Annotated in this window: 53 protein-coding genes and 1 tRNA gene (2 of these 54 cut by a window edge); 32 read left to right on the top strand and 22 right to left on the bottom strand. The window is 52.6% G+C overall.

Translation table 11 applies throughout. The features are described from left to right. Positions 1-568, bottom strand: partial view of a hypothetical protein gene (locus DS739_RS10070; RefSeq protein ID WP_006117497.1) — the 5' portion only. 38 nt of this gene lie to the left of the window's left edge; the window shows 568 of its 606 coding nt (coding positions 1-568); the start codon lies at positions 566-568; the stop codon falls past the left edge of the window. Between the two features lie 221 nt (positions 569-789). On the opposite strand from DS739_RS10070, the gene ispH reads away from it, so the two are divergent. Genes ispH through DS739_RS10050 form a run of 4 tightly spaced genes read left to right on the top strand, consistent with a single transcriptional unit; the run spans position 790 to position 4,800 of the window. Beyond that, the gene (gene ispH / locus DS739_RS10065; protein WP_026019375.1) at positions 790-1,791 is read left to right on the top strand and encodes a 4-hydroxy-3-methylbut-2-enyl diphosphate reductase; all 1,002 of its coding nucleotides are present in this window, start codon (positions 790-792) and stop codon (positions 1,789-1,791) included. Positions 1,792-1,800: 9 nt separating this feature from the next. Further along, positions 1,801-2,775, top strand: coding sequence for a homoserine kinase (locus tag DS739_RS10060; protein WP_006117496.1), 975 nt, complete (start codon positions 1,801-1,803; stop codon positions 2,773-2,775). Then, positions 2,759-3,253 (top strand): ribonuclease HI, encoded by a 495-nt coding sequence (rnhA, locus tag DS739_RS10055; protein ID WP_035351875.1) that lies wholly within the window; start codon positions 2,759-2,761, stop codon positions 3,251-3,253. Before DS739_RS10060 ends, rnhA begins: the two co-directional genes overlap by 17 nt. A 56-nt stretch (positions 3,254-3,309) precedes the next feature. Further along, positions 3,310-4,800, top strand: coding sequence for a hypothetical protein (locus DS739_RS10050; protein WP_231621191.1), 1,491 nt, complete (start codon positions 3,310-3,312; stop codon positions 4,798-4,800). A gap of 14 nt (positions 4,801-4,814) precedes the next feature. On the opposite strand, the gene DS739_RS10045 is transcribed toward DS739_RS10050, so the two are convergent. From DS739_RS10045 to DS739_RS10035, 3 genes are read right to left on the bottom strand one after another with little or no spacing between them, the layout of a single operon-like run. Then, the gene (locus DS739_RS10045; RefSeq protein ID WP_035351877.1) at positions 4,815-5,813 is read right to left on the bottom strand and encodes a hypothetical protein; all 999 of its coding nucleotides are present in this window, start codon (positions 5,811-5,813) and stop codon (positions 4,815-4,817) included. Beyond that, a complete protein-coding gene (locus DS739_RS10040) occupies positions 5,810-6,625 on the bottom strand; it encodes an NAD kinase (RefSeq protein ID WP_006117493.1) in 816 nt (271 codons plus the stop codon). The genes DS739_RS10045 and DS739_RS10040 overlap by 4 nt, the downstream gene beginning before the upstream one ends. Positions 6,626-6,674: 49 nt before the next feature. Next, positions 6,675-7,904 (bottom strand): glycosyltransferase family 4 protein, encoded by a 1,230-nt coding sequence (locus tag DS739_RS10035; RefSeq protein ID WP_035351879.1) that lies wholly within the window; start codon positions 7,902-7,904, stop codon positions 6,675-6,677. An 88-nt stretch (positions 7,905-7,992) separates the two neighbouring features. Between DS739_RS10035 and DS739_RS10030 the strand changes: the two genes are divergently transcribed. From DS739_RS10030 to infC, 4 genes are all read left to right on the top strand, one after another. Then, positions 7,993-8,856, top strand: coding sequence for a hypothetical protein (locus DS739_RS10030; RefSeq protein WP_006117491.1), 864 nt, complete (start codon positions 7,993-7,995; stop codon positions 8,854-8,856). Then, positions 8,853-9,809: a glycosyltransferase family 9 protein gene (locus tag DS739_RS10025; RefSeq protein ID WP_006117490.1), complete on the top strand. Its 957-nt coding sequence runs from the start codon at positions 8,853-8,855 to the stop codon at positions 9,807-9,809. Before DS739_RS10030 ends, DS739_RS10025 begins: the two co-directional genes overlap by 4 nt. Before the next feature lie 45 nt (positions 9,810-9,854). After that, positions 9,855-11,786 (top strand): threonine--tRNA ligase, encoded by a 1,932-nt coding sequence (thrS, locus tag DS739_RS10020; RefSeq protein WP_035351881.1) that lies wholly within the window; start codon positions 9,855-9,857, stop codon positions 11,784-11,786. Positions 11,787-11,941: 155 nt separating this feature from the next. Continuing rightward, the gene (gene infC, locus DS739_RS10015; protein WP_035351884.1) at positions 11,942-12,478 is read left to right on the top strand and encodes a translation initiation factor IF-3; all 537 of its coding nucleotides are present in this window, start codon (positions 11,942-11,944) and stop codon (positions 12,476-12,478) included. 69 nt (positions 12,479-12,547) lie between these two features. On the opposite strand, the gene DS739_RS10010 is transcribed toward infC, so the two are convergent. The 5 genes from DS739_RS10010 to DS739_RS09990 form a co-directional block, all read right to left on the bottom strand. Next, positions 12,548-13,261, bottom strand: a complete 714-nt coding sequence (locus DS739_RS10010) for an SIMPL domain-containing protein (RefSeq protein ID WP_035351887.1) — start codon at positions 13,259-13,261, stop codon at positions 12,548-12,550. 209 nt (positions 13,262-13,470) lie between these two features. Then, positions 13,471-14,352 (bottom strand): HAMP domain-containing sensor histidine kinase, encoded by an 882-nt coding sequence (locus DS739_RS10005; RefSeq protein ID WP_006117487.1) that lies wholly within the window; start codon positions 14,350-14,352, stop codon positions 13,471-13,473. A 94-nt stretch (positions 14,353-14,446) separates the two neighbouring features. Next, positions 14,447-15,124, bottom strand: a complete 678-nt coding sequence (locus DS739_RS10000; RefSeq protein WP_006117486.1) for a response regulator transcription factor — start codon at positions 15,122-15,124, stop codon at positions 14,447-14,449. A 75-nt stretch (positions 15,125-15,199) separates the two neighbouring features. Next, entirely contained in the window at positions 15,200-16,324 is a 1,125-nt protein-coding gene (locus tag DS739_RS09995; protein WP_006117485.1) for an AI-2E family transporter, read from the bottom strand. Positions 16,325-16,508: 184 nt separating this feature from the next. Then, a complete protein-coding gene (locus DS739_RS09990; protein ID WP_006117484.1) occupies positions 16,509-18,398 on the bottom strand; it encodes an ABC-F family ATP-binding cassette domain-containing protein in 1,890 nt (629 codons plus the stop codon). Positions 18,399-18,533: 135 nt separating this feature from the next. On the opposite strand from DS739_RS09990, the gene ndk reads away from it, so the two are divergent. Both ndk and hpnR read left to right on the top strand, forming a co-directional pair. Then, on the top strand, positions 18,534-18,956 hold the full coding sequence (gene ndk, locus DS739_RS09985) for a nucleoside-diphosphate kinase (RefSeq protein WP_035351890.1): 423 nt from the start codon (positions 18,534-18,536) through the stop codon (positions 18,954-18,956). Between the two features lie 263 nt (positions 18,957-19,219). Next, positions 19,220-20,779, top strand: a complete 1,560-nt coding sequence (gene hpnR / locus DS739_RS09980; RefSeq protein ID WP_035351893.1) for a hopanoid C-3 methylase HpnR — start codon at positions 19,220-19,222, stop codon at positions 20,777-20,779. A 23-nt stretch (positions 20,780-20,802) separates the two neighbouring features. On the opposite strand, the gene DS739_RS09975 is transcribed toward hpnR, so the two are convergent. Beyond that, positions 20,803-21,465 (bottom strand): hypothetical protein, encoded by a 663-nt coding sequence (locus DS739_RS09975; protein WP_035351896.1) that lies wholly within the window; start codon positions 21,463-21,465, stop codon positions 20,803-20,805. A 121-nt stretch (positions 21,466-21,586) separates the two neighbouring features. On the opposite strand from DS739_RS09975, the gene DS739_RS09970 reads away from it, so the two are divergent. Continuing rightward, on the top strand, positions 21,587-21,799 hold the full coding sequence (locus DS739_RS09970) for a heavy-metal-associated domain-containing protein (RefSeq protein ID WP_006117480.1): 213 nt from the start codon (positions 21,587-21,589) through the stop codon (positions 21,797-21,799). 173 nt (positions 21,800-21,972) lie between these two features. After that, positions 21,973-22,272 carry a hypothetical protein gene (locus tag DS739_RS09965; RefSeq protein WP_006117479.1) on the top strand — a complete coding sequence of 100 codons (300 nt, stop codon included), beginning with the start codon at positions 21,973-21,975 and terminating at the stop codon, positions 22,270-22,272. Between the two features lie 15 nt (positions 22,273-22,287). On the opposite strand, the gene DS739_RS09960 is transcribed toward DS739_RS09965, so the two are convergent. Then, on the bottom strand, positions 22,288-22,851 hold the full coding sequence (locus tag DS739_RS09960) for an HNH endonuclease (RefSeq protein WP_006117478.1): 564 nt from the start codon (positions 22,849-22,851) through the stop codon (positions 22,288-22,290). A 192-nt stretch (positions 22,852-23,043) separates the two neighbouring features. On the opposite strand from DS739_RS09960, the gene gluQRS reads away from it, so the two are divergent. The 3 genes from gluQRS (at position 23,044) to DS739_RS09945 (ending at position 26,531) form a co-directional block, all read left to right on the top strand. Beyond that, a complete protein-coding gene (gene gluQRS / locus DS739_RS09955; RefSeq protein ID WP_006117477.1) occupies positions 23,044-23,955 on the top strand; it encodes a tRNA glutamyl-Q(34) synthetase GluQRS in 912 nt (303 codons plus the stop codon). A gap of 164 nt (positions 23,956-24,119) precedes the next feature. After that, positions 24,120-25,322 carry a pyridoxal phosphate-dependent aminotransferase gene (locus DS739_RS09950; RefSeq protein WP_035351899.1) on the top strand — a complete coding sequence of 401 codons (1,203 nt, stop codon included), beginning with the start codon at positions 24,120-24,122 and terminating at the stop codon, positions 25,320-25,322. A 3-nt stretch (positions 25,323-25,325) separates the two neighbouring features. Beyond that, positions 25,326-26,531, top strand: a complete 1,206-nt coding sequence (locus tag DS739_RS09945) for a pyridoxal phosphate-dependent aminotransferase (protein ID WP_006117475.1) — start codon at positions 25,326-25,328, stop codon at positions 26,529-26,531. 50 nt (positions 26,532-26,581) lie between these two features. On the opposite strand, the gene DS739_RS09940 is transcribed toward DS739_RS09945, so the two are convergent. Beyond that, on the bottom strand, positions 26,582-27,616 hold the full coding sequence (locus DS739_RS09940) for an ABC transporter substrate-binding protein (protein ID WP_006117474.1): 1,035 nt from the start codon (positions 27,614-27,616) through the stop codon (positions 26,582-26,584). A gap of 121 nt (positions 27,617-27,737) precedes the next feature. On the opposite strand from DS739_RS09940, the gene DS739_RS09935 reads away from it, so the two are divergent. Continuing rightward, positions 27,738-27,813 (top strand) — tRNA-Asn (locus DS739_RS09935). 111 nt (positions 27,814-27,924) lie between these two features. On the opposite strand, the gene DS739_RS09930 is transcribed toward DS739_RS09935, so the two are convergent. Both DS739_RS09930 and panC read right to left on the bottom strand, forming a co-directional pair. Then, positions 27,925-28,281 (bottom strand): RidA family protein, encoded by a 357-nt coding sequence (locus tag DS739_RS09930; protein WP_006117473.1) that lies wholly within the window; start codon positions 28,279-28,281, stop codon positions 27,925-27,927. 49 nt (positions 28,282-28,330) lie between these two features. Next, the gene (panC, locus tag DS739_RS09925) at positions 28,331-29,170 is read right to left on the bottom strand and encodes a pantoate--beta-alanine ligase (protein WP_006117472.1); all 840 of its coding nucleotides are present in this window, start codon (positions 29,168-29,170) and stop codon (positions 28,331-28,333) included. 548 nt (positions 29,171-29,718) lie between these two features. Here panC and dnaE point away from each other — a divergent pair. The 9 genes from dnaE to parC all read left to right on the top strand — a co-directional run bounded on the left by dnaE (position 29,719) and on the right by parC (position 42,322). Beyond that, on the top strand, positions 29,719-33,138 hold the full coding sequence (dnaE, locus tag DS739_RS09915) for a DNA polymerase III subunit alpha (RefSeq protein WP_006117471.1): 3,420 nt from the start codon (positions 29,719-29,721) through the stop codon (positions 33,136-33,138). A 2-nt stretch (positions 33,139-33,140) separates the two neighbouring features. Further along, complete coding sequence (gene pabB, locus DS739_RS09910; protein WP_035351902.1) at positions 33,141-34,526, top strand: aminodeoxychorismate synthase component I; 1,386 nt, start codon at positions 33,141-33,143, stop codon at positions 34,524-34,526. Further along, complete coding sequence (locus DS739_RS09905) at positions 34,523-35,323, top strand: aminotransferase class IV (RefSeq protein WP_006117469.1); 801 nt, start codon at positions 34,523-34,525, stop codon at positions 35,321-35,323. The genes pabB and DS739_RS09905 overlap by 4 nt, the downstream gene beginning before the upstream one ends. A 69-nt stretch (positions 35,324-35,392) precedes the next feature. Next, positions 35,393-35,788, top strand: a complete 396-nt coding sequence (locus DS739_RS09900; RefSeq protein ID WP_006117468.1) for a hypothetical protein — start codon at positions 35,393-35,395, stop codon at positions 35,786-35,788. A gap of 310 nt (positions 35,789-36,098) precedes the next feature. After that, positions 36,099-37,226, top strand: a complete 1,128-nt coding sequence (locus DS739_RS09890) for an aromatic ring-hydroxylating dioxygenase subunit alpha (RefSeq protein WP_006117467.1) — start codon at positions 36,099-36,101, stop codon at positions 37,224-37,226. 165 nt (positions 37,227-37,391) lie between these two features. Next, complete coding sequence (gene rpsB, locus DS739_RS09885) at positions 37,392-38,189, top strand: 30S ribosomal protein S2 (protein WP_006117466.1); 798 nt, start codon at positions 37,392-37,394, stop codon at positions 38,187-38,189. A 134-nt stretch (positions 38,190-38,323) separates the two neighbouring features. After that, complete coding sequence (gene tsf / locus DS739_RS09880; protein ID WP_035351905.1) at positions 38,324-39,229, top strand: translation elongation factor Ts; 906 nt, start codon at positions 38,324-38,326, stop codon at positions 39,227-39,229. An 18-nt stretch (positions 39,230-39,247) separates the two neighbouring features. Then, on the top strand, positions 39,248-40,036 hold the full coding sequence (recO, locus tag DS739_RS09875) for a DNA repair protein RecO (protein ID WP_035351909.1): 789 nt from the start codon (positions 39,248-39,250) through the stop codon (positions 40,034-40,036). A 78-nt stretch (positions 40,037-40,114) separates the two neighbouring features. Beyond that, a complete protein-coding gene (gene parC / locus DS739_RS09870) occupies positions 40,115-42,322 on the top strand; it encodes a DNA topoisomerase IV subunit A (protein WP_006117463.1) in 2,208 nt (735 codons plus the stop codon). A gap of 10 nt (positions 42,323-42,332) precedes the next feature. Here parC and DS739_RS09865 read toward each other — a convergent pair whose 3' ends face one another. The 3 genes from DS739_RS09865 to DS739_RS09855 form a co-directional block, all read right to left on the bottom strand. Further along, complete coding sequence (locus tag DS739_RS09865; RefSeq protein WP_035351966.1) at positions 42,333-43,106, bottom strand: arginyltransferase; 774 nt, start codon at positions 43,104-43,106, stop codon at positions 42,333-42,335. A 74-nt stretch (positions 43,107-43,180) separates the two neighbouring features. Next, on the bottom strand, positions 43,181-44,185 hold the full coding sequence (gene hemB / locus DS739_RS09860; protein WP_006117461.1) for a porphobilinogen synthase: 1,005 nt from the start codon (positions 44,183-44,185) through the stop codon (positions 43,181-43,183). Positions 44,186-44,301: 116 nt separating this feature from the next. Then, positions 44,302-45,783: an amino acid permease gene (locus tag DS739_RS09855; protein ID WP_006117460.1), complete on the bottom strand. Its 1,482-nt coding sequence runs from the start codon at positions 45,781-45,783 to the stop codon at positions 44,302-44,304. A 180-nt stretch (positions 45,784-45,963) separates the two neighbouring features. Between DS739_RS09855 and glyA the strand changes: the two genes are divergently transcribed. After that, positions 45,964-47,256, top strand: a complete 1,293-nt coding sequence (gene glyA, locus DS739_RS09850) for a serine hydroxymethyltransferase (RefSeq protein ID WP_006117459.1) — start codon at positions 45,964-45,966, stop codon at positions 47,254-47,256. A 39-nt stretch (positions 47,257-47,295) separates the two neighbouring features. Here the strand turns inward: glyA and DS739_RS09845 are convergent, their stop codons facing one another. After that, positions 47,296-48,354 carry a succinylglutamate desuccinylase/aspartoacylase family protein gene (locus DS739_RS09845; protein ID WP_006117458.1) on the bottom strand — a complete coding sequence of 353 codons (1,059 nt, stop codon included), beginning with the start codon at positions 48,352-48,354 and terminating at the stop codon, positions 47,296-47,298. Positions 48,355-48,518: 164 nt separating this feature from the next. On the opposite strand from DS739_RS09845, the gene DS739_RS09840 reads away from it, so the two are divergent. Together DS739_RS09840 and DS739_RS09835 are read left to right on the top strand one after the other, a co-directional pair. Then, complete coding sequence (locus DS739_RS09840; RefSeq protein ID WP_006117457.1) at positions 48,519-49,727, top strand: glycosyltransferase family 4 protein; 1,209 nt, start codon at positions 48,519-48,521, stop codon at positions 49,725-49,727. 15 nt (positions 49,728-49,742) lie between these two features. Beyond that, positions 49,743-50,852: a glycosyltransferase gene (locus DS739_RS09835; RefSeq protein ID WP_006117456.1), complete on the top strand. Its 1,110-nt coding sequence runs from the start codon at positions 49,743-49,745 to the stop codon at positions 50,850-50,852. Here the strand turns inward: DS739_RS09835 and DS739_RS14500 are convergent. Beyond that, the gene (locus DS739_RS14500; RefSeq protein ID WP_240190195.1) at positions 50,803-51,255 is read right to left on the bottom strand and encodes a C-terminal helicase domain-containing protein; all 453 of its coding nucleotides are present in this window, start codon (positions 51,253-51,255) and stop codon (positions 50,803-50,805) included. The genes DS739_RS09835 and DS739_RS14500 overlap by 50 nt on opposite strands. Before the next feature lie 53 nt (positions 51,256-51,308). Further along, the gene (locus DS739_RS14495; RefSeq protein WP_240190194.1) at positions 51,309-52,004 is read right to left on the bottom strand and encodes a DEAD/DEAH box helicase; all 696 of its coding nucleotides are present in this window, start codon (positions 52,002-52,004) and stop codon (positions 51,309-51,311) included. A 129-nt stretch (positions 52,005-52,133) separates the two neighbouring features. Here DS739_RS14495 and DS739_RS09825 point away from each other — a divergent pair, with 129 nt between their 5' ends. Continuing rightward, entirely contained in the window at positions 52,134-53,165 is a 1,032-nt protein-coding gene (locus DS739_RS09825) for a mitochondrial fission ELM1 family protein (protein ID WP_006117454.1), read from the top strand. A gap of 25 nt (positions 53,166-53,190) precedes the next feature. Here DS739_RS09825 and DS739_RS09820 read toward each other — a convergent pair whose 3' ends face one another. Beyond that, a complete protein-coding gene (locus DS739_RS09820; RefSeq protein ID WP_006117453.1) occupies positions 53,191-53,385 on the bottom strand; it encodes a hypothetical protein in 195 nt (64 codons plus the stop codon). Between the two features lie 41 nt (positions 53,386-53,426). After that, entirely contained in the window at positions 53,427-54,317 is an 891-nt protein-coding gene (gene serB, locus DS739_RS09815) for a phosphoserine phosphatase SerB (RefSeq protein ID WP_039892069.1), read from the bottom strand. Between the two features lie 51 nt (positions 54,318-54,368). Between serB and miaA the strand changes: the two genes are divergently transcribed. The 3 genes from miaA to ilvN form a co-directional block, all read left to right on the top strand. Next, entirely contained in the window at positions 54,369-55,361 is a 993-nt protein-coding gene (miaA, locus tag DS739_RS09810; RefSeq protein ID WP_304466177.1) for a tRNA (adenosine(37)-N6)-dimethylallyltransferase MiaA, read from the top strand. Between the two features lie 14 nt (positions 55,362-55,375). Next, on the top strand, positions 55,376-57,226 hold the full coding sequence (gene ilvB, locus DS739_RS09805) for a biosynthetic-type acetolactate synthase large subunit (RefSeq protein ID WP_006117449.1): 1,851 nt from the start codon (positions 55,376-55,378) through the stop codon (positions 57,224-57,226). A gap of 66 nt (positions 57,227-57,292) precedes the next feature. After that, positions 57,293-57,412, top strand: partial view of an acetolactate synthase small subunit gene (gene ilvN, locus DS739_RS09800; RefSeq protein WP_006117448.1) — the start only. The gene runs 399 nt beyond the window's last position; the window shows 120 of its 519 coding nt (coding positions 1-120); the start codon lies at positions 57,293-57,295; its stop codon lies beyond the right edge, outside the window.

Genomic DNA, 57,412 nt, shown 5'->3' with positions numbered 1-57,412 from the left:
GATTATATTCAAGCTGATCCTTGGTCAGCTGAAAACCAACTTCAAACCGATAATCTGAATCCACGTTTTTGGGTGGAATGGGCAGATCCACCGTGATCACCTTTGTATCGTCTTCAAAGGTAGAGAGATTGGCCGGGAAGGACACGGTGTGGTGGAAGACATGTTTGTTCACAATTCTGTCTCCATGCAGCACGGCAATAAACCACGGTAGGGTAAGCGTATTGGCTGCCGCGGCTGGGCCGCGTTCGATCACAAAGCGCAACACGATTCGGGTTTTTAGATCCTTGGGGCCAGCGGCAAGGCAATCTCCCTGTAATTGCAGGATGCTGGCGCGGGCGATCATATTTTTAAAGCCCGTCCCCTTGCCTTGATAGAGGTAGTAATCTGCGGCTTCGGATGGAATATGCGTAATGGGGCAGGTGGGCGCAAAATCCATGGATTTGCTTTCACCATCACCGCAGCCACCAAGTGTGGCCAGCAGCCCAAGAGCTGCCAGACCCGGAGCGGCAATACGGGGGAACAGGCTGCGCCGTTGGTTGTGATTAAGGAACATGTATGGATCCGGCATTATCGGTTAAAACGGGTTGAACACAGCAGATAGCAGCCATCACACCCGGATAGGTATGTTTTTCAAGGCTTTGATGCCGTAAAACGGGTTGCATCCCATGCGTCCTTTGCGTAGGCCACAACTTCCGTCACCTTTATGGGTTTCGGGCATAGCCTGTTTTCAATATGCTTCTTCATAGCCAGTTTTCTTCTATACAGTCCGCTGCAACTTTGGGGAACACCATGCCCGATCAAACTGATACCCTTACCCCGCCCCAGAGCGCAGATGCTCAGCACGGCAGATCTCTTAAGGTTCTGCTGGCAGGCCCACGTGGTTTCTGCGCAGGGGTGGACCGCGCCATCCGTGTGGTGGAAGAAGCCATCCGTCGCTACGGTGCGCCTGTTTATGTCCGCCATGAAATTGTCCATAACCGGACAGTGGTGGAAGAGCTGGAAGCACAAGGCGCCATTTTTGTTGAGGAACTGGATGAAGTTCCCGTAGATGGCCACGTTGTTTTCTCTGCTCATGGCGTGCCAAAAACCGTGCCTGTTGAGGCCGAACGCCGTAACCTTTTGTATCTAGATGCCACATGTCCGCTGGTTTCCAAGGTGCATCGTGAAGCTGAGCGTCATTTTGCCGGTGGTGGGCCAGAAAGCCGCCATATCCTGATGATTGGCCATGCAGGCCACCCAGAAGTGGTGGGCACAATGGGCCAACTGCCACCCGGCGCCATGACGCTGATTAACGATGCAGAAGAAGCCCGCACGGTAGAGCCGGAAGATCCAACACGTCTGGCCTTTATCACTCAGACAACGCTTTCCGTGGATGATACGGCAGAAATTGTGGATATTCTGCGTGCGCGGTTCCCGCTGATTGAAGGGCCAAAGCGCGAAGATATCTGCTACGCTACCACCAACCGTCAGGAAGCCGTTAAAACCATCGCGCCGGAATGCGATCTGGTGATTGTTATCGGCTCTCCCAATTCTTCCAATTCCCAGCGTCTGCGTGAAGTGGCGGAACGCTCTGGCACACCGCGTGCGCTTTTGGTGCCCCGTCTGGATTCTCTGGATTGGTCCGTGCTGGAAGGCGTAAACACGCTGGGTATTACGGCTGGTGCTTCTGCGCCGGAAGCACTGGTGCAGGAAATGCTGGCAGAAATGGCCAAGCGTTATACGCTGTGCATTGAAGAGCGGATTGTGAAGGAAGAAAACGTAACGTTCCGCCTTCCCGCACCGTTAGGCTAAAGGTGCTGCATGGCCGTTTATACGGACGTTGGGAACGAGGCCCTGGAAGCGTTTTTACAGGATTACGCCATAGGGTCTCTGGTTGCGTTTCGCGGTATTGCCGAAGGGGTAGAGAACAGTAATTTCCAACTGCGTACAACAGATGGAGATTACATTCTTACTCTATACGAAAAACGGGTGAATGCGCAGGATCTGCCTTGGTTCTTAGGGCTTATGCAGCATCTGGCGCGTGAGGGGGTAACATGCCCCCAGCCTGTGGCAGATTCGCAGGGGCACGTGCTCAAAACACTGGCAGGCAGGCCCGCTGCCATTACCACATTCTTGCCCGGCGTTTGGCCGCGTGTTGTCAGGCTGGAGCATTGTCGCCCATTGGGGCGTGCTTTGGCACAACTGCATGTGGCGGGGCGTTCCTATAAGCCGGAACGTCAGAATGGTTTGGGGCCAGATGCATGGTTTGCGCTGCTAGAAAGCTGCGGCGCAGGTGCAGATAACGTGTGTGCAGGTTTGCGGGATGAACTGCAAAATGCACTGGAGCATATTCTGCCGTTTTGGCCGGGGCGGGAGAATAACCCGCTACTGCCGCGTGGGCAGATTCATGCAGACATGTTTCCAGATAACGTTTTCTTTCTGGATCATGCAGTTTCAGGCGTGATTGATTTCTATTTCGCCTGCACGGATTTTCTGGCTTACGATATCGCCATTTGTTTGAACGCATGGTGCTTTCAGGCCGATGGGGCGTTTAACATCACCTTTGCCCGGCATATGATGCAAGGGTATGAGGAAATACGCCCATTGGAGCCAGCAGAACGCAAACTTATGCCTGTTCTGGCCAGAGGTGCGGCCATGCGCTTTTTGCTGACCCGGTTGTATGATTGGATCAACACGCCAGCAGATGCCTTGGTAACGCCTAAAAATCCTATGGATTATCTGAAGCGCCTGCGCTTCCATCTGGAAACGGAAAGTGCTGATGCCTACGGATTCTGAAAATACCAGCGCAACAGAACAACCTGCTCTGGAGGTTGAAATCTGGACGGATGGTGGATGCCGCCCAAACCCTGGTCCAGGTGGCTGGGGTGTTCTGCTACGCTGCAAAGGCGTGGAACGAGAACTCTCTGGCGGTGAGCGTGAAACCACCAACAACCGTATGGAACTAACAGCCGCAGCAGAAGCGCTGGAAGCTCTTACGCGCCCTTGTGTGGTGAATTTACACACAGATAGTGAATATGTGCGCAATGGCATTACCCGGTGGCATACAGGGTGGGTAAGGCGTAATTGGCGCAATGCATCGGGTGATCCGGTTGCCAATATGGATTTATGGCGCAGGCTGCTGGATGTCTCCAAGCGGCACGAGGTCTCATGGCATTGGGTCAAGGGGCATTCCGGCGTGCCAGAAAATGAACGGGTGGACCAACTCGCAACAGAAGCCCGAGAAAAAATAGAACAGTCTCTTTTAGAGAGCTAAAAACAAACCGGCTGAAAGGCCGGTTTTTTCATGAGACATTGCGAGGGAAAACCACTGTGGTTGAACGCAAAACATACCAAAACGTAGTAGGCTATTTGGTGGCGTTTGTGGTTTTAACGTTGCTTTATACCGCTTTGGGTATGACGCAGCCTTTTAATTCAGACAGTGTTTCGACCTTGCTGGCCGCGCAAGATATTCTGCACGGTAATGTTTTGCTGAAAGGGTGGGATCTTTCTACCCAGTCCTTCTATTTTACTGAAATACTGCCTTATGTTGTGGTGTTCGGCCTATTTGGTTGGCATGTGTCTTTTTATTACATTGTGCCAGCCATGTTGTGGGCCGTTGCTATGTTGCTGGCGTTTCGTATCGTACGTTCGGCAACGGGTATTGCGGGCCGGCCGCTTCTGGTTTTGTTAGGGGCACCCAGTGCTTTTGCCATCCATCTGGTGTTGTCGCCTTGTTATCATGTTGGCGCATATGTTGGCATGTTACTGTTTTGGCTGGTGTGGTTACGCAAACCGCAATGGTTACAATCTAAAAGCTTATTCGCAATCTGTACGCGCTGGAGCGGCACTGTCCTGTTTGTCGCCCTACTACTGAGCAGTGATGATCTGGTTAAGTATACTCTGGCTTTGCCGATTATTCTGGCGGCTATCGGATGCAGTCTTGAACAGCGCGGTCCAAGATATTGCGGAATTGCCAGCAGCATGGTGGGGGCCTTGCTGCTGGAGCACGTTATTAAAACAGTGCTTGCCCATAATGGAGCGTTCCATGTGCCGGGGTTGTGGAGTTCATCTTTTGGTTCACAAAGTCGGGCTTCGTATAATCTAAGCGTTCTGTTTTCCGGCTTCTTACAGTATTTTGGTGCTGATTTTTTTGGAAAGCCGATAACGCTTTCAGGCTCTGGGCGTGAGCTGTTTCATCTGATGTGTGCAGGTGGCACGGTATGGTGCTGCTTTCATGTGCTGCGTAAAAACCGGCAATGGACGCTGTTTGATCTTTCAGCCGCCCTCGCTATTCTTATTATGTTGGCAGCCTTTATTTTTGGCGAACTGACAATGGATGAGCAGTCATTCCGTTATCTGGTTTTTCCATGCCTGTTGTCTGTTTTGCTAGTTATTCGGCATGTGCAGGTGCCGCGTGGTTATGGCTTTCTGTTTGGTGGCTGCTGTATTTTGTATGCGGCAACAATTCTGCCGCGTCCCGTTTTAGGGTATGCAGCAGCAAATCAGAACTTTCCCGTAAACCATGCTCTGGAACAAATGGGCCTAAAGCAGGGTTTTGCGCCATACTGGAGCGCTGCCCGCAATAGTCTGCCATTTCAGGCACGGCTTGCGCCTATTGAGTTCACGCCATCAGGCATCAAAGCGTTTCATACCCTCAGCAAGCGACAATGGTATGAAACGGGTGGCAATTTTATTGTATGTGAAAGTGCGGATCAGGCCGCACAGGCTCAAACACAGTTTGGGCCTGCACAAAAAGAAATACGCATAGGCAGCAATATGCTGCTGGTATGGTCACACCCCTTTAAGGTGCCTGAAAACTGAAAAGATGCTCGTTTTTAGGGCACAACGTCAGATTGGTAAATATCAATATAATCCTGCGGTGTGTTAGGGGCGGATTGTTTGGGCAGGCCAATAACGCGCACGTAAATGCGGGTAGAGGGTGTGCCACCATTCATGAGCACGCTGCGCGCCGCCAGCCCGCGGGCCAATGCCATACGCCGCGGCAATGATGGATCATCCACAGCGCCAGAACTGTAGGCATCTATCAGGGCGCGTTCATGCGGTTTGTCAGACAAACGCTGCCCAAATGCCAGAATGGCCTGATGTGTTTCTGGGTTAAGTGTTGCCGCATCTGGTGCAAAGGTAATGCGCACACCGCCTTCAATAGGTGTCACGGTGCCTGGAGCTTTTAAATCCACAGTTGGCTGCGGAGGCACCGGAAAGGGATGGGTTTCCACGTCTGATGGGGCAGGGGTAAGCTGCGGCAGCGGAGGTGGGGCATTTGGTATTGTTGCCGGCGGTGGCGGTTTATGCGGCTGGGCCGCAGGTGTTACGCTTTTGGTGTCTTGCGTCGGGGCAGGTGCGGCTTTAGCCACGGGTGCGGGTGCTTTGGCTTCAACCGGGGGCTTGGTAACCGGCTTGGGGGCAGGTGCACTTTTAGGCGCTGCTGCGGCTGGCTGCGTGTTTTTTACGCTGGATGTTTCTTTTTTCTGTGCTGTGGAAGCTTGCGGCTTTTCTGCTACGCGGCGGCGCGTTTCAGTATGCGCAGGCGTTGTTGCCCGGCGAGGTGCTGCTTCATGCACAGGTGCCGCAGGTGTTGTGGGCGCGGTTATGGGTGCTGCCCCGCCCAAACTGTCCAGAGCCTGACTGTTGGTAACAATCTGAGCATGTGAGACCGCGCTGGTGGCAAGCAAGCTTGCGGCACACAAAAGGGCAAGGCGGCGAGAGAAAGGAAACATGTTCTGCATTAAATGGAAGACTAATCCAGAAAAAGAGGAAGAAGACCAGAGGGAAGCTGCTTTTGGCGCCTGAAAGCGGCCACACTGCGGCATCATGCAGAAAACTGTTCCGCCGCAATACGTTCAGAAAGGGTTTGCCCAGGGTCAAACAACAAGGTTACGGCCAATTCGCGGTCTTCCCACGCCTGCACAGAAACAACATCCCGAATTTCTATCGAATCGGCAACGGCTGCAACCGGGCGTTTGTCGTGTTCCAGAACACTAAAACCGACATGGGCCGATGAGGGCAGAAGTGCTCCGCGCCAGCGGCGTGGGCGAAAGGGGCAGATAGGGGTAAGCGGAAGCAGGTTGCCAGAAAGTGGCACAATAGGCCCGTGGGCAGAAAGGTTATAAGCGGTGGAACCGGCTGGGGTGGCCAATAAAGCGCCATCACAAATCAACTCGGGAATGCGCACCAGCCTATCCACATCAATGCGTAATTTGGCTGCCTGTCGTGTCTGGCGGAACAGATACACGTCATTCAGCGCCAATGCTTCATGTGCTTCGCCATGTGCCGTTACGGCTTTCATGCGTAAAGGGTGAATGATTGCAGCCTGTGCATGCGCCAATCTGTAAGGAAGGTCTTCTTCATCCGTAGGGTTCATCAAAAAACCCACGGAGCCACAGTTCATGCCATAAACTGGGGTTGTCAGCCCGGCTTCCAGAATAACGCGTAGGGTTTCCAGCATAAAACCATCACCGCCCAAACAGATCACTACGTCTGCCTCACCGGGGTGGCAGTTGCCATAACGGGTCACCAGCCGATCAAGCTCATCACGGGCGGTTTCTGTAGGGGCCGCCATAAAAGCCAGATGTTGCGGAGGTCGCATAAAAATGGAGGGCGGAGTTGTAAGAGAAGTAGCAGTCATGTCTGTGTCCTGCTTCCTTCCAGGTCAGGAAAATTAAAGTCTTTCTTCCTTATCCTGCAAATGTTGGTTCCTGAAAGAGGGCAGGATCATTTTTAATGCCAGCAAAGTGTTCTGCCAGAGTGGTATCAAGCAGTTCATCATATACAGCCAGTGTGGCATGTTGCATGGCAAAGGTGCTGTAATGGCTCAGTACCATCTGGCGTGCGGCATATCCGATAGCTTCCAGGATTTCTGGTGGCGCAACCAGTACGTCATAAATGCTCTGTGCCAGTTCGTTGGCGTTTTCTGGGGTAAAGCTAAAGCCCGTCTGGCCATGGGCAACGGTTTCTACTGCTGCACCATGATGCGCCACAATAACCGGGCAACACATGGCCTGCGCCTCCACCACCACACGGCCAAAAGGTTCTGGGCGGAGGGAGGGCACAACCACCATGTTGGCAAGCATCATGGCGGCGGGCATATCATCGCAATGGCCTGCAAAGCGCACGCGGTCAGTCAGGCCTAATTGCGCCGCTTTTGTGCTGAGTTCCTGCGCATATTTATCTTCGGGCGAGCACCCGCCAGCAAACACGCAATGCCAGTTTATATCTGGCAAAAGGTCTAGAAGCTGGGCCAACGCATCCAGCACAAGGCTTTGGCCTTTCCATGCTGTTAGTCTGCCGGGCATAAGAATAACCGGGGCATCAGCCGGAAGCGCCCATGCTTCTACCAGACGGTGCACACGCTGGCCGGATACCATTTGTGGCGAAAACTGATCGGTATCTGCCCCGCGCGGGATAGTACGTAGCCGATCTGGCCCGACATGATATTCTTCCGCAAGGCGCTGGGCGATGTGGTTGCTAATGGCAATAACGCGGTCCCCAGATGCTAAAACAGCGTTGTAGTGCCGCTTGCCGGGAAAGGTGTTGGCGTGCACGCCATGCCATGTTGTTACAAAGGGTGTTTGTGTGCGCTTGCAGGCCATTTTGGCCACCCATGCAGGCGCGCGGGATCGGGCATGAACAAGTTGCACATTGTGCTGGCGAATAATGTTGCTGAGGAAATGACTGTTTTTGGCAATCTTCAAAGGGTTTCGGCTGCCACAATCGGGAAGGGTAATGTGCTCTGCGCCACTATGCCGCAGCAGAGGTTCCATACGCCCACCAGCGCTGATGACAAGCGCCTTGCCCCCAGCTTGCGTAATGGCCTGCGCCATTTCTATGGTGCCTCTTTCCACTCCGCCCTGCTCCAGAGCGGGCAGGATTTGCAGGATGGAGGCAGAGGCCAGAAAACTGCTCATGAACAGGGTGTTATCATAATTTGCACATTTTGTGCCATAAGATCAGTAGGGCAGAACTGTTCTTCCTTTTCAGGTTCCCGGCCTGTGCGTGAATGAACCTGTTTGTTATGGAGGCAGGATGAAGTTTTCTTTTGTGCCTACACGGCGGCATCTTCCCTGCGTGGTTGCAGGTACAGCGTTGCTTGTTTCCGCCCCAGTCACGGCGGCTACAGCACGCGGCCATGCTGCGGATACATCCGGGCCAGTAAGCGGGCAGAAATGGTCTGTAGAAGCTTGTATGGCCATGGTGGGGGATGATCCATTTGGCGCAAGAGATTACGCACTGGACTGGGAGCGCCACGGTAACGGAGGGCAGGAAGCCAAGCATTGTCATGCTTTGGCATTGCTGGAAGCCGGGGATGAAGAAAGTGCAGCAGCGGAACTGGATGAACTTGCCCACCAGCCTATAGAGCACGCAGAGCGCGCGCCTTCCAGCTTTCGGGCCGGGCTGGAGGAAGATGCAGCCGATGCATGGCTTTCTGCCGGGCAACCAGAAAAAGCTTTGCGCAGCGTAGATTACGGGCTGGCGTTTGAGGATGACACCCGCCTGCACCTGTTGCGTGCTCGCGCTTTGCTGGCGCAGGATCAGGCTGATGTGGTGGTGAAAGAACTCTCTGCGCTGGTGGCTAAAAAGCCAGATATTGGAGCCGAGGGGTATGTTTTGCTAGCATCGGCGGAACGTCGCGTAGGGCAGCTTGATGCTGCGGCCATGTACGTAGCACATGCTTTGGAAATAGAGCCGGAAAACCCGGCAGCTTTGCTGGAGCGCGGCATTGTGCGTGAACGTAAAGGGGATGCCACCGGCGCACAGGCAGACTGGCAGCGCGTGCTTGATCTGGCACCAGATAGTCATGAAGCAGATCTGGCTCGGCAGGATCTTGCTGTTATGGCCGCAGATCCGGATACACCATGAGCCATTTAATACATTCTGAAAAACCCCAAGGGGCTCCACCGCAACGTATTCTTGTTATCCGTTTGGGTGCGTTGGGAGATTTCGTGCAAAGTTTTGGCCCATTTCAGGCTATCCGGCAGGCATATCCTGCTGCACATATCACTTTGCTTACAACAGCGCCGTTTGTTGAACTGGCCCGGCTTTCACCTTGGTTTAATGAAGTCCTTACGGATACACGCCCACATTGGGCAAATGTGCCGCAAATATGCGCACTGCGTAAGATGTTGCGCGGGTATGACAGGGTTTATGATCTACAGACATCCGCCCGGACAGCGCGTTATTTTGCGTTGGCAGGACGGCCCGCTTCATGGTGCGGGCATGTAGGAGAAGGCAGGCTTGCCCATTTAAACCCATGGCGGGATGAGATGCACACGCGCGCCCGCCAGCGTGATCAGTTGCGTATGGCTGGCATAGAAAATGTGTCACAACCAGATGTTTCATGGCTGCGTGATAAAGGGCCAAAGCTTGATATCCCCTATGTGCTGATTGTGCCGGGGGCAGCCGTGCATCGGCCTGCCAAACGCTGGCCTGCCAGACGGTATGGTGAGCTGGCGGCAGAAATTGCCCGGCGTGGTTTGTGCCCAGTATTGGTGGGGCATGAAACTGAACAGCCCTTGGCAAAGGATATTCTATCTTATTGCCCACAAGCCCTAAATTTAATGGGTCAGACCACTCTGCCAGAACTTGCAGGGCTGGCTGCGCGGGCGCAATGCGCTGTGGGGAATGATACAGGCCCAATGCATTTGGCTGCCGTTATGGGCTGCCGCTGCGTTGTGCTGTTTTCTGCTGATAGTAACCCCGCACTTACGGCTCCGTTAGGGTGGCAGGCAGGGCAGGTGCGCGTACTTCGTGTGCGTGATCTTGCATTGCTTTGTGTGCAAAGGGTTGCAGCCGCGCTCTGGTGGCGTCATTAAGCATCTTCTATCAGTTTCTGATTTTCTTTTCTGGAGCCTTTGACCATGCCCGCCATTACCTTGCCTGACGGTTCTGTTCGTAGTTTTGACGGGCCGGTAACAGGCACGACGGTGGCGGAAGCTATCGGCCCCGGTCTTGCTAAAGCCGCACTGGCCATGGAAGTGGATGGAAAGCTGTGCGATATCCGCCAGACCATCCAGAAAGATGCTGTCCTTCGCTTTATTACCCGCAAAGATCCGGAATCTCTGGAGCTTATCCGGCACGATGCCGCGCATGTGCTGGCCGAAGCCGTGCAGGCGCTGTACCCGGGCACTCAGGTTACAATCGGTCCGTCCATTGAAAACGGCTTCTATTACGATTTCTATCGTTCTGAACCGTTCTCCCCGGAAGATTTCGCGGCCATTGAAGCTAAAATGCGGGAAATTGTCGCCAAGGCTGAACCGTTTGTGCGCGAAGTCTGGAAGCGCGATGATGCAATTCAGTTTTTTGAAGATCGCGGTGAAAAGTTCAAAGCCGAACTGATTCGCGATCTGCCGGAAGATGAAGAAATTTCTATCTATCGGCAGGGTGAATGGCTGGATTTGTGCCGTGGCCCGCATCTGCGCACCACCAAGGATGTTGGTAACGCTTTCAAGTTGATGAAGGTGGCTGGCGCCTATTGGCGTGGGGACCATCGTAACCCCATGCTAACCCGTGTGTACGGCACGGCATGGCGTGATCAGAAGGAGCTGGACGCGCACCTGCACCAACTGGAAGAAGCAGAAAAGCGCGATCATCGCCGGATCGGTAAGGAAATGGGCCTGTTCCATTTTCAGGAAGAAGCCGTGGGACAGGTGTTCTGGCACGCCAAAGGCTGGCGGCTTTATACGGCGTTGCAGGATTACATGCGCCGTGCCCAGACACGCCATGGTTATCAGGAAGTGCGCACACCACAGCTTGTTGACCGGGCACTGTGGGAGGCTTCTGGCCACTGGGACAAATACCGCCATCACATGTTCATTGCGACGGTTGAGGACGAAAACAAAACCCTCGCCCTCAAGCCTATGAACTGTCCTTGCCACGTACAGATTTTCCGTCATGGCCTGCGCTCTTATCGTGAACTGCCGCTGCGTATGGCGGAATTTGGCGCATGCCACCGGTATGAGCCTTCTGGCGCATTGCATGGCCTGATGCGTGTGCGCGGCTTTACGCAGGATGATGCGCATATTTTCTGCACCGAAGATCAGATTGCAGATGAAACAGTGCGTTTCGTGAAAATGCTGCACGATGTGTATCAGGATCTGGGCTTTGAGCATGTACGCGTAAAGTTTGCAGATCGCCCAGAACAGCGTGCTGGCAGCGATGAGGTGTGGGACAAGGCTGAAAACGCACTGAAAGAAGCCTGCACCGTGGCGGGTGTGGAATACGAACACAACCCCGGTGAGGGCGCATTCTATGGCCCCAAACTGGAATTTGTGCTGCGTGATGCCATTGGGCGTGATTGGCAGTGCGGCACCTTGCAGGTTGATCTGGTTCTGCCTGAACGACTCGATGCCAGTTATATTGGCGAAGACTCCGGGCGGCATCGTCCCGTTATGCTGCATCGTGCCATTCTGGGATCTTTTGAACGGTTCCTTGGTATTCTGATCGAACAGCACGCAGGGCGTTTCCCGCTCTGGTTGGCGCCAGTGCAGGTGGTGGTGGCCTCTATTGTAAGTGACGCCGCACCTTATGCAGAGGAAGTGGCTGCCGCTTTGCGTGAAGCCGGGCTGGCTGTGGAAGCCGATGTGCGGAATGACAAGATCAACGCCAAAGTGCGCGAACACAGCGTGGCGCGTGTTCCGGTGATTCTGGTAGTTGGTCGGCGTGAAGCAGAAGAGCGCACCGTTGCCATGCGCCGCCTTGGCACGCAGGCGCAGGAGACTCTGAGCTTGAATGATGCGGTTGCACGCTTGAAAAATGAGGCAACGCCGCCAGATTTACGCAAAAAAGGGTGAAGCAGAGTTTTCTTGTCACAGCAGGGCAGCAATGAAGATGTTTTTGTGCTTGCCCTGCTTGATAAAGCGCAGATAATTGCGCACATACTAACAACAGGTAGAAGCGCCCAAAAGGTGCCTCTGCAAATTATTGAAATGTACTACAGGAGCCGACCATAGCCAGATCACCGTATCCCGCGCCGCCCAGCCGAGAAGGGCCGCGAGTGAATGAAGAAATCCGTGTGCCGCAGGTTCGCCTTATTGATGAAAATGGCGAAATGGCCGGTATTATGACTGTGCGTGATGCTTTGGCAAAAGCGTATAGCGTTGGGTTGGATCTTCTAGAAATAAGCCCAAATGCCGAGCCGCCTGTTGCGAAGATTCTTGATTACGGCAAGTTCAAATACGAACAGCAGAAAAAGCGCAACGAAGCCAAAAAGAAGCAGAAGGTCATTGAAATCAAGGAAGTCAAGGTTCGTCCGAATATCGACGAAAATGACTACCAGGTTAAAATGCGTGCTGTGAAAACCTTTATTGGTGAAGGTGACAAGGTAAAGGTTACGCTGCGTTTCCGTGGTCGTGAAATGGCGCATCAGGAACTGGGTATTAAGGTTCTGGAACGCATTCGTGGCGAAATGGATGAGGTTGCCAAGGTGGAGCAGATGCCGCGCCTTGAAAATCGCCAGATGATCATGGTTCTGGCCCCGCGCTAAACCGTGTTTTTAGTCTGATTACCAGTAAAACCCCTGCTTTCTTATTAAGGAAGCAGGGGTTTTTTTGTTTTACGGGCCAAGCAGGATAGTTGCACGCGCGTTTGCGTGAACATGCTGGGTTTGTGCGGTGCTGGATGGTGCTGCTGCCGAGGCATCTGCACTGCGCGCCATAGACATCATCATAGGCATGGGGCGGATGATGGGGTTTTCAGATATAGTTACGTTTGAAAAGCGCACGACATGCAAGCCCAGAGACGCAGCCACCGTGTCTGCCTGCTTTTTTAGCTCGGCAATGGCGTTTTTTTCAGCATCCAGCAGCAGATCTTCACGCTTATCATCAGAAATAGACCAATCCAGGCTTTCCAGAATAAGGCCATTTGCCTGAAACTGTCCGGCTAAGGGCAGGAGCGCGTTACCATTTTGGGCTTTCAGGCTTAATCTCTGGGTCGCTGTCCAAAAAGCGGGCTCTTTGTCTGGGCGCGTTTCAGAAACATCGTACCCTGTTATCGCTAACTGCACGGCATCATTTTTGCTGGTTTGTTCGGTAATTTTTTGCACCAGCGCATTTACAGCCTGCTGGGCTGTTGCTGCATTTTTGTTACGTGCTTCTGCCCGGAATGTGGCGGTAAGCTGGTCTGGGGCGGAATCTGTTGTACCAGAAGCAGAAAGCTCAAGCTTGGTAAAAGTATTTGTATCTTCCGCATGAGCTGGGGGGAGCATTGCCATGAATGCGCAGGAACTTGCGGAAAGCAGGAACAACATGGAGCGAGAATAAAAACGCATCAGCGGGTGTTTCCTTTTGATGTCAGAGTTGTTGGGCAAAAATGAATGAGGTTAGATGTTTCCCTGTTGGCAAAGAGCAGCGCTTTTTCTGAGGCTGTCCACCACAGGTGAATACTTACTGCTGCGATAACAATCTATCAGTAGGGCAAGTTCAAGGCAGAAAGGCAATGTATCTGCGGCAAAGGGATGATTGTATCGAAAACGTTAGATTAGCGATTAATTTCCATAGTCTTACTGATTTTAGTGCGAGGCAAGGGTACCTCAATACGCACGATTAACCCCGGATTGTTGTGGGCTAGATGAAGTTGGCCACCATGACGTTGCACAATCGCCTGCACAAGAGAAAGCCCAAGACCAGAGCCTGAAATATGGTGTGTCTGCTCGGCCCGAAAGAAACGTTGTGTGGCATGTGCTATGTCTTGTGGCGTCATGCCTACACCGTGGTCAGTTATGGCGATTTCTACGATGCCATCATTTTCTGAATGAGGTGAGGGTAGAATAAGCTGGGCGGAGCAGGCAATGACGCCTTTGGGCGGAGAAAATTTAATGGCGTTGTCCAACACATTGGCAATGGCCTGCTGGAACATGGCGCGATCACCATAAAACGGAAGTTTTTCGGGGAAAATGGTCTTGATCGTTATTCCACGATCTTCTGCAACAGCGGCGTAAAGTTCCAGAATATCCCGTAGGGCGGGCACCAGATCAAACTGGCTAAAGGCCGAATGGCGGCTGCCAGCTTCTATCTGCGCAATACGTAACAGTGCGTCACAAATACTGGTCACATGGTCAAGCTGCTCAACAGCATGCTCAATGGTTGTGCGGAGTTCAGCCTCAGTGTGTGCGTGTAAGGCTCCATCTTCCAGTTGGGAACGTGCGCGGGCAATAGGGGCACGCAGATCATGCGCAATGGCGTTGGAAGTTTGTCGCACATTATCCATCTGCTGGCTGATACTATCCAGCATGGTATTTATGGCGGCGGTAACCTCATCCCCTTCATTTCCGTTTCCGGTGAGTGGGATGCGCTGGGAGAGATTGCCATGAGTGATGGCGGCCGTAGTTTTGTGAATGAGATGAATAATGCGTTGGAACATTTCGCAGATTACTCACTCAAAACGGTAAAGATAGGCTTGCCAATTTAACCCATGCAAAAAGGTTTTTTATCTGATCCTCTGGCCGCAAAAATGTTCATTCTTGCAGCATGTATCCTGCATTACGGATAGTATGAACCAGCGGGTGATGAAACGGTCTGTCTATTTTTTGGCGAAGGCGGGAAATATGCACGTCAATGACGTTTGTCTGGGGGTCAAAATGGTAATCCCACACGCCTTCTAGCAGCATGGTACGCGTAACAACCTGACCGGCATGGCGCATCAAAAATTCCAATAGGCGGAATTCACGCGGTTGCAATTCAATCTTCTGGCCTGCACGCCGCACATTGCGCGAGAGCAGATCTATTTCTAAATCTCCAATAGTAAGGCGTGTCTGCGGTTGGGCCTCGTTTCTGTTACGGCGCACCAGTGCTTCCAGACGTGCCTGAAGCTCGGAAAATGAGAAGGGTTTTGTAACGTAATCATCCCCTCCGGCTTTCAGTCCGGCCACTTTTTCATCCACATCAGCTAAGGCGGAAAGAAGAAGTACAGGGGTTAAATTATTTTGGTTGCGCAATGTTTGTAGGATATGAAGGCCCTCAACACCCCCCGGCAGCATGCGATCTAGAATGATCACATCAAACTTTTCGCTGGCGGCAAGAGATAACCCGCTTTTGCCATCTTCAGCCTGTTCAACCAAGTGTCCAGCTTCCGCAAGACCCTTGGCTATAAAATTGCGAACTGTTTGATCGTCTTCAACAAGAAGAACGCGCATGATCCAGACCTTACATTATCCAGAGCGTATTACCAAAACCTTACGATAAATATACATTCATGTCACGGCCCGCGTTTAAATCTGGTCTTTTTCATCCAGCTTGGGGGTAAGGCCATCCAATGTTGCCATCAACACAGCCGTAAGCGGAGAGGCAAAAATCAGGCCCGGAAAACCCAAGATGGCGCCAAAAAGTGTCTGTGACAAAACTGTAAGAGCAGGGGGCATTTGTACGGCGTGGCGCTGAATAACCGGGGCCAGCACATTACCTTCTAGAAACTGGATCACGCTATAAAGTACAGCCACCATAATGGTTTCCCGCGTGCCCAGAGAAAGTGCCAGCAGCAACGCAGGAACGGCTCCCATAATGGCGCCAATATAGGGGATAAAGTTACACAACCCAGCAAGCACACCCAGCGCCAACGCCAAAGGCACGCCAATAAACCACAGGCCAAGGCCAGAAAGCGTGCCAACGACCAGCATGTCCAAAGATTGCCCGGCCACCCATGCCCAAAGTGTCTGTCCAGCCCTAAGCAGAAGATCACGCACTTTGGGGCGTTTGGAAACAGGCACCAACCGTAGAAAGCCGTTGGCGTAAACTGCAGGGGACATGGCAAAATACAGCCCGGCTATCAGCACAACCAACAATGTGCCGATAGCCCCAAAAGCAGATCCTAAAATGCCTGTCATGGATCCGGCAATGCGAGAGCCAAGAGAGGCAAGGCTGCTGGTATCTCCACCGCCAGCCTGATGTCCCCCCAAGGAAGCAGGCAGGTAGTTCAGGATCATCTGGCCGGTGGGCGTGCTTTGCAAAGTGCTACGCAGTGCGGTTTCCTGCTGGCGCAAGGCATCTTGCAGGCGCAAAGCTTCGCTAATCATGGCTGGGCCGCTGTTCCAGACCAAAAAGACAGCACTGCCAATCAACCCGCAGATAACGGCACTGAGAGCCCACCCATATGGCAGCCGCAGATGGCGCACCAGAATTTTAGACAGTCCATGCAGCACCACAGCACAAAGCACGGATGCAAACACAACCATCAACACATCGCCCATCAACCAGACCACCAGGGCAATAACAGCACCGCTGAAGGTCATACGCAGGATTCTGGAGATGGATTGCAGCCACTCAGCAGAGTGTGGCTTGCCTTCATACGGCCCGCCAGCAAGAGGGGTGGCAGGAGAAGAAGGGGTGTCTGAAGGCATGCGCAAGTGTCTTTCGGAAGGCTGCTTGAAGCTGGAATATTGGGAAGGGGAAGGCGTGGAAGCAGTGTTGCTGCGTTTAAGATGTATTCTTATCCATGTGTCTTACGATCTGAGAAGGAAATTCTGAAAAGTCAGACACAAAAAGCTGGCGCATTGGCAAAAATGCCTCACGCCAGCAAAGGCATCAGGCCTCGTTGGCGGCTGCTTCCATTTCAGCTTCGGCAGTTAGCCAACGTTCTTCCACTTCTTCCTGCTCTTTTTTTAGGGCGGCAAGGCGTGTGTTCAGGCGCGTGAGATCCTGTGTTTTTCCTTCGCTATACAGTGCAGGATCAGCCAAGTTGGCTTCAATTTTCTTCTGTTCCTGCGCCAGTTTGGCAAGGCGGGCTTCTGCGTCTTTTATAATTTTGCGCAAAGGGGCCAAGGCTTTGCGGGCTTCTGCACGTTCACGCCGGTCATCCTTGCGGCTGGGCTGGGCGGCATTATCCTGTTTTGGACGGTTTGCAGCGCGGTTGTGTTCGATCAGCCACGCGCGATATTCCGCCATATCGCCTTCAAATGGGGTAATCTTGCCATCACCTACCAACCACAGCCGGTCAGCCACCAGTTCAACCAGATGTGGATCATGGCTGATCAGAACTACAGCACCTTCATAGTCTGCCAGCGCACGAATAAGCGCATCGCGGGCATCTAGGTCCAAATGGTTGGTTGGTTCATCCAACAGCAGGAGTTGCGGGGCATCACGCGTTGCCAAGGCCAACAGCAGGCGTGCTTTTTCTCCGCCCGAAAGGTCTTTAACTGCTGTTTCTGCCCGTTCTGCATCTAGCCCAAAGCGTGCAAGCTGGGCGCGCACAACCGGGGGTGTGGCTTTTGGCAGAGCGCGTGCCATGTGGTCTATGGGTGTTTCGTTCAGGCGTAGTTCTTCCGCCTGATGCTGAGCAAAATACCCAATTTTAAGGCGGGGGTTACGCTCTACTGTGCCAGAGAGTGGTTCCAACCTGCCTGCAAGAAGTTTGGCAAAGGTGGATTTGCCGTTCCCGTTGGCACCAAGCAGGGCAATGCGATCATCCATATCTAACCGGAGGGAAAGATTGCTGAGCACAGGCTTGCCCTCATACCCCACGCTGGCACGGTTCATGCTCAAAATAGGCGGAGGAAGTTGCTCGGGTTCTGGGAATGAGAAGTGAGCGGGCGTTTCTTCCACCACGGATTCGATAACGGGCAGTTTTTCCAACGCCTTTAGGCGCGCTTGTGCCTGCTTGGCTTTGGTAGCCTTGGCCCGGAATCTATCAACAAAGGACTGCATATGCGCGCGCTGGGCCGCAATTTTTTCAACTTGCCGGGCCTGCTGTAAGGCTTGCTCTGTGCGAATGCGTACAAAATTTTCGTATCCACCCGGCGTTAGGCTGAGCTTGCCATGGTCTAGATGCGCAATGGCATCCACGCAGGAATCCAGTAGCCCTCTATCATGGCTGACAATCAGCGCAGCCCCTGCGAATCGGCGGAGCCAATCTTCCAGCCACAGGGTGGCTTCCAGATCCAAATGGTTGGTGGGTTCATCCAGCAGCAGCAAATCTGGTTCCAGAAACAGCGCAGTTGCCAAGGAAACGCGCATACGCCAGCCGCCAGAAAAGTCTGAAACAGGGCGGGCCTGTGCAGCGGCATTAAACCCTAACCCCGCCAGAACAGAAGCCGCGCGTGCCGGGGCGCTATCTGCACGTATGGCGCGCAGGCGTTCATGTATTTCTGTAATGCGCACAGGGTCAGTCGCCGTTTCGGCTTCTGCCAGAAGGGCGCTGCGTTCGGTATCACCAGCCAGCACGGTATCAAGAAGCGATGCGCCATCCGCTGGAGCTTCCTGCTTTACGCGTGCCATACGGGCGCGGGCAGACAGGCGAATTTCCCCACCATCTGGGGAAATATCACCCGCAATGGCGGCCAACAGGGTAGATTTTCCGGCGCCGTTGCGTCCGATAAGGCCCACCTTACGGCCGGGCTCTATAGACAGGTTTGCTTGGTCCAGAAGGGTGCGGCCTGCCATACGCAGGGTAAGATCGGATATGACAAGAAGGCTCAACGCAACTCTCGTTTCTTTATGAATCGTGCATTACATCCGGCATGGTATCTACCAGCCCGCGCCGATATGCTCTAGATGGAGCGCTACGGCTGCCACCCTTATGGTGCTGGTATGCCAGAAAAAAGGAGAAACCCAATGGCTAAAGAACGTACGCTATCCATTATCAAGCCGGACGCAACCCGTCGCAACCTGACGGGCAAGATCAATGCCGTGTTTGAAGATGCAGGTCTGAGCATTGTCGCCCAGAAGCGCATTCAGCTGTCCCCAGCTCAGGCTGGTGCATTCTATGAAGTGCATAAAGAACGCCCGTTCTATAATGATCTGGTGTCCTTCATGATCTCCGGCCCGGTTGTGGTGCAGGTTCTGGAAGGTGACAACGCAGTTGCCAAGAACCGCGAAGTAATGGGTGCGACAGACCCCAAAAAGGCAGACCCCAACACCATTCGCGCTCAGTTTGCTGAAAGCATTGAAGCAAACTCCGTGCATGGTTCTGACAGTGCAGAAAACGCAGCGAACGAAATCCGCTTCTTCTTCGCGGAAACCGAAATCCTGCCCTGATCCGTTTTTTTCGGATTCACTCTGGCTGGTGGATTTGCTGCCAGCCAGAGCGATATAAATTATGTTGCTGTGGCCCTCTAATAAGGCGCAGTCTGCAAGAGGTAATCACCTTTTGCATGGGAGGTGTGGCTGCAAAGATGGGGTCACGCCTAACATTTGCTCTATAAGCATTCCTCTAATATGTAAGCGTCCAGAGAATTTTTCCGGCTGCGTGTTGAGGAAACCTCCGCGCGCTGTTGGCTTTGCGAGCGAAAAGGAATGACATGAAAGTTCTGGCGGTTCACCCCAGCGCCCTGATGTACACGCGGGTCTTTCTCCGTCTGGAGCCTCTTGGCATGGAGCTGGTTGCTGGCGCAGCTCGGAGTGCCGGCCATGATGTGCAGATTTTGGATCTTCAGGCTGAAACGCATGAAGATTACTGGAAAATGCTCGATGAGTTTCAGCCCGATGTGGTGTGTTACTCCGGTAACTATCTGGCAAACGTGCCAGAAATTCTGGATCTGTGCCGAGAAACTCGCTACCGCAATCCCAATATCTTCCAGTTTGTAGGCGGGCACTCTGTATCCTTTATTGCAAAGGATGTTCTGGAACTTTCTGAAGGTACTATTAACTGCATTCTTAAAGGTGAAGGCGATGCCACGGTTGGGCTGCTGCTGGAAGCCGTGCAGAATGGTAAGGATATTCTAGAAGTGCCCGGCGTTATCACCAAAGATGGTGAAGGGCCGCCCCCCATTTTTGTAGAATCTCTGGATAAAGTGCGCCCAGCGCGTGACCTTCTGCGGCACCGCAACAAATACTTTATTGGCACGCTGGATCCGGCGGCCTCTATCGAATTTGCGCGTGGTTGCCCGTGGGATTGCACGTTCTGTTCTGCATGGACATTCTATGGCCGTTCCTACCGTACAGCCAGCCCGCAGGTGATTGCGGATGAGTTAGAGGAAATTAAGGAACCCGGCATCTTTATCGTGGATGACGTGGCTTTCGTGCATGAAGAGCACGGCATGGCCATTGCCAACGAAATCAAGAAGCGCGGCATTAAAAAGGAATACTACCTTGAAACGCGTGCAGACGTGCTGCTGCGTAATAAGGAAGTGTTCAAGGTCTGGAGTGAAATCGGGCTTTCCTACATCTTCATCGGCATGGAAGCTGTGGATGAAGAAGGTCTGAAGCAGTTCCGTAAGCGTGTTTCTCTGGATAAAAACTTTGAAGCGCTGGAATACGCACGTTCTCTGGGGCTGATTGTTGCCATTAACATCATTGCTGATCCTTCATGGGATCGGAAGCGCTTTGAAACAGTGCGTCAGTGGTGCTTGGAAATTCCGGATATTGTGAATATTTCTGTCACCACGCCGTATCCGGGCACAGAAATCTGGCACAAGGAAGCACGCCGTCTGACAACGCGGGATTATCGTTTGTTCGATATTCAGCATGCGGTGCTGCCCACTACGTTGCCGCTGCCTGAGTTTTACGAAGAACTGGTGAAAACCCAGCAGGTGCTCAACACCAAGCACATGGGTTGGGAAGCACTGAAAGACACCGCAGGTATTGCGGCGCGTCTGCTGCGTAATGGCCAGACCAACTTTGTAAAAATGCTCTGGAAGTTCAATTCGGTCTTTAACCCCAAACTTCAGTTGGCGGATCATCAGCGCCCTGCACGGTATCTGATGCCTGTGCAGCCTGATGCTGTTTCTAAGCTGAATAAGAAAGACCTGTACGTGCATGGTCCCGGTGGGCGTAAAACACGTGCGCTGGATGATGATACTGAAAAGTTTGTAGATACAACGCGTATGGGTGAATGCGCAGAGGCTGACGCCGAAGCCTAAGATATAAGCAAAGGGGTTTTCGTTTATGCTGGCATGGCTGGCGGCGGAAACCCTAATGCTTCTGCGGTATAGGTTTCAATTACCACGCAAAAAGCTTGCCCTGTTTGCGTGCGTAGTACCGCCATATGGCGGAAAAGATAGGGCGGCAGGCCAATAGGCTTGCCTGAACCAACCGGTATTCCATGTTGTTCCCATTGATCTGGAAGAGGGAACCACAGGCTCTCCCTTTTGATAAGTTGGCGAGAGAAGTTAAGCGCCGCCACAACAAGCCCAAAGGGCTTATCTGTTGTGTCTAGTTGCGTGGCCATTTCCGGGGATAATCTGGCCGGAATGTACCAGTTTTCTGCTTCTGAAAAAACCTTCCCATGTGCGGTAAGTTGTACCTTCCTGTAATGCACATCTTCTGCTTGCGTATCACAGGCACCTAATAGCGTTTGCAACAAGAACGGCGGGCAGGGTGCAGTGTCTTCTGTTTGGCGATGAGCATGCAGGTTGTTGTCTGGGGCCAGATTGTAAGTGCTTATCCATTGTTTCAGAACACGTGTGGCGCTGGGGTTGGCAAGCAGCCTGTTTTCCAGTTTTTCTATAAGAGTCGCTAACATCAGGCGGTGGAGGGGGATATCCTGCCATTGAGATAGGGTGGTGTGCATCTTGTCGGGGCCGGAATACATGGAAAGGCTGCTCATCCGGACAGCATATCATGAGAATGCAGGATGGCAGACTGCCTATCTGCTTATTCCGTCTGGGCCAGAGCTGCGCTATAAGGCGGGCCACGTTAAATATGTTATTTTATAAAGGGAAAGATAAATGACCCAAACCACAGCAAGCTTTATGGTGGATGGTATGACGTGCGATGGCTGCGTGTCTGCTATTAAGCGCGCCCTTGCTGCTATTGATGGTGTAGAAGCCACAGATGTTAATCTGGCAACGCGCGAAGTGAAAGTAACGTATGATCCAACACGGGCTGGCGTTTCTTCCTTGCAGAATGCAATCCGTGGCGCAGGTTACGAAGTAAGCTAAAAGCGGCATTTTTCATTTTAGCCAGTTCTGCCATGCGGCAGGCAGACAGGGGGCGTGATGTTCCCTGTCTAGCTGAGGTAGGCAGAAGCTGGCAGTATGAATGTTTCCGAATAACACGCCAGCGCGGCCTCCAGCCGCTGTCAAATATGCTGAAGCAAGGTGGCTGATCCGTTATGCAGATGAAAAATACATTACGCCTTGGGTTTGTAGCGGTAGGCCTAACCCTGCTGGGTGGTTGCTCTTCCGAGGTGGGGCGTCTGCCATTGGTTGATACGGATATTACCTGCCTGCGCAAGCAAATGGCCGGGCCGATGTATCTTAGCTTTCCGCTGGCCGCCAATACATGCCAGCGCATGACCAACCATAACTTTATGTTTGGTGAGAAAAACGCAAAACCGATTCCGCTGAACCTGAAAGATGCTCCGGATCTTCAGAAACAGGCAGATGAATACGGGTACAGCTATACGCGCTAAAAAGTGGCTGCCTGATTAGTTTTCTAGTTCTGTGTCCCAATACAGGTAATCGCGCCAGCTTTCGTGCAGATAGTTGGGGGGAAAGGCGCGCCCATTTTCCTGTAGCTGCCACGAAGATGGACGTTCTGGCCGATGCCGTGGCAACATGCCGATAACATGTGGAAGATGAGAGCCTTTGCGTAGATTGCAGCACCCGCATGCGGTTACAATATTTTCCCAGCTTGTTTTGCCGCCTTTGCAGCGCGGAATAACATGGTCAAACGTTAGTTCCTGCGTAGGATGGCGTTCCCCACAATACTGGCAGGAAAAGTTGTCACGCAGGAAAACATTAAAACGGGTAAAAGCAGGTTTGCGGGCTGCGGGAATGTAGTCTTTTAAGGCAATTACACTGGGCAGGCGGATGGTATGGTGCGGAGAATGTACTTCTGTTTCGTACTCGCTCAGCACAGAAACCCGATCCAGCCAGACAGCTTTAATGGCATCCTGCCATGCCCATAGGGAAAGGGGATAGTAGGAGAGTGGCCGGAAATCTGCATTTAGAACCAATGCAGGAAAGTTGAGGGCACTACCGTCAGGCAAGACTTGTCTCCTCGGCTTATCTTCGAGGGCGCATCTTTCTGCGATCGTAAAACTCGGAGCCGATTGCCTGCAAAAGGTGCGTCGTCGAGGTAATTACTACATGTAGTATTGCAGAGGTTCGGGAGTGAGGCAACAAAACGACTGTCTGTTTGATGCGTCTTTTGAGAGTTTAGTAATAGTTTCACGAAAAACATGAACAATTTATTACATAATAGTCAAACAAAGCATGCCGGGTGGGTAACGCGTTTTGCACCTAGCCCCACTGGTTTTCTGCATCTGGGGCATGTGGCTTCGGCTTTGTATGGGTGGCAAAAGGCCCAGCCGGATGGGGAATGGTTTGTACGGCTGGAGGATATTGATACCCAACGCTGCAAGCCGGAATTTATTCCCGCCATTTTGCAAGATCTGGAATGGTTGGGCTTGCGTTCTGCTCGGCCTGTTTTAAGGCAATCGGCCAATATGCCTGCCTATCAGGCAACGTTGGCGAGGTTGGATGCAATGGGGGTGCTATATCCCTGTTTTTGCACGCGCTCTGATATCCTGCGTGAAAGTGCCGCCATATTCTCAGCCCCACATACGGCTCCAGATGGCAGTTTGTGCTACCCCGGAACGTGTCGCCATCTTTCAGATCAGGAACGGCAGGAGCGCATCAGCCAAGGGCAACTCCATATGTTACGGCTGAATATGAGCAAAGCCTTGCAATGGATAAACCAATGCACACATGGCGCACCACTGACGTATCAGGATCAAGAACGCGGAACAGTTTTATGCTACCCTGAATTGTTCGGTGATGTGGTGCTTGCACGCAAAGACATTCCCGCATCTTACCATCTTTGCGTCACGCATGATGATGCCGCCCAAGGCGTTACACTGGTAACACGCGGGGAAGATCTGCGCCCAGCAACAGACCTGCATCGCGTATTGCAAGCCCTTATGGGCTGGAACGTGCCAGACTACAGCTTTCATCCATTATTATGTAATGCAGAAGGCCGCAGGCTGGCCAAGCGGGATGGTGCATTGGCTGTGCGGGCTATGCGCAAGGCAGGCCTTTCAGCGGAAGATGTGCGCTGCAAGGCAGGTTTCCCACACATTTTTGAGAGATAAACGCTGAATTGCGTACAAAAAACGCGGCGTATGAGAAATCTCCGGTTCCGCCGGAGGCCGAACAGGATTACTGTGCCGCCCCAGAACCGAATGTCTGTTTCAGGGGCATGTAGGGTGTCCTGGTAACTGGCATGAAAAACATAGTGTCGGAAAGTAAGAGAACCATGAGCATTGTTGCTGACCGCATGAACAGGATCAGCCCGAGCCAGACGATTGTCATTTCGACACGGGCGCGTGCACTTAAAGCTGAAGGCCGGAACATCATCAGCCTTTCTGCTGGTGAGCCAGATTTTCGCACGCCCGAAAACATCTCCCGCGCAGCAGCCAAGGCGATTGAAAACGGCCAAACCCGTTATACCGATGTTGCTGGCACGCCAGAGCTGCGTAAGGCTGTGGCAGAGCGTTTTAAGCTGGATAGTGGTCTGGATTACACGCCGGAGGAAATTATTGTTTCCACAGGTGGCAAACAGGTTATCTACAATGCCATGATGTCCACCCTTAATCCGGGTGATGAGGCAATTATTCCGGCACCATGCTGGGTTTCCTACCCCGATATTGTTACGTTGGCAGAAGGCAAGCCCGTTATTGTACCCTGCAAGCGTGAAAATGGTTTTCGGATTACAGCAGAACAGTTGGAAGCCGCCATTACGCCGCGCACAAAATGGTTTTTTCTGAACTCACCCTGTAACCCTACAGGTGTGGCCTATTCTGCCGAAGACCTGCGCCCGCTGTGTGATGTTCTGCTCCGCCACCCGCATGTGTGGATCTTTACAGACGATATCTATGCCAAGCTGGCTTACGATGGCTTCCGCCCTGCTACATTTGTGGAAGTGGAACCTCTGCTGCGTAGCCGCACCGTTACCATGAATGGTGTTTCCAAGGCGTATGCCATGACAGGCTGGCGCATTGGTTTTTCTGGTGCTCCGGTAGAGCTAACAAAAGCCATGAACAAACTTCAGGGGCAGTCCACCTCCAACACTTGTTCCATCGCACAGGCCGCGGCTGTGGAAGCACTCACCGGCCCGCAGGAGTTCATTCAGGAAATGGTTGCCACCTATCAGGGGCGGCGTGACATGGTTGTTTCCATGCTGAATGAAGCCGAAGGGCTGGAATGTGATGTACCGCAGGGTGCGTTCTATGTGTTCCCTACAGTTGAAAAATGCTTGGGCAAAACGTCTCCGGGTGGCAAAAAGCTGGAAACGGATGAAGATTTCGTAACAGCTCTGTTGGAAGAAGAAGGCGTTGCCGCTGTGCATGGTTCGGCCTTCATGTTCCCCGGTCATATCCGTATTTCCTATGCTACGGATACAGATAGCCTGCGCGAAGCTTGCGCACGTATTCAGCGCTTTTGCAAAGGGCTGCTGTAAAATATGGCGCGGTCTTTTGCGAATAGACTAAAAGGTTTGCCTGCACCGGCTACTATTGAAATGGCACGCCGTGCACGCGTACTTAAGGCGGAAGGCAAGCCCGTTATCTCCCTTGCTTTGGGGGAACCGGATTTTGCCACACCGTCTGCCGTGGTAGAGGCCGCCCATCAGGCCGCCTTGGCTGGGCAGACCAAATATCCACCCGTAGATGGTACGCCAGCCCTTAAGGCGGCCATTGCCCGCAAGTTCACGCGTGAAAACGGTCTGGATTATAAGCCGGAGGAGATTATGGTCTCCAACGGTGGCAAGCAGGTTATCTTCAACGCTTTTATGGCCACGCTGAATGCGGGTGATGAAGTGGTGGTGCCCACGCCTTATTGGGTCAGCTATCCGCTTATTGCCCGTATGTTTGGTGCAACACCTGTTTTTGTACCTTGCCGGGAGGAAGATGGTTTCCGCCTGAAGGCGGATGAACTGGCAAAAGTGCTGACACCGCGCACACGTTGGGTGGTGTTGAACTTTCCTAATAATCCAACAGGTGGTGTGTGCTCAGCGGATGATCTGCGGGCTATTGCGGAAGTGTTGCGGCAGTATCCAGATATCTGGATACTTTCAGATGAGATTTACGAACATCTGGTGTTTGATGGTGCAAAATCAGCATCTATTGCCGCTGTAGCGCCTGATCTGAAAGAACGCACCATTACCCTTAATGGCGTTTCTAAAGCTTATGCCATGACAGGCTGGCGCGTAGGTTTTGCGGGCGGTCCGGCAGATCTTATCGCTACCATGCGGGGTGTTCAGGGCAATGCCACATCTGGCGTGTGCTCCATAGCGCAGGCGGCGGCAGCGGCTGCGTTGGATGGCCCGGCAGATTTGGTGCAGGAAATGGTGGCAACATATGGCCGCCGCCGCCGGATGGTTGTGGAAGCATTGCGGGCCATTCCGGGGTTTACCTGCGCTATGCCCGATGGTGCGTTTTATGCGTATCCGGGTGTTGCCGGGTGTCTTGGCCGAACAACTGCTGCCGGTAAGCGGTTAGAAACAGACCATGACTTTGCATTAGCTTTGCTGGAAGAGGCTTTTGTAGCCACTGTGCCAGGAAGCGCCTTTGGGCATTCACCTTATTTGCGTTTGTCCTGCGCAACGGCAGATGAAACACTGCGTGAGGCCTGCCAGCGTATTGCTCAGTTTGTAGAAGGCTTGCAGTAAAGCTTTCAAGTAAAGTGCAGGCGCAATTAAAAATGTGCCTGCACTTTACTTTATTCTTTCAAAACATTCCGCGCATAATGATGAGCAAGTGCTGTGCTGTCTTCCGTGTCGGGCAGTAGGCTGACCAGTTGCAGTTCATCACAATACTGCGCCAGTTGTTCGCGCAATGATTTGCCAATAACGGGCCGGATAGCAGGTTCACTGTGTAGCATGGCGCGTATACTGGCTACAGAAAGATCCGTAATATCTGGTGCAATCAGGGTTGCAGCATCATCGCGGTGGGTATCTGTCCAGCGTGCTGCATCACGTAGGGCCAGCACAAGGGCAATGGCGGCATCTGGGTCATCTTGTAGGGCAGAACTGGAGGCGCCAAGCACCATACTTGTGCGCTCAGCATAGTGGCCAGTATTGCTGCCTGCTAGTTCAATAAACAGATCAGGGAAGGATTGAAGCAGCCACCATGCCTGATAATCATGCGCGACAACGGCATCAATTCTTTGGCTGCGTGCGGCATCATCAATTTGTGGGAGAGGTAGATCCAGCCAGTTGATGCGGTTCATGGCGTCTAGCCCTTTGCGGCGCATCATAATGGCAAAAAACAGCTTATCTGCTGCGTTCTGATCCATAACGGCTACAGTGTGGCCCATAAGCTGGTCTAGCCGTGTAATATGGCTGCTGCGGCGTACTAACAGCCGAAAATTGCCCGGCTGCACCCCAATAAGCAACTGCGCATTTAGCCCTGCATAAAGGTGCCTGAGCCACGTAAGAGCAGGGGCTACGGCGTAGGAAATATCCCCTCTGGCCAGTGCATTAATGGTGTCTTCCCCATTTATGGTGGCGAAGGGCAGATCGACATCCAAGCTGTAATGCGCAAAAAAATCTTTTTGTGCAGCCACAGCCAAAACTGGTGCCGATCCAGAATTTGGCCAACCTATTTTGATCTGCCGATAAGCACCATCGGGCTGTTTGTGTGTGTGATGCTTGCCTCGTGTTGCCAAAAAGGTTCCTCCGCCAATGGCGGCAATACCGCCCATACCGGCTAGCAGGAGATTACGACGTGTTTGGGAAGGACCTTGGGCGTTCATTTTTGTAGGTTTACTATGTCTTGCTGTGTCTGTCGCTTTATGAGTGATGGAGGAGATATGAAAAAAAATAAAAAAGGGGGTTTACGGCGCGATTTAGGTTAGCTATATGCTCCCTCGCTGGTCCCGAATAGCTCAGTTGGTAGAGCAAGCGACTGTTAATCGCTGGGTCGTAGGTTCGAGTCCTACTTCGGGAGCCAGCCTTATTTCCCTGTAAAATTTATAAATTGTATCAATGCATTAAAGCATTTGCTTATGCCTCGTTTTTTGTAGTGAACGGCTGGCAAAACAGCCGTCCACTATTAAAGCAATTATGGTTGAGGCAACGCGGCAATTCCGGTGAGTTCCACCTTCCATGTGGGGTCTGCCAGTTTGGCTTCTACCGTTGCGCGGGCGGGTTTATTGTTTTTGTCCAGCCATGCATCCCATGCACGATTCATGCCAGCCATATCATTCATGTCGGCCAGAAAGATCTGTGCGGAAATAAGGCGGCTTTTGTCCGTGCCAGCTTCAGCCAATAAGGCATCTACCTGCCGTAGAATATCAGCCATCTGGCCTTCTGCATCCAATGTGGAATCATCGGCAATCTGGCCAGCCAGATAAACAAGACCATTATGAATAACAGCGCCTGTTAAGCGTTCTTCGGGAGCAAGACGTTTGATGCTCATGATTTTGGGTTCTTTGCTATAGTGGAAAAAGTTTTATGGAAAACCAAAGTTAGGCAAACGGCATATTATCAATAAGCCGGATGTCTCCTAAGCTGGCAGCTATAAACAAACGTGTATCTTTGCTGGCAATAGGGGCAAGTGCCAGATTTTCCGCATTGCGGAGTTCCAGATAATGAACGTGAAAGCCTGCATTCTTTAATGCTTCACGGCATGTGGCCAAGCTGCTTTCTACATTTGTGCCGTTCCGCATGGCTGCAAGGCATGCCTTTAGGGCTTGGGGCAGGAGCGTGGCTTGTTGGCGTTGTTGTGGCGTAAGCCTGCGGTTGCGGGATGAAAGGGCAAGCCCGTCTGCTTCTCGCAAAGTGGGCACGGGTAAAATACCTACAGGTAGATCCAAATCCTGCACCATGCGTTTGATGAGGCAGAGTTGCTGGTAATCTTTTTCACCAAAGGCCGCGATATTGGCGCGTGTTTGTAAAAACAGTTTGGTAACCACAGTGGCAACGCCATCAAAATGGCCGGGTCTGTCTCCGCCACACAGCATAGTATCCAGCCCAGAAACACTTATACGAGTTGCAAAGCCGGGAGGGTACATTTGGCTTTCATCTGGGGCGTAAAGCACGTCCACTTTGCCGGTATTGCGTAGCAGGCCAGCATCATCTTCCAGCCCGCGCGGGTAATGCTGGAAATCATTGGTGTTGTTGAATTGGATAGGATTTACAAAAATGGACACAATTCGACGGGAGGCTTTGCCATCCAGCGCATTTATGAGTGAGATATGGCCTGCATGAAGTGCGCCCATGGTCGGCACAAAGCCAATAGTCTGGCCATCTTTCCGCCAACTGGTGCTGAGAGCTGCCAGTTCTGCTTTGGTTTTTACAATCTGCATGATGAATCCTGAACGCCAGTAATTTAGTCAGCCGGAATAAGTGTTCCAAACTGCAAAGTGCTGCAATGTATCCATGAATGTGCCACTATTCCAGAAGTGGCTGGGCCCTTTTATGGTTGGTGGATTCTTTGACAGTAAAATAATGCTATGGAATCAAATGGTTCCACAAAGAGTTGTTCCCCGCACACACGGGGATGAATTGTCTCACCCGGATTACGGTCAATTGCAGCAATCCGATTAATAGGCTGCGTTGATCCAGAAACAATAACTGAGGGCATGACAGCGCCTTTCTTATGCTGCTATACAGCTTTTGCGGATGACATGCTGTGATCTGGCGATATTCTCCCGACCAGGGCACGCCTTAATGGCGGAGCAAATTGTGGGGTTACCGGGAGGCCCCACCAGCACGTCATTCCGTATTCCCTGCTACATTTACATTCGGAATGTCCAGACTGCCTAACAGGCAGTGTTCCCCACACGCGTGGGGACTAGCTTGAAACAAAACTTTAGGCAGAGTGAAAAGCTTCAAGTCTGTGCTATAAAGACACATGTCTTACGCTGATTTTGTTCATCTTCGTGTTCATTCTGCCTATTCGCTTAGCCAGGGGGCCATTCGTGTGCCCGATATTGTGGGGCTGGCGAAGGAAATGCACATGCCTGCTGTGGGTATTGCAGATTCAGGCAATCTGTTCGGGGCGTTGGAATTTTCTCAGTATTGTACCAAAAGCGGTATTCAGCCTATTATTGGCAGCCAGATCGGCCTGCCTGCGCGTAATGACAAACCCGGCGCTCCCGCCGAGCCTGTAGTGCTTCTGGCACAGAATGAAGCAGGGTTGGCGAATCTCCAGTTTCTTTCTTCAGCCGGGTTCCAAAATTCAGATCCGGCAGACCCTTTTGTTTCTCTGGATTTGCTATGTGAGAAAGCAGAGGGGCTGTTGCTGCTGACAGGTGGCACACGTGGGCCACTTTTTCAGATGCTGGCAGAAGGGCAAACGGAAGATGCCGAAAAATGGCTGGCCCGTGTGCATGAAGCCTTTGGTGACAGGCTGATTGTAGAACTGCACCGGCATGGATTAGGTGTTGAAAAAGCTGTGGAACCGGGCGTGCTGACGTTGGCCGATCGGTTTGGTCTGCCATTAGTGGCAACGAATGAGTGCTTTTTTCCTACACCAAAAATGTACGAAGCACAGGATGCCCTGTTGTGCATCGCTCAAGGGCGCACGATGGCAGAAAAAGACCGCTTTCGTGTAACGCCGGAGCATTGGTTCAAGCCGCCGGAAATGATGCGCGCACTTTTTGCCGATTTGCCAGATGCGTGTGACAACACTTTGGAAATAGCCCGCCGCTGCGCCATTAAGGTGGAAACCCGCAAGCCGCTTTTGCCAGTTTGCCCTAAGGTAAGAGAAGGCGCGACAGAAGATGAAACCCTGCGTGCTATGGCGTGGGAAGGGTTGGAACACCGTATGTCCGGCATGAAGCTGGATGCAGAAACAGTAGAGAAATATAAGGAACGTTTACGTTTCGAGCTGGATATTATCTCCAAAATGGGGTTTCCCGGTTACTTCATGATCGTGGCGGACTTTATCCAGTGGGCTAAGGCGCATGGCATACCGGTTGGGCCGGGCCGTGGTTCTGGTGCGGGGTCTTTGGCTGCATGGGCGCTTACCATTACGGATATTGACCCTATTCCGTTTAATTTGCTGTTCGAACGTTTTCTAAATCCAGAACGCGTCTCCATGCCTGACTTTGATATCGATTTCTGTCAGGATCGGCGAGACGAAGTGATTTCCTATGTGCGGCATGAATATGGATCAGACCGTGTTGCGCAGATTATTACCTTCGGTAAGCTGCAAGCGCGTGCTGCCGTGCGCGATGTTGGGCGTGTGCTGGGTTTGCCGTATGGTATGGTTAACCGTGTGGCAGAGCTTATCCCTAACAATCCTGCCAAACCGGTTACCCTAAAAGAAGCCATTGCAGGTGAACCCAAGCTGCAGGAAATGCGTGATAATGATGAGGCCCTGCGCAGGCTGCTGGAAATAGCCCAGCAGTTGGAAGGGCTCTTCCGCCATGCCAGTACGCATGCGGCTGGGGTGGTGATAGGCGATAGGCCGCTTGTGCAGCTTGTGCCGCTGTACCGAGACCCGAAAAGTGATACGCTCGTCACTCAATATAACATGAAGTTTGTTGAGCAGGCGGGTCTCGTTAAGTTCGACTTTCTTGGTTTAACAACACTCACTATTCTCAAACGGGGTGTCGATTTCATCCGCCGTATGGGCAAGGATGTAGATCTCAGCCACATTCCGCTGGATGACCCCAAAACGTATGAAATGTTGGGGCGGGGTGATACCGCTGGCGTCTTCCAGTTTGAAGGCGCGGGCATGCGCGATGTTCTTAAACAAATGCGCCCAACCCGCATAGAAGACCTGATTGCAGCTGTGGCGCTGTATCGCCCAGGGCCAATGGCGAATATTCCCGATTATTGCCGTAGAAAACACGGAGAGGTATGGGAGCCCCCGCACGAGGAAATTCGCGATATTCTTGAAGAGACCTATGGCATCATGGTCTATCAGGAACAGGTTATGCAGATTGCCCAAAAAATGGCTGGCTACAGCCTGGGTGGCGCAGATTTGCTACGTCGTGCCATGGGTAAAAAGATCCGTTCGGAAATGGATCACCAGCGCGAAATTTTTACAGAAGGCGCCACCAAGCGCGGGATTGACCGTGATAAAGCCGTTGAGGTTTTTGACCTTATGGCTAAGTTTGCAGATTACGGCTTTAATAAATCTCATGCCGCTGCTTATGCTTTTGTTTCGTACCAAACAGCATGGATGAAGGCTAACCATCCAGTGGCCTTTTTGGCTGCTTGCATGTCTTTGGCGCGGGAACGTACAGAAAAACTTGCTGCTTTGCGTCAGGAAGCAGAGCGGATGCACATTGCAGTGTTGCCGCCAAATATCAATAAATCAGAAGCTGATTTTTCGGTCGAAAAACAGCCAGATGGAACATACGCAATCCGCTATGCGCTAGCTGCCATCAAAAAGGTGGGCTATGGTGCAATGGAATCTCTGGTGGAGGTGAGGGGAGAAAAACCTTTCAAAAATCTAGCAGATTTTGCAATCCGTATTGATCCCAAGCACATCAACCGGATGCAGTTGGAAAATCTGGCAAAAGCTGGTGCGTTTGAATGTATTGATAAAAACCGGGCCCGTGTTTTCAGATCAGCAGATGTTATTTTAAGGCGGGCACATAGCCAGGCGCAGGAGGCAGCTTCTGGCCAGATTGGGTTGTTTGGTGGCCCAGGTGAAGTTGAGCCTCTGCGGTTGGTGGAAGGGCACGATTGGCCAGAATTTGAACGTCTGGCGATGGAGGCAGAAGCTATTGGCTTCCATATGACAGCCCACCCGTTGGATGCTTATGGTTCGGTACTGCGCCGTTTGGGTGTGACGCGTACCTCTCAGTTGTTAACAGCGGCGGAACTGGGTGGTGGCCGGGTTAAAATTGCTGGCTGTGTGGTGGATAAAAAGGAACGCCCAACCCGCACAGGTAATAAAATGGCATGGGTACGCCTTTCCGATGCATCTGGTGGTTGCGAAGTAACTGTTTTTTCGGAAGTGCTGACGCGTGTGCGTGATATTCTGGTAGCTGGTACCGCTATACTCGTAACAGCCGATTTAAAGCTAGAAGGCGAAGCTCTGCGGCTTACCGCTACAGATATTGTGGATTTGGAAGCCGCTGCGGCACAAGGACAAAGCGAAATGCGGGTATGGTTAGAAAAGCCCGATGCCTTGCCAGATTTGCAAGCTATTCTGGAACCACAAAAGGGCGGAGCAGGGCGGGTTGTTTTGTTGCCGGGTGTTGCAGATAGTTGCGATGTAGAGGTGCGCCTACGAGGCCGTTACAAGGTTACACCCGTTTTAGGGCAAAGGTTGCGCACACTTTCTGGCGTTTCTCGGGTAGAACAGGTCTAACATTGGTTCAGGTAAAGGAGCTACAATGGAGGGAGCCCGATGTTGTTTTATCGGCATGGGGCCAACAGCCATGGTGTGCTTTTCTGGATAGTGGCGGCAAGATAGATAATCGAAGCCGATGGCAGATTTTTTGCCACAACCCATGCCATACAGTGGTGGCCTGGCCTCATGAAATAGAGGTGGATGGCACAAAAAAACCGATAATTTCTTCTGATAATATTTTTGAAATTCTACGTATTTTTCATGATGAATTAAAAGAATATGCGGGTGGATCATGCCAGCAAGGTATTCCATTCTGGGGTGGTCTTATTGGGTTTGCCAGTTATCAAATGGGAATGATTCTGGAAGGCGTTTTATCTCGCCATAAAGACCGGAATACACCCGCATTGGCGGCAGGTATGTATGATCATGCCTTTATTTGGGATCGCTTTGAAAAACGTGTGTTTCTTGCGGGAATTTCAAGTTTTTTTGTGAATGAACTCAATGTGGCGCAGTCTATAAGGGAATGGAACATGCTTCCTGAGCGTGTTCCATCATATAAGCTACATGTAACCAAGCCGTTTGTTCCAGACCAAAATCATGCAGCTTATTGTCAGAGCGTTACGCAAACACGGAATTATATTGCTGCGGGAGATATTTTTCAGGCGAATATAACGTGTCGATATACAACGGAAATGGCCAAAAATGTGCTGAGTGCTGAGGTCTATCGTGCGTTACGGCAGCAAATACCAGCACCTTTTGGTGCGTATTTGTCATGCGGTTCAGATTTTGCGCTGCTATCTTCTTCCCCAGAAAGATTTTTGAAAGTGGATGCGAATGGTTGTGTTTCATCACGGCCAATCAAAGGCACGGCACCACGAGGGCAAACGCCAGAAGAAGATGCTTTTTGGCATAATGCACTTCTACATGATGAAAAAGAGCGTGCCGAAAACCTGATGATTGTTGACCTCATGCGGCATGATATCGGCCGTATGGCACAAATAGGCAGCGTGTATGTGCCAGACCTGCTGGTGGTAGAGCAGTTTCCGCATGTGCATCATCTGGTTTCAGAAATTCGTGGAAAGTTGCTGCCTGATAAAGATGTTTTTGATCTTTTGAAAGTAACATTGCCCCCAGGATCTGTAACAGGAGCCCCCAAATATCGGGCCATGCAGATTATAGATGAGTTGGAAGCCTCTGCCAGAGGTGCGTATTGCGGCACTGTGTTTCGTATTGGAATAGATGGCAGTATGGACAGTTCTGTAATTATTCGCAGTTTGGAGCATTCCAAAAATCATCTGAGTATTGGTGTTGGGGGTGGTGTAACCATTCTATCTGACCCAGAAAAGGAATATGAAGAAATGCGCCTGAAATTTGCACCATTTCAGAAGTTCTGGGGGCAGGCGTGAGTATTATCTGGTTAAACGGCAAAATATATCCCGTAGACCAAGCTGCTATCAGCCCGCTAGATCGTGGCGTGACATTGGGAGACGGGTTGTTTGAAACTTTGCGCATAAAGAACGGCACAGTGCCGCATTTTTTATGGCATTATCAGCGTCTTTGTAATGGTGCTCAAGTTCTGGGGTTACCTGTTCCAGAGCAAGAGAATACTTTGCAGGCGATCCGGGAGTTTTTGGCATGTGCTGGTTTTGAGAATGGCTCTGTCCGGTTGACTGTAACGCGCGGGGTGGCGCCACGCGGCCTGCTGCCGCCAGAACACTGCAAGCCAACAGTTTTTATAACAGGTGCTGCCGGTGTTTTTAGGGAGCAGTCTGTTCGTGTGTGTGTGAGTGAGCTGGTTCGCAGAGATGAGCTTTCCCCACTTTCTCGTATTAAATCGCTCAGTTATTTGCCCGGTATTGTAGCAAGGCAGGAAGCAGAGCGAAAAGGCTGCGATGATGCCCTTTTACTAAATATGCAAGGGCATATAGCGGAAAGCACAATTAGTAATATTGTTATGCAAACAGAGGCAGGATTGATAACGCCTCCTGTTACAGAAGGCGCTTTACCGGGCATTGCCCGTAGGCTGCTATTAAATGCGGGCGTAATGCAAGAGCGGCCTGTCTGTTACGAAGATATTGTAAAAGCGCAAGGGGTGTATTTAACAAACAGCCTTTCCTTGCGCACTGTTACGCATTTGGATGGAAAAGCGCTCTCATGCCATCCAGAATCTTGTGGAAAAATAAGGGAAATTCTGAAAAAATAAAATTTGCAACTCTTCCAAATTGCTGGCGTTGGAAAACGGGATACCTCATTTTATTAAAAGGAATATCCCATGCAGAAAATCTTAACTTCTATGCTGCTTGGCGCGTCTTTAAGTGTGATGCCAGCATTGGCTATGGCGCAGGATAATAGTGGTACGCCGCCTACAGCCGAGGGCGCTGCTTCCCAGCAGGGGAAGGCTCCCTCAAAAGCGGCCGAAGGGCCGAATGGTGAGCATGTTGATCCATCTAAAAAGCTATGGAGCAACCCACGCACGGTAGATGAGCAACCCGGCACGCAACCGCCTTCTAACGATGGCAAGAACCCGGCTCATCCGGTTAAGGAATACCATCCTCACCATACCTCGCATGGCAAGAAGTCCGGGGTGGTGGAAAGCCCAAGTGAGACAATCCCCGGTAACAATCAGCCGTCTTCTACGCATCTTCTGGAAAATCACGCCCCGCAATAATGCAATGGAGAGTGCCTGTTTCTATGAGGTATGTGGTCTGGCAGGATAGGACCGTTGCGGCCAGTGCACAGCTTGGTTGGTTGTTTGCATCTGGGCGCAGCGTACAAAATCGGCTAACCTTCCCACCCATGTGATGGCGCGGCAGGGCTGAGCAAAAAGCAGCTTCAATATCTTGAAGGCGTCATCCCCGCCCATGTTTGTTCAGGCAGTTTCGTGATGCGGAATTGTAGGGCACGTGGGCATAGGCATGTTTTTAAGGTGATGTTGTTCCTGCTGCATCGGCCTTGTTGGATTCTGAAAGGGTGACGTCATGCTGGTGGAAGAGGCCAAGGGAAAACAGGCGGACGGTTCTAATACGCCGCATTATGATCTTCGGCAGATCGATTGTGATCCTAATTTCTGGTACCCTGTGGCGTGGTCGCACAAGGTGCGCCCCGGCAAAACATTTGCCGCGCGTTATGCTGGCCACCCCATCGCACTTATTCGCCCTGAATATGGGCCTGTTTATGCGCTAGAAGACCGTTGCGCACATCGGCAGGTGCCGCTGAGCAAGGGCGTTGTGGATGATAAGGGGTGTGTAAAATGCTGCTACCACGGCTGGGCATTTGACCGCGCAGGTAAATGTGTAACCGTGCCTTATCTGAACAAGGAAGGGGTGGGCCGTCCGGTTAAGTCTTACCCTTGCCGTGAAAAAAGCGGCCTGATCTTTATCTTCCCCGGTGATCCGGCTTTGGCTGATAAAGTGCCCGTGCCAGACGTGGCGCAGGTGGGGAACCCGGAATACAAAACCCGCATGTTCAGCCCGCGGCTGAAATGTCACTACACCTTTATGCATGAAAACCTGATGGACATGAACCATCAGTTCCTGCATCGGCGGCAGATGGGCTCCATCACGGCGCGCTTCTTGGGGCAGGATAAGGGTGATGATTTTCTGGAAGCACGCTACAGCTTTGCCCGCAAAGGTGGTAATCAGCCGCTGGCTGAAGCCCTGATTTTTGGCAAGCATCATGACTACGAAGACCGGGAGCAGCCGGTTGAAGAAGTTGTGTCCATCCGTACCACCTATCCATATCAGACACTCCAGATTCACGATAAGGATGGCGATCTGATCATGGATTTGTGGACATCCTATGTGCCGCTGGGTGAAACACAGCAGGTTACGCAGGCGTTTGGTCTGCTTTCTGTTAAAAAACCCAAATGGAACTTCCTGCTCAATCTGGCATGGCCTGCGCTGGGTATTTTCACACATCGCATCTTTGAAGAAGACCGCGAAATTGTGGAAATGGAACAGAACGCATGGCGTGAACTGGGCGGAGATCACAACGTTGAAGTGTTCCCTGTTGTAAAGTCGCTTCGTGCTCTGCTGGCGCGTAGTGGTGTGCCTAACAAATACGCCCATCCAGAAGAAACAGTCTCCAAGGCAGAAGACGCAGCCTGAAAAGAGCGTTTTTTATCTTGTCCGAGCGCAAAAAAACGGCCATAAGGGCCGCGCTCGGTCAAGGCCGGGAGCATAACGCACGCGAGGAAAACACCATCTGGTGCTCTGCCTGTCCGGCAGGGTAACGTCTCGCGGAGGAATAACCAGAAAGGTAGGAATACGCTTATGGCGATGCCTGATTTTACCCTTCGTCAGCTTCTGGAAGCTGGTGTTCACTTTGGTCACCACACCCGTCGCTGGAACCCGCGCATGGCGCCGTATCTGTTCGGTGTGCGCAACCAGGTTCATATTATTGATCTGCAGCAGACTGTTGGCCTGCTTGATCGTGCTCTGCAGGCTATCCGCAACACTGTTGCTGGTGGTGGCCGCGTTCTGTTTGTTGGCACCAAGCGTGCTGCGCAGGATCCGATTGCAGAAGCAGCTCGTCGTTGCGGTCAGTACTACGTCAATCACCGCTGGCTCGGCGGTATGCTGACAAACTGGAAGACCATTCAGGGTTCCATCAAGCGCCTGCGTGGCATTGAAGAAACGCTGGACGGCGCAACCGCTGGTCTGACCAAGAAAGAAATTCTGGACATGACCCGCCAGCGCGACAAGCTGGAACGCTCCTTGGGCGGGATCAAGGAAATGGGTGGCCTGCCGGACATCCTGTTCGTGATCGACACCAACAAGGAAAAGCTGGCTATTGAAGAAGCCAACAAGCTGGGTATCCCGGTTGTGGCTATTCTGGACAGCAACTCCGATCCGCGTGGTGTTACCTTCCCGATTCCGGGTAACGATGATGCCATCCGCGCTATCGGCCTGTATTGCGATCTGGTTTCTTCCGCTGTTCTGGACGGTATTTCCGCAGAACTGGGCGCTTCCGGTCAGGATATCGGCGCTGCTGAAGAACTGCCTGTTGAGCCTGCTCTGGAAGCCGCTCCGGCAGCAGAAACACCGGCACCAGCACCGGCTGCAAGCTAACGGAATACACAAACAGCCCGGTTATCATGCCGGGCTGTTTTTTCCTGCATGAATGCCTGCATTGGCAGGCCATGGAATATTCCGGTTCGCGCCCCTAAGTGGGCGCGTTCGGGTTTTTCAAGGAGTATAGAATTATGGCGGCAATTACGGCTGCACTGGTCAAGGAACTGCGCGAAAAAACTGGCGCAGGCATGATGGACTGCAAAAAAGCACTGAACGAAGCCAACGGTGATATCGAAGCCGCTATTGATTGGCTGCGTACTAAGGGCCTTGCTGCTGCGGCAAAAAAATCTGGCCGTGTTGCTGCTGAAGGTCTGGTAGGCGTTGCCTCTGCAGACAAAGTGGCTGCCATGGTTGAAGTAAACGCTGAAACCGACTTTGTGGCCCGTAACGAATCCTTCCAGAACTTTGTGGAATCCGTTGCTAAAGTTGCGCTTAAGGTTGGTGAAGATCTGGAAGCCATTAAGGCTGCCACGTTGGAAACCGGTCGTACCGTTGCTGATGAACTGACGCATCTGGTTGCAACCATCGGTGAAAACATGACCCTGCGTCGGGCACGTGTGTTTACTGTGCCGTCTGGCGTGGTTGCTACCTATGTTCACGGTGCCCTGCGCCCCGGTCTGGGCAAGATTGGCGTTCTGGCTGCTATTGAAGCCCCGACCGCTGATGAAGCTATCGAACAGCTTGGCCGTCAGGTTGGCATGCACGTTGCTGCCACACGTCCTTCCGCTCTGGATGTTACCAGCCTTGATCCGGCAGAAGTTGAACGTGAACGCGCAGTGCTGATTGAACAGTCCCGCGCTTCTGGCAAGCCAGAAGCTATCATCGAAAAGATGGTCGAAGGCCGCATCCGTAAGTTCTACGAAGAAGTTGTGCTTCTGGAGCAGGTATGGGTGCATGATGGCGAAACCCGCGTGAAAGACGTGCTGAAGAAAGCTGGCGTTAAGCTGGTTGGCTTTGATCGCTTCCAGTTGGGTGAAGGCATCGAAAAAGAAGAAGATGACTTTGCCGCTGAAGTCGCCAAGGTTGCTGGCGTCTAAGGTCGAGCTTTCCGAGTGATGGACAAGGGCGGGACTTCCTATGAAAAGGAGGCTCCCGCCCTTGTGCTTTTTGCAGGTGTGCAGGGCGAAACCAGCGCACGCATACACGTTTTAACAGAAGATTACGGCCCTCTGCGGGGTATAGCCTATGGCGGTGCCAGTAAAGCGGGCCGCGCCCTATGGCAACCGGGCAATGTGGTTAAAACCAGCTTTCATAAACGCAGCGCCGCAGCACCATTACAAATTTCTGGCGAACTACTTTACGCCTGTGCTGCACGATTGCTGGATGCTCCGCTAGCGCTAGGCATGGTGCAATCTGTTTGTGTGTTGGCGGATGTTACGTTGCCAGAAGCTGATCCTTGCCCATTTCTTTTTGCAGAAACTGTGCGTTTACTTACCTTTTTGGGGTATGATCCTGTTGTTGCAGAACGGGAAGGTATGCCACACGTAGTGCGGTGGGAAATGGCACTGCTGGTAACTTTAGGTTTTGGGCTGGACCTTTCCGCTTGTGCGGTTACCGGTAGCACAGAAAATCTACATTATGTCTCACCACGTACGGGGCGCGCAGTTAGTGAGGAAGGTGCAGGAGAGTGGAAAGATCGGCTTTTGCCACTTCCGTCTTTTTTGCGAGATACAGAACAAACCGGTCATGCGGCAGATTGGTTGGCAGGTTTACGCCTAACAGGCCATTTTCTGGCGCGCGATGCCTTTGGCCAGCGCCATTTACCCTTACCCGCAGCACGCCAACGGCTCTATGATCGGCTGGAAATGCGTGTTCTGGCAGACCAAACACCTATAACCGAGTAGCGCAAGACTGGCACAACCGATACGAGGGCTGTATGTCTTGTTTTTAATGGATCATGCACAGCTTTCCAGGGATGGCAGATGAGCGAAACCGCAGGACATATTGAGGAAACAAAACTGGCAGAGGCGCTGAGTGAGCGTTATCTGGCCTATGCGCTTTCCACCATCATGTCCCGCTCTTTGCCGGATGTGCGGGATGGGCTTAAGCCAGTGCATCGGCGCTTGGTTTATGCCATGCATCAGCTCCGGCTAGATCCGGCTTCTGGTTTTAAAAAATGCGCCCGCGTGGTGGGTGATGTTATTGGTAAGTTCCACCCTCATGGTGATGCTTCTGTTTACGAAGCGCTGGTGCGGCTGGCGCAGGATTTTGCCGCACGTTACCCGCTGGTAGAAGGGCAGGGGAATTTTGGTTCTGTTGATGGTGATAACCCGGCCGCCATGCGGTACACGGAAGCTCGCCTGACAGAAGTTGCCGTGGCCCTGTTGGACGGCATTGAAGATGATGCCGTAGATTTTCGCCCCACCTATGATGGTGAGGAGCAGGAACCCGTTGTGCTTCCATCGGCTTTCCCCAATCTGCTTGCCAATGGTGCGGCAGGTATTGCTGTGGGTATGGCCACCAGTATTCCGCCCCATAATGCAGCAGAAGTTTGCGCTGCTGCTGCTTTGTTGGTGCGTAAACCTTCTGCCACTACGCAGGAGCTGCTAGAGCTTATGCCGGGGCCGGATTTTCCCACCGGTGGCCTGATTGTGGAAGATTCGGATGCTATTTTGCAGGCGTACGAAACAGGCCGTGGCAGCTTTAGAATGCGTGCGCGGTGGGAGGTTGAACAGGGCCGTTTTAGTACGTGGCATATTGTGGTTACGCAAATTCCGTATCAGGTGCAGAAATCTCGCCTGATTGAGCAGATTGCTGATTTGCTGGATCAGAAAAAACTGCCTCTGCTAGGGGATATCCGTGATGAAAGTACGGATGAAATTCGTCTGATTCTGGAGCCCAAAACACGCGGTATAGAACCAGAAGTGCTGATGGAAACATTGTTTCGCGCCACACCGCTGGAAAGTCGCTTTGGCCTGAACATGAATGTGCTGGGGGCGGATCGTTCACCCGGTGTAATGGGGCTTAAGCAGGTTATTCAGGCATGGTTGAACCATCGGCATGAAGTGCTGGAACGCCGAAGCCGCCATAGATTGACAGCGGTGGAACGGCGGCTGGAAATTCTTTCGGGTTTTCTTGCTGTTTATCTTAACCTGGATGAGGTTATTCGCATTATTCGGGAAGAGGATGATGCTAAGGCCAGCCTGATAGCCACGTTCAAGCTAACAGATTTGCAAGCAGAATCCGTGCTTAACATGCGCCTGCGGAGTTTGCGGCGCCTTGAGGAGATGGAAATCCGCAAGGAGCATGATGCGCTTTCTGCCGAGCAAGCAGCATTAATGGCATTGCTTGATAGTGAAAAACAGCGCTGGAAAACGATCGAGCGCGAATTAACAACCATGATCAAAGCTTTCGGGAAAGGGCGTTTGGGTGAGCGTAGAAGCACTATCCTTTCTGCACCCAAGCCTGTTGATATTTCCGTGGTGGAAGAAGTTGAGCGCGAACCACTCACCATGATCCTTTCTCAAAAAGGATGGGTGCGTGCGGTTAAAGGCCATAATGTTGATCTGGAAAATCAGAAGTTTAAGGAAGGGGATGCTTTCAAGCTGGCTATTCCTTGCCAGACATCAGATAGGCTCTGCTTCTTTGCAACAGATGGGCGAGCCTATACCGTAAAAGGGGCCGATCTACCGCGAGGCCGCGGGGATGGGCAGCCTATTCGCCTGTTGATTGACCTTTCCAACGATGAAGACCTTCTGGCTGTTTTCCCGATAGAAGATGGCAAACGCCGCTTGGTGGCTTCAAGCGCTGGGCGTGGCATGCTGGTGGAAGAAGAAGCCTTGGTGGCGGAAAAACGATCGGGCCGACAGGTGCTGAACCTGAAGGAAGGCGAGTTTGCCCGCATATGTGTACCCGCAGAAGGAGACCATGTTGCCGTTGTGGGGGATAACCGGCGATTCCTGATTTTCCCATTGGAGCAGTTGCCCGTCATGGCGCGCGGCCTTGGTGTGGCTTTGCAGAAATACTCGGATGGAGGAGGGTTGCGCCAAGCTGTGGTGTTTACTGCAGCAGATGGGCTGCACTGGCCGGGCACTGCGCGTGTGCGCCAGTTTGCTGATCTGCAAGATTGGGTTAGCCGCCGCGCGGCGGTTGGCAAAGTTGCGCCACCTTGGGCGGGTAAAAAGCCTTAAGCACTGCCGCTTAGAACAGAGGGCCTTCCGGAAACGGATGGGCCCTTTCTGTTTTGGGGGGATAGTTTAGGTCCAACTTCTGCCATGTGCCATTGCGCAAAATTTCTGCGGGCTGAAAGCGTTCTTTGTAAGCCATTTTAGGGCTGCCCGGCACCCAATACCCCAGATACAGGTATGGTAACTCCATCTGCATGGCTAATTCTGCCAAGGAAAGAATGGCAAAACTGCCGAGAGAACGTTGAGGGCAGTTAGGCTCATAAAAGCTGTAAACAGCAGAAAGCCCATCTTCCAGAACATCAATCAGGCTGGCGGCCATTAAGGTGGCGTCTGGTGTACGAAATTCGACAAGTCGCGTATCTACAGGCGTTTCTTCCACCATAATCCGGTAATCATGCATGGACATGCCCGCCATTTCACCATCGGAATGGCGGCTATCCAGATATCTGCGGAAGAGTGTGTATTGTTCGTCTGTAGCGGTAGGGGGCAGGAGGCTGCGCATAAGATCAGCATTCCGCCGGACTGCGCGTTTTTGTGTGCGATGAGGCGTTAGGTTTCTGACAGGCAAACGAATAGGAATGCAGGCAGAGCAACCATCGCAAATAGGTGCGTAAGCCAGGGTATGGCTCCGCCTGAAACCGGCATGGGAAAGGCGGCTGTGTAGGAAGTTGGCATCCGGAGTTGCAAGATCCACCAGTATTTTACGCTCAATGCGATTGGGCAGATACGGACAGGCACCGGGTGGCGCGGTGTAGAAAAAATGCGGCCTGTCTTGCGATGACGTCATGGGGAGAAATGATCCCGCAACAAAATTATGGGCCAGAAAACTCTGGCCCATATGCCGTGATATTGACTGGCAACTTATTGGCCGAAAGATGCCCGGATACGTTCTGCAGCTTCAATAGCAAAATACGTTAAAATGCCATTGGCACCCGCGCGGCGGAAGGCCAGCAGGCTTTCCATAACGGCGCGTTCATGATCCAGCCAGCCATTGCGGATGGCAGCCATCAGCATCGCATATTCACCAGATACCTGATAGGCAAAGGTGGGCACGTGGAATTCATCTTTCACACGGCGGATGATATCCAGATACGGCAGGCCGGGTTTGACCATCACCATATCTGCGCCTTCAGCAATGTCCATTTCTACTTCACGCAGGGCTTCATCGCTGTTGGCAGGGTCCATCTGATAGGTTTTTTTATCACCTTTCAGCATACCGCCAGACCCCAGAGCATCACGGAACGGGCCGTAAAATGCGCTGGCGTATTTGGCCGCGTAGGACATAATCCGGGTGTTAATCAGCCCGTTGCCGTCCAAATCACGCCGAATAGCCTCAATACGGCCATCCATCATGTCTGATGGGGCAATAATGTCTACACCGGCAGCAGCCTGATTTACTGCTTGCTGGGAAAGAATGGTTACGGATGGATCATTCACCACGTAGCCATTTTCAATCAGACCATCGTGGCCGTGGCTGGTGTAGGGGTCCAGTGCTACGTCACCAATCAGCCCGACGTTTGGAAATTCTTTTTTAAGCAGGCGGGCGGCCCGGCACATCAGGTTATCCGGGTTTGTGGCTTCCGTGCCTTTTTCATCCCGCGCTTCTGTGGGCGTAATGGGGAAAAGGGCCAAAGCCGGAATGCCCAGCTTTGCAGCGGGCTCAACATGTGCGGCCAGTTTATCCAGCGTTACACGGTGTACGCCGGGCATGGAGGACACCTCGGTAACCGTGTTGGTGCCTTCCATAAAAAAGATAGGCCAGATGAGGTTGTTGATGCCCAACGTATTTTCAGCAACCAAGCGGCGCGTGAAATCATCAATCCGGTTGCGCCGGGGGCGAGCCAGAGGAAAACGGCCAGCCATCATGGGCAGGATCTCCTTGCTGCTGCCTGCGGGCGTGGTGGGGTGCTTAAAAGAACCCCCACCACGGCGGGCGGGACAGACGGGTGAATGCTGCCTAGAAGTATGCGCGCCTGTGCGCTTTATGCAACCCTGTCTGGCGGAATGCTGGGTCGCGCTAATGCGCTATGGTAACGGCCATAGGTAAGGTAAATCACCATCCCGATGGCCAGCCATACGACCAGCCGGATCCATGTCAGTCCATCCAGCGAGACCATGACCGTGCCGCAGGAGAGAATACCCAGAATGGGAATAATGTCTCCGCCGGGAACCCGAAAGGCACGTGGATGATCAGGTGCCTTGCGGCGTAGGATCATTACGCCAGCGCATACCAGAATAAAAGCCAGAAGCGTGCCGATGGATGTCATGTGCCCCAGCTCAGAAATAGGCAAAAACGCGCTTAGCAGGCAGATGATAAGCATGAAAAAGACGTTGGACATCCAAGGTGTCTGATATTTTGGATGTGTGGCGCTAAACATGGGGGGCAGCAGACCATCGCGGGACATGGCAAAAAACACGCGGCTCTGGCCTAAAAGCATACCCATGAGCACGGATGTAAACCCACAAATAATGCCAATTTTGATAGCAAGTTGCAGCCATGTATAGGGCGTGCGGTTAATGGCTGTGGCTACCGGGGCGGCATCTCCCAGCATGTCTTTGTAATTGACCAGACCGGTCATTACAAAAGAGAAGCAAACATAAGCCAACGCGCAAATGAGCAAGCTGCCCAAAATACCAATGGGCATATCACGCGCCGGGTTTTTGGTTTCCTGCGCTGTGGTGGAAACGGCATCAAACCCCACATAGGCAAAAAAGATGGTGCCCGCAGCGCGCATGATGCCAGACCAGCCATACTGCCCAAAGGTGCCTGTATTTTGTGGGATAAACGGGTGATAGTTGGCCGGGTTGATGTAGTGGATGCCAAAGCCAATGAACGCCGTAATCACCAATAGTTTGATGACCACCACAACGGCATTCACCATAGCGGATTGCGAGATCCCGCGAATAAGGATCCATGAAACCAGGCAGGTAATAAAAACTGCGGGCAAGTTCATCAGCCCTGAAACCATGCTGCCATCAGGCATCTGCACGGTTTCAAAGGGGGAGGTCGTAAGCCGTGGGGGCAGCACGATCCCCCACGAATCCAATAAGGACACCACATACCGAGACCAACTAACCGCAACAGTGGCCGCGCCAACGGCGTATTCCAGCACCAGATCCCAACCAATAATCCATGCCATCATTTCGCCTAGCGTGACATACGCATAGGTATAAGCACTTCCCGCAATGGGGATCATGCTGGCCAGTTCGCTGTAGCAGAGCCCGGCAAAGCCACAGGCAATGGCTGCAATAAAAAAGGAAAGAACCACAGCAGGTCCAGCATTTTCAGAAGCAGCAATGCCGGTAAGAGAAAATAGTCCAGCCCCAATTGTGGCGCCAACACCCAACGCTACAAGGCTTCCCGGCCCCAGAACACGCTTAAGCCCCGGTGCTGCCTGTAGCTTGTCTAGCGGTAAACATCGCGTAAATGCCGATGTTACAGAGGGGGCAGACTTCTGCTCCATATATTTTTCTCCTGTCCGGGCCGCACGGAAAGCGGTAAGAAGCCTCCAACGGTCTTTTTTCTATAAACAGGCCAGCAGCACATCCTGGCAAGATGTGTTTCTAACGTAACAAACGGACACCGCCTGCCGCCCGGCAAATATGCTGGTGAACATATTGTCTGATTTTGAGGGAACACCTGAATGAGCCACACGGATCTGGATCGCTTTTTCCATGCGTCTCTAGCCCAGACTGATCCGGATGTTGCAGCCGCCATTGAAGGCGAGCTGAAGCGTCAGCAGGAAGGCATTGAACTGATAGCCAGTGAGAACATGGCGTCTGAAGCTGTGCTTCAGGCTCAGGGCAGCGTGCTAACCAACAAATATGCCGAAGGTTATCCCGGCCGCCGCTATTACGGGGGCTGTGTGGAAGTGGATAAGGTTGAAAACCTTGCCATCGACCGCGTGAAAACCCTGTTTGGTGCCGCATTTGCCAACGTGCAGCCGCATTCTGGCGCCAACGCCAACCAAGCGGCCTTTATGGCTATGGGCAAACCGGGTGACACGGTGCTGGGCATGAGCCTTGCCGCTGGTGGCCACCTTACCCACGGTGCAGCCCCCAACTATTCTGGCAAATGGTTTAATTCCGTGCAGTACGGCGTGCGTCAGCAGGACGGCATGCTGGACTATGAGGAAATGGAACGGCTGGCGCGTGAGCATAAACCATCCATTATTGTGGCTGGTGGCTCTGCATATCCGCGCATTATTGATTTTGCCCGCTTCCGCCGCATTGCGGATGAAGTTGGTGCACTTCTTATGGTGGATATGGCGCATTTTGCTGGTTTGGTGGCTGCTGGCCTGTATCCGAACCCGCTGGAATACGCGCATATTGTAACCTCCACCACGCATAAAACTCTGCGTGGCCCACGTGGCGGTCTGATCCTGACCAATGACGAAGCATTGGCTAAAAAGATCAACTCTGCTGTGTTCCCCGGTTTGCAGGGCGGCCCGCTGATGCACGTTATTGCCGGTAAGGCCGTGGCGTTTGGTGAAGCCCTCCGTCCGGAATTTAAGGAATACCAGAAAGCGGTGCAGAAAAACGCAGCCGTTCTGGCCGAAGTTCTGGTGGAACGTGGGTTTGATATCGTGACAGGTGGCACGGATTCACACCTGCTTCTGGTTGATCTGCGCCCCAAAAAGGTAACTGGTAAAGCTGCGGAACAGGCTCTGGAACGCGCTGGTATTACAGCCAACAAAAACGCTATTCCGTTTGATCCGGAAAAGCCCGCCATCACTTCCGGTGTGCGTTTGGGCAGCCCGGCAGCAACGGCTCGCGGCTTCCGTGAGGAAGAGTTCCGCCAGATTGGTGAAATGATTGACGAGGTTCTGACAGCTCTGGCCGCTTCTGGCGGTGAGGGTAACAGCGAAGTTGAAAACGCTGTGCATGAACGCGTTAAGGCTCTGTGCGCTAAATTTCCTATCTATAGCCGCGCATAATAATTTCGCCTTTTAGGGTATCAGAACGGGCATGTAGGCTTAGGCTTGCATGTCCGTTTTGTTATTAAGGCGCTTGGCAAGCCTTACGGCTGTATGTCCCCGGCGTGGGCGTAAATTGGGCATAACCAAGATACAGTTATTATAGGGCGTACGAATTTCATCTTGCCCATCAAAAGCAATAACAGTGCCCGCCTTACGGATAACGCTGCCACTTACAAACGGCTGCACAAAAACAAAGCGAGATGTCAGCGCCCGTACGCAGTCTGTCACCACAGCTTGCCGTACAGGTTCTGAAGGTGGTGCGAATGTAGGAGCGGAAGGGAGTGTGCCGGTTTGTGCCAGAAACAGGCGGGTGCTCAGCAACGCTTGCTGTGCGGCATCTTTTTGCCAGTGTTGCCCCGCTTCCAATAGGCAAGCACGCGTATATGAATGTGGCGTATTAAAGCGGGTGTAATCAATCAGCCTTAATCCATCCTCATGTCCACCATCCTGAACAACAGCAGGTGGGTTGGGTTGCGCGCCAGATACGCAGCAGGCAAGGTCTCGGCTGTTTTCCGCCATGCTGCACAGGAAAAGGGGTTGTGCTGGCCAGAGCATGGTGTGGATATCTAAAAGAATATCTACCGTTTCCAGCACAGGCAGCACTTCGCGTACGCGTTGCATTTCGACAGATGTGTGCGCCGAGTCAATTAACTCCGGCTGCCATAACCGGTTCATGTCTTCTTCTACAAAGCGGGATAAGGTGGGGCATGCGGGGTTAAAGGTTTTATAAGCAGCCAGATTAAGAAAAATCAGGCTTAATCGCCCATGTAACGGGCGTAATGGCAGCCTAAGAAGCTGTTGCAGGGCATAGGCCCCAGCGTATTCGTTGCCATGCATCAGGGCTGTAACAGCCACATGGGGGCCGGGGCGGCGGCTTTCAAAATGATGCACACCTTGAATACCGCAGTTTCCCGCAATCCACGGGCTGATGTCTGGCGGTGGATATTCAATACACACAGCAGGCAAAGCGGGGGGAGAAGGCGGGAGTAAGGCAGACACAGCCCGAAAACGAAATGCGCTATCGGGCCGCACATGCCGCTTGGATGCACAACTCATAACCCGCTCTCCAGATATCTAGTGGGAGAAGGTATTTCGGCGTGTATGGGGGAATGAAAAAAGGAACAGCACCGCATGTGCAAAAGTATGCGGTGGGTTGTGCAGGGCTGCAATCCCTGCTTTGTCTCAACTTTCTTCTTATTTTCAGGTGACGGACAGTACGAGTGACATCTTCTCTTCATCCTCTCCATCACTTGTGGCGTCTGTTTCCTGTAGCCCAAAGGCGGCGTTTATTGGCCAAGGCTACTGCTTTGCTTGCCCCTAAAGCGGTTAGCCCCACGCCTATTGCTGATGCAAACGTGATTATTGGAGGAGAGCTTGGCCGGGGTTCTGGCTTGGGTGAAGGGGCCAGATTACTTCTGCGTGGTCTGCTTTCTCAAGGGGTAAAGGCAGAAGGTGTAGAAGCAGGCCTGCTGCAATCGCAGGGGAAGGCAGTGCTGGATTCTGTTTTTGCAGATCCAAAAGCGGCTTTGGTGCTGCATGTAAATGCGCCACAAACGCCAACAGCCCTTTTGCGTTTGGGCCGCAAACATGTGCTCGGGCGGCGCATTGTAGGTTATTGGGTGTGGGAACTACCGGTTGTCTCCTCAGAATGGCATGCAGGTGTACCTTGTGTGCATGAAATCTGGACTCCTTCCCACTTTAGCGCACAGGCGCTGGAACCTCTTATGCCCGGCCGGGTCAAGGTTGTGCCTTACCCATTGGCGTGTGTGCCTCCGCAGCCTTCTAAACTAGACCGTCAGGCTTTTGGGTGGCCCGAGGATGCTGTGGTGGTACTGGTTTCTTTTAGTCTTGCGTCCAGCTTTGAACGTAAGAACCCTTTGGCTGCTATAGCGGCATTTCGACAGGCATTTGGAGACAGAAAAGACCGTCTGTTGGTCATGAAAATATCTGGTGCAGATCATTATGCAGCAGATATGCAACGCCTGAAGGACGCTACGGGTGGCGCACAGAATATCCGTTTTGAAAACCGTATGCTGCCAATGCCAGATGTGTACGCCATGACACAGCAAGTTGATATTGTGCTTTCCCTGCACCGGAGCGAAGGATTTGGGCTGGTGCCCGCAGAAGCCATGCTGCTGGAACGTCCTGTTATAGCCACAGATTGGTCTGCCACAGCAGAATTTCTGACATCAGACTGTGGTTGGCCAATTTCTTACAAACTTGTAACAGCTACAGATACGCGGGGCGTGTATCAGGTGCCTCAAGCTGTGTGGGCAGAGGCAGATATTGGGTGTGCAGTGGAAGCATTACAAACTCTTGCAAATGATGCCAATAAGCGCCGTCAGCTTGGGCAGGCCGCTGGTAAGGCAGCATTGCGGGCTTTTGGCCCCACCCCTTTACTGAACGCCGTAGCTGCGTTGCAGAAGTAGATTAGGAAAAGTGGTTTGAGTGGCATACGGGTATTTATCTGGCAGTGGGGGCGCAAAGGGGCGGGCCCGCGCATTGCTGCGGAACTTGCCAAAGCCCTGAACACGTTACCCAACACGTCTGCTGTTCTTTCTCTTTCCTGCGGGGCGGAAGTGCTGCAGGCTGAGCCTGATCTGCATAACGATGTACCAGTGCGTACATATAAAAGCCTTTCCAGCTTTTTCATGCGTTTGTTGCAAGCTCCATATATGCTGCACGCATTGGGCCGTATGTTACGCACTGTTCAGCCTGATGTTGCTATATGTGCCATGCCGGGGCCGCTTGATCTGATTATGGTTGCAGCTTTGCGTAAAGCTGGCGTGCCCGTTGTAGTGCTGGTGCATGATGCGGCAGCACATCCCGGAGATGGTTTTGTTGGGCAGATGTTTTTGCAGCGTCTGCTTATTTTGTTTGCTGATGTTCCGGTTACATTAAGTCGGCATGTGGCTGCCCAGCTTGAACGACAATGGTATATGCGTGGGCGGCGTGCGCTGGTGGCTTTTCATCCACCGTTTGCGTTTGTTGCGCCGCAGGGGCAGCAAAGTGCGCCTTTTGCGCATAAAGGGCCTGTTAGGCTGCTCTTTTTTGGCAGGTTGCTGTCTTACAAAGGTTTGGATCTGCTGGCTCAAGCTCTTACAGCCATGGATGCACAAGCCCATTATATCTGCCGTGTTGCAGGCAAAGGGCCACATAGTGCGGAGCTGGAGCAGTTGGCATCTTTACCTAATGTGCAGATTGAAAACAGATGGGTGCCGGAAACAAAAGTCAGCCAGCTTCTGGCATGGGCAGATGCGCTGGTGTTGCCTTATAGAGAGGCAACGCAAAGTGGTGTAGGTGCCGCAGCCCTTGCTGCCGGACGTTGGGTGATTTCAACAGATGTTAGTGGTCTGGTAGAACAGTTTGCAGGACAACCTAATGTGCTGTTCTGCAAGCCAGAAGCCCAGAGCATTGCGGTAACGCTTACGGAATTTATAAAAGATAAGCCTGCCGCTACCCCAAACGCACAAGGTAAGCAAAAGGCAGAGCAGGCATGGCAGATTATGGCCGAACAGATTTTGAACGGCGTGAAGCAGCTTGAGGAGGCTTAGCCACAGGCAGGGCTTGTTCGGCGCTGATAATCCGTAATTTCACCTGTGCGCCAACCTCAATCTGCCGTAGGCTTTTGCGATCATCCATTGTGCATAACGTAAGAGCAGACCCTTTTTCTCCGCCGCGCCCTGTGCGGCCAATACGGTGCAGATAGGTTTCTGGCTGATCTGGCACATCGTAATTGATGACCTGTTTTACAGAAGGCACATCCAGCCCACGTGCCGCAACATCTGTGGCAACAAGAATAAAGAGCCGTCCGGATTCAAAGCTGGCAACTGTGCTGGTGCGTTTATCCTGCGCAATGTCCCCATGTAAAGGAGCCGCAGCAAGGCGTGCTTTTTTGAGAATAGCGGCGAGCTGATCTGCTTCTGCCTTTGTGCGTACAAAAATAATACTCCGCATTTTAGGCGCACGGCTAAAAAATTCTTTTATAAAGCCCGGCTTCTGAGAGGGATCTAAAAACAATGCGGCCTGACGAATGGGCCCGCGCTTTTGGGGGCTTGTTCAATGCTGATTTCAACCGGCTTGTGCAGCAGGTTTAAAAGCGTGCTTTTAAGACTTTCGGGTTGGGTAGCGGAAAGCACCAACGTTTGCCGCATGGATGGCAGATAGGAGAGCAGGGTTTCTGTATCTTCCTGAAATTCGGGAGAGAACAGGCGGTCGCCTTCATCCAGAACCAGATATCCGCATTCTGAAAGATCGCAAATCCGGTTGGAAACAAAATCCAGCAAGCGGCCCGGTGTTGCAATCAGAATGCGTCGGCCAGTTGCTTGCGCAAGAAAATGCTCCTGCTCAGCCCGGTCAGATCCGCCAAACAGCGGCACAAGGGTCACCGCAGTTTGCTTCTGGCCTTTTTTGCTTTCTTCCAAACAGGTGCGAAAAACTTTTTCTACCTGCAAAACCAGTTCACGCGTGGGCACAAGCACCAGTACAAAGCGTGGCTTGCGAGATTTCAGCAGCTTCTGGCTAAGCGGCAAAGCATAGGCAGCCGTTTTGCCCGTGCCCGTGGGGGCACGCACCAATACATCTTTGCCATCCAGAATGGCAGGAATAGCAGCCTGTTGCACTGGAGTAGGGGCAGCCATGCCCGCCTGCTGCGCATGTGCGCATAATGCTGGATCTAGGCCCAGATCATGGAAACTGCCGGACATTGTGTTGCCTTTCTCCTTATCTGGAATGCGCAAACACGCCTTGCACGCTTTCCGTTCCAGCGGCAAGGAGAGAAAGACACGGGAGCGCTTTTCAGCACTCTCCCTTGCGCAACAGAGGAATAACGCATCATGGCGCGTGCAGATTACGCCGGAACCCCAGAGGGTTCAAATATGTCGTCTTGCGGAACGCAGGCGGGCGTTGCTGCCTTTGTGGTGGGGGAAGATTTTGCTGGCATGCGGTCGCAGGCTTTGGGGCTTGTGGCACGTGCAGGGTGGAATGGCACTTTCCATCCGATATGCCCCAGTAAGCTGGCCCGTGTTATGCTGCGTGGGCCGCACTGGCTTGGTAAGCCTTTTTTGCGCGGCAGCGATGGGGCGGAACTGGAAGAAAATCCTGCGTTTGCGCAATCCTCTGTTGTGGTGAGTATTGGCGGTAAGGGTGGAGAAGTTGGCGCTGGTTTGCGCGGCTCACACCGGCCTGTGGTGCAAATTCAAAATCCGCGCAAAAATCTGTCACGGTTCGATCTGGTTATTGCCTGTCGGCACGATGATATTGCAGGCCCCAATGTTTTGCTGGGGCGCACAGCGTTGCACGGCCTTACGCCAGAAGCGCTGGAACAGGCGCGTGCAAAATGGCAGCCACAGTTTGCAGAACTGCCACGCCCTCTTATTGCAGCCTTGGTTGGGGGCTCAAATGGTCGCTTCCACTTTGGAGAGGCAGAAGCCCATCGTCTTGGGCAGGTTCTGGTCGAAACCCTTAAGGCGGAGGGGGGCAGTTTGGTTGTTACTCCTTCTCGGCGCACAAGCCCGGCAGCCATGAAGGTGCTGAAAACCATTGTAGAAGGCGCGGGTGGACATGTTTGGAATGGGGAAGGGGAAAACCCCTATGAGGGCCTGATTGCCTGTGCAGATAACCTGATTGTCACAATTGATAGTGTATCAATGATATCAGAGGCTGTTGCTGGGTGTGCGCCAGTAACAATCTACCCTTTGCCGGGCCGTTCTCGCCGGATTACCGATTTTATAGAAGAGCTGGAACTTGCCGGGCGGGTGCATGTGCTGGAAGAAACAGAAACGCGCCTTCCTGCCCCGTGGTTGGCGTTACCGCTGGATGATACACCTTATATTATTAGGGAACTGCATAAACGGCTTGGTTTTTAATCAAGCCGTTATTGTGTGCTGTGTTCTAGATCCAGATAGACCCAAGTAGAATAAGTGTGCCCACAATAAGTGCGGCCACATGGCGCATAACGTGCTCTGGCGTGTCTGGCGGCAAGTTTAGGTAAAAAACAAAGCAGTAAACCATCAGCCCACACCCAACAATCACGCAGATTGCACGGACGATGGGATAAGTTGAAATATCACGCGGATCAAACTGCATAATCTTTTCCTTATGCCGTCATGCCAAATGTACTGAACTGATTAGTCCTTGATAAATGCAGAAGCAGGATACCCTTGCGCAAACAGAACCGTGCGTAGGGATGTATGATTGATCTGGGCTGTAATCTCCTTGCGCACAACCGGTTTGGCGTAAAATGCCATACCAAGCCCGGCCTTGCGCAACATGGGCAGATCATTTGCACCATCGCCAATAGCCAGCGTGGCTTCTGCGGGCAGATGATGGGTGGCTGTTAGCTTTTCCAATAGGCTCAGTTTTGTATCTGGCCCCAGAACAGGTTGGCCGGTTGCGCCTGTCAGGCAATCTTCTGCATCAAAAAGCAACGTGTTGGCGTGGTTTTCATCAAACCCGCACAGGGCGGCAACCTTGGAGGTAAAAAAGGTAAAGCCGCCAGAAACCAGTGCAGTGTAAGCGCCGTGTGCGTGCATGGTTTGCACCAGTTCACGCGCGCCGGAGTTGAGTTTGACGTCCTTCCACGCTTTTTCCAGCAAGGAGGCGGGGAGTCCCTTCAGCAGGGCCACGCGCTCACGCAGGGAGGCTGCAAAATCCAGCTCACCATTCATGGAGCGTGCAGTAATGGCGGCTATTTTTTCACCAATACCGGCATGGGCTGCCACGTCATCCAATGTTTCATTGGCCACTATGGTGCTGTCCATATCGGAAACCAGCAGCTTTTTACGGCGCGTGGCTGTATGGGTCAGCACCGAATCTATGGGCAGGGTATTCAGCGCTTCCCGCACGGCTGGCAGCTTGCTGGCTGCACTTTCCGTGCAAGGAATATCAACTGCTTCCCCTGCTGAAAGCACAGTGGCTTCTGCAGTGGTGGCCAGAATGTCGCGCACCAGTGCAATGGTGGCGGTATCAAGGGGTGTTGCCTCACGCTGGGCAACAAGGGTCAGAACAAGGCTCGTCATGGCAAAGGGGTGTGTGGCAGGAATGCAGGCATGAGGCAAGCAGAACACCATATGGGCAGACTTGCGGAGCCTTCCGCCAATCTGCCCGCAGCACTTATTGTGGCCGGGCCCACATGCTCTGGCAAATCCGCTCTGGCGTTGGCATTGGCCCGCAGATTGAACGGCGAGATTATTAATGCCGATTCTATGCAGGTTTATAAGGATCTCGATGTTTTAACGGCCCGCCCCAGTGCAGAAGATGAGCAGCTTGTGCCGCACCGGCTTTACGGTGTGCTGCCAGCGGAAGAAAAAGGCAGTGTGGCATGGTGGCGAGAGCAAGCTTTGGCCTGCATGCAGCAGGCATGGGCGCAAAACCGTTTGCCCATTTTATGTGGTGGTACAGGGATGTACTTGCATGCCCTGACACATGGCTTGGCCATTATCCCAGATACAGGGGATGAGGCCCGGCAGGAGGCCCGCCAAAGTGTGGCGCAGTATGGTGCTCCAGCCTTGCATGCCCGCCTGATGGAAGTGGACCCTGAAACAGCCTGCCGCCTGCGGCCTGTAGATTCCCAGCGTGTTTCGCGCGCATGGGAGGTGTGGCGTGGCACTGGGCACGGGCTGACATGGTGGCACAAACAGCCGGGCTTGCCGCCTGCTGCTTGCCGGTTTGTAGCTGTTCGCCTCAATCCGGAGCGTGCGGAACTGCGGGCGCGCATTGCTGCAAGGTTTGAGAACATGCTGCGCAATGGTGCTGTGGCAGAGGTGCGGACATTACTGGCCCGAAAGTTGGATACCAGCTTACCAGCCATGCGTGCGCACGGCGTGCCAGAACTTTCTGCCATGCTGCGTGGAGAAATAACCGAGCAAGAAGCCACGCAACGGGCTGTGCAGGCTACAGGGCGTTACACAAAGCGGCAAGCAACGTGGTTTGCGCACCACAGTTTGGCAAAAAAGGGCTTGGAATGCACAGTTGATGCATCTTTTTCTGATTTTGCGCAATTTTCGGAAAGAAAATACGAAGAAATTGTATCTTTCGTTCTCCGTGGGATTGACGCTACCTGATTCGAGGCCTAAAGATGCCGCCTGTCCCATTTCCGGGAAGAGAGGATAACATGACACTCAAAACTGCTTCGGCACCATCAGACGCACGGAACACACCAGCCCTTTCTGGTGCGGAAGTCCTTATGCGCGCGCTGGCTGAGCAGGGTGTGGAAGTTATTTTCGGGTACCCGGGCGGGGCGGTTCTGCCTATTTATGATGCCCTGTTTAAGCAAAACCAGATTCGCCACGTGCTGGTAAGGCACGAGCAAGCGGCTGTTCATGCGGCAGAAGCCTATGCACGCTCTACCGGTAAGGTGGGTGTTGTGCTGGTTACCAGTGGTCCGGGTGCTACAAATGCCGTTACCGGCTTGCTGGATGCCATGATGGATTCTATCCCGCTGGTGTGCCTGTCTGGCCAGGTGCCCACAAGCCTGATCGGGAATGATGCTTTTCAGGAAGCAGATACCACAGGTATTACGCGGCCTGTTACCAAATACAATTATCTGGTGCGCAAGCCCGAAGATCTGGCGCCAACGGTGCATGAGGCTTTTGCCATTGCACGTTCTGGCCGCCCCGGCCCGGTGCTGATTGATCTGCCCAAAAACATTACTGTGGGTGATGCGCCATACATGGATGCAAAGGAAATTGCACCACGTACGGAAAGAACGCAGGCCAAGCCGGATAAAGATGCTGTGGCCCGCGCCGTAAAGGCCATGAAAAATGCCAAGCGCCCTCTGTTTTATACGGGTGGCGGCATTATCAATTCTGGCCCGCAGGCGAGTGAAGCCCTGCGCAAACTGGTTAAGATGACGGGCTTTCCCATCACCTCTACGCTGATGGGCCTTGGGGCTTATCCGGGCACCGATTCCCAGTTTCTGGGTATGTTGGGAATGCACGGTACTTACGAAGCCAATCTGGCGACGCATGATTGCGATGTGCTGATTGCGCTGGGCAGCCGGTTTGATGACCGCGTGACCGGGCGTGTGGATGCGTTTTCTCCCACATCCTTTAAAATCCATGCGGATATTGATCCGGCACAGATCAACAAGATCATCCACGTAGATGAAGCCATTATTGGTGACGTGGGTGAAACCATCGCCATGATGCTTGAGGAATGGGAAAAAGAACCCGCCTTCACGCATCAGAAAGAACTGGCTGAATGGTGGAACCGGATTGATGCATGGCGTGCGCTGGATTGCTTGCGCTTTACGCAGGATCAGGCTCCGGATGCGGTTATCAAGCCCCAGCAGGCGATCCGCCGCATTTATGAACTGGCTCGTGAAACCGGGCGCGATACCTATGTTTCAACCGAAGTTGGGCAGCATCAGATGTGGGCTGCGCAGTTCTTCCAGTTCGATCATCCCAACCGTTGGCTAACATCTGGCGGCCTTGGCACTATGGGTTATGGCTTGCCCGCAGCCGTTGGCGCGCAGATTGCGCACCCGGATGCATTGGTAATGGATATTGCTGGTGAGGCTTCTACCCTGATGAATATTCAGGAACTGGGCACTATTGCGCAGTATCGTCTGCCGGTAAAAATCTTCATCATCAACAACCATTACATGGGCATGGTGCGCCAGTGGCAGGAGTTGCTGCATGGCTCGCGCTATTCTGAAAGCTACAGCGATGCGCTGCCAGATTTTGTAAAGCTGGCAGAAAGCTTTCATGGCACGGGCCTGCGTGTCACGCAGCTTAGTCAGTTAGATGATACCATTCGGCAGGCACTTGCGCATGATGGGCCGGTGATTGTGGATATCTGCGTGGCGGAAGGCGAAAACTGCTTCCCCATGATTCCTTCTGGCGCTGCCCATAATGAAATGATTTTGGGGCCAGAGCAGGAAGAAAGCGGAGCCAAGATCACCAAGGAAGGGCAGATGCTGGTCTGAGACCAGTTGGGGGTTGCCCTCAAGAGTTTCTTTCTTCTTCCAGTCTGATTTCAGGATATACTGACAATGCAGCAGGAAATTTCTGGTTCTGCCGTTATCTCTCTTCTGGTGGACAACGAAAGCGGTGCGCTGGCTCGTATTGTGGAGCTGTTTTCTGGCCGCGGATACAACATCCAGAGCCTGACA

This window comes from Acetobacter sp. JWB, assembly GCF_003323795.1.
Taxonomy (GTDB): Bacteria; Pseudomonadota; Alphaproteobacteria; order Acetobacterales; family Acetobacteraceae; genus Acetobacter; species Acetobacter oryzifermentans.
This window is presented reverse-complemented; position numbering and strand designations above follow the sequence as displayed.

Bases quoted from the DNA above. Each gene is read 5' to 3' on its own strand.
- ispH (WP_026019375.1), top strand. From the start codon at position 790: ATGCCCGATCAAACTGATACCCTTACCCCGCCCCAGAGCGCAGATGCT.
- DS739_RS10060 (WP_006117496.1), top strand. From the start codon at position 1,801: ATGGCCGTTTATACGGACGTTGGGAACGAGGCCCTGGAAGCGTTTTTA.
- rnhA (WP_035351875.1), top strand. From the start codon at position 2,759: ATGCCTACGGATTCTGAAAATACCAGCGCAACAGAACAACCTGCTCTG.
- DS739_RS10045 (WP_035351877.1), bottom strand. From the start codon at position 5,813: ATGATGCCGCAGTGTGGCCGCTTTCAGGCGCCAAAAGCAGCTTCCCTC.
- DS739_RS10040 (WP_006117493.1), bottom strand. From the start codon at position 6,625: ATGACTGCTACTTCTCTTACAACTCCGCCCTCCATTTTTATGCGACCT.
- DS739_RS10035 (WP_035351879.1), bottom strand. From the start codon at position 7,904: ATGAGCAGTTTTCTGGCCTCTGCCTCCATCCTGCAAATCCTGCCCGCT.
- DS739_RS10025 (WP_006117490.1), top strand. From the start codon at position 8,853: ATGAGCCATTTAATACATTCTGAAAAACCCCAAGGGGCTCCACCGCAA.
- thrS (WP_035351881.1), top strand. From the start codon at position 9,855: ATGCCCGCCATTACCTTGCCTGACGGTTCTGTTCGTAGTTTTGACGGG.
- DS739_RS10010 (WP_035351887.1), bottom strand. From the start codon at position 13,261: ATGCGTTTTTATTCTCGCTCCATGTTGTTCCTGCTTTCCGCAAGTTCC.
- DS739_RS10005 (WP_006117487.1), bottom strand. From the start codon at position 14,352: ATGTTCCAACGCATTATTCATCTCATTCACAAAACTACGGCCGCCATC.
- DS739_RS10000 (WP_006117486.1), bottom strand. From the start codon at position 15,124: ATGCGCGTTCTTCTTGTTGAAGACGATCAAACAGTTCGCAATTTTATA.
- DS739_RS09995 (WP_006117485.1), bottom strand. From the start codon at position 16,324: ATGCCTTCAGACACCCCTTCTTCTCCTGCCACCCCTCTTGCTGGCGGG.
- ndk (WP_035351890.1), top strand. From the start codon at position 18,534: ATGGCTAAAGAACGTACGCTATCCATTATCAAGCCGGACGCAACCCGT.
- hpnR (WP_035351893.1), top strand. From the start codon at position 19,220: ATGAAAGTTCTGGCGGTTCACCCCAGCGCCCTGATGTACACGCGGGTC.
- DS739_RS09975 (WP_035351896.1), bottom strand. From the start codon at position 21,465: ATGAGCAGCCTTTCCATGTATTCCGGCCCCGACAAGATGCACACCACC.
- DS739_RS09970 (WP_006117480.1), top strand. From the start codon at position 21,587: ATGACCCAAACCACAGCAAGCTTTATGGTGGATGGTATGACGTGCGAT.
- DS739_RS09965 (WP_006117479.1), top strand. From the start codon at position 21,973: ATGCAGATGAAAAATACATTACGCCTTGGGTTTGTAGCGGTAGGCCTA.
- gluQRS (WP_006117477.1), top strand. From the start codon at position 23,044: ATGAACAATTTATTACATAATAGTCAAACAAAGCATGCCGGGTGGGTA.
- DS739_RS09950 (WP_035351899.1), top strand. From the start codon at position 24,120: ATGAGCATTGTTGCTGACCGCATGAACAGGATCAGCCCGAGCCAGACG.
- DS739_RS09945 (WP_006117475.1), top strand. From the start codon at position 25,326: ATGGCGCGGTCTTTTGCGAATAGACTAAAAGGTTTGCCTGCACCGGCT.
- DS739_RS09940 (WP_006117474.1), bottom strand. From the start codon at position 27,616: ATGAACGCCCAAGGTCCTTCCCAAACACGTCGTAATCTCCTGCTAGCC.
- DS739_RS09930 (WP_006117473.1), bottom strand. From the start codon at position 28,281: ATGAGCATCAAACGTCTTGCTCCCGAAGAACGCTTAACAGGCGCTGTT.
- panC (WP_006117472.1), bottom strand. From the start codon at position 29,170: ATGCAGATTGTAAAAACCAAAGCAGAACTGGCAGCTCTCAGCACCAGT.
- dnaE (WP_006117471.1), top strand. From the start codon at position 29,719: ATGTCTTACGCTGATTTTGTTCATCTTCGTGTTCATTCTGCCTATTCG.
- DS739_RS09900 (WP_006117468.1), top strand. From the start codon at position 35,393: ATGCAGAAAATCTTAACTTCTATGCTGCTTGGCGCGTCTTTAAGTGTG.
- DS739_RS09890 (WP_006117467.1), top strand. From the start codon at position 36,099: ATGCTGGTGGAAGAGGCCAAGGGAAAACAGGCGGACGGTTCTAATACG.
- rpsB (WP_006117466.1), top strand. From the start codon at position 37,392: ATGGCGATGCCTGATTTTACCCTTCGTCAGCTTCTGGAAGCTGGTGTT.
- tsf (WP_035351905.1), top strand. From the start codon at position 38,324: ATGGCGGCAATTACGGCTGCACTGGTCAAGGAACTGCGCGAAAAAACT.
- recO (WP_035351909.1), top strand. From the start codon at position 39,248: ATGGACAAGGGCGGGACTTCCTATGAAAAGGAGGCTCCCGCCCTTGTG.
- parC (WP_006117463.1), top strand. From the start codon at position 40,115: ATGAGCGAAACCGCAGGACATATTGAGGAAACAAAACTGGCAGAGGCG.
- DS739_RS09865 (WP_035351966.1), bottom strand. From the start codon at position 43,106: ATGACGTCATCGCAAGACAGGCCGCATTTTTTCTACACCGCGCCACCC.
- hemB (WP_006117461.1), bottom strand. From the start codon at position 44,185: ATGATGGCTGGCCGTTTTCCTCTGGCTCGCCCCCGGCGCAACCGGATT.
- DS739_RS09855 (WP_006117460.1), bottom strand. From the start codon at position 45,783: ATGGAGCAGAAGTCTGCCCCCTCTGTAACATCGGCATTTACGCGATGT.
- glyA (WP_006117459.1), top strand. From the start codon at position 45,964: ATGAGCCACACGGATCTGGATCGCTTTTTCCATGCGTCTCTAGCCCAG.
- DS739_RS09845 (WP_006117458.1), bottom strand. From the start codon at position 48,354: ATGAGTTGTGCATCCAAGCGGCATGTGCGGCCCGATAGCGCATTTCGT.
- DS739_RS14500 (WP_240190195.1), bottom strand. From the start codon at position 51,255: ATGCGGAGTATTATTTTTGTACGCACAAAGGCAGAAGCAGATCAGCTC.
- DS739_RS14495 (WP_240190194.1), bottom strand. From the start codon at position 52,004: ATGTCCGGCAGTTTCCATGATCTGGGCCTAGATCCAGCATTATGCGCA.
- DS739_RS09825 (WP_006117454.1), top strand. From the start codon at position 52,134: ATGGCGCGTGCAGATTACGCCGGAACCCCAGAGGGTTCAAATATGTCG.
- DS739_RS09820 (WP_006117453.1), bottom strand. From the start codon at position 53,385: ATGCAGTTTGATCCGCGTGATATTTCAACTTATCCCATCGTCCGTGCA.
- serB (WP_039892069.1), bottom strand. From the start codon at position 54,317: ATGACGAGCCTTGTTCTGACCCTTGTTGCCCAGCGTGAGGCAACACCC.
- miaA (WP_304466177.1), top strand. From the start codon at position 54,369: ATGGGCAGACTTGCGGAGCCTTCCGCCAATCTGCCCGCAGCACTTATT.
- ilvB (WP_006117449.1), top strand. From the start codon at position 55,376: ATGCCGCCTGTCCCATTTCCGGGAAGAGAGGATAACATGACACTCAAA.